At 40.0% G+C, this 43,306-nt stretch carries 39 protein-coding genes; 26 read left to right on the top strand and 13 right to left on the bottom strand.

All coding sequences use genetic code 11. The features are described from left to right. A partial coding sequence (locus CQA63_RS07515; RefSeq protein ID WP_115511856.1) for a glycosyltransferase occupies positions 1-383 on the top strand: 383 nt, incomplete at its 5' end. A 15-nt stretch (positions 384-398) separates the two neighbouring features. Here the strand turns inward: CQA63_RS07515 and hemW are convergent. After that, positions 399-1,979, bottom strand: a complete 1,581-nt coding sequence (hemW, locus tag CQA63_RS09510; RefSeq protein ID WP_233706607.1) for a radical SAM family heme chaperone HemW — start codon at positions 1,977-1,979, stop codon at positions 399-401. A 77-nt stretch (positions 1,980-2,056) separates the two neighbouring features. Between hemW and CQA63_RS07505 the strand changes: the two genes are divergently transcribed. The 9 genes from CQA63_RS07505 to CQA63_RS07465 all read left to right on the top strand — a co-directional run bounded on the left by CQA63_RS07505 (position 2,057) and on the right by CQA63_RS07465 (position 12,631). Continuing rightward, entirely contained in the window at positions 2,057-2,560 is a 504-nt protein-coding gene (locus CQA63_RS07505; protein WP_104699924.1) for an RNA pyrophosphohydrolase, read from the top strand. 58 nt (positions 2,561-2,618) lie between these two features. Then, entirely contained in the window at positions 2,619-3,824 is a 1,206-nt protein-coding gene (locus CQA63_RS07500) for an aspartate kinase (RefSeq protein WP_104699925.1), read from the top strand. 6 nt (positions 3,825-3,830) lie between these two features. After that, positions 3,831-4,382, top strand: coding sequence for a HobA family DNA replication regulator (locus CQA63_RS07495; RefSeq protein ID WP_104699926.1), 552 nt, complete (start codon positions 3,831-3,833; stop codon positions 4,380-4,382). A gap of 8 nt (positions 4,383-4,390) precedes the next feature. Further along, a complete protein-coding gene (locus tag CQA63_RS07490; RefSeq protein WP_104699927.1) occupies positions 4,391-5,011 on the top strand; it encodes a DNA polymerase III subunit delta' in 621 nt (206 codons plus the stop codon). Continuing rightward, positions 5,008-6,138 (top strand): dihydropteroate synthase, encoded by a 1,131-nt coding sequence (folP, locus tag CQA63_RS07485; protein WP_104699928.1) that lies wholly within the window; start codon positions 5,008-5,010, stop codon positions 6,136-6,138. Before CQA63_RS07490 ends, folP begins: the two co-directional genes overlap by 4 nt. Then, the gene (locus CQA63_RS07480; protein ID WP_104699929.1) at positions 6,135-7,112 is read left to right on the top strand and encodes a hypothetical protein; all 978 of its coding nucleotides are present in this window, start codon (positions 6,135-6,137) and stop codon (positions 7,110-7,112) included. Before folP ends, CQA63_RS07480 begins: the two co-directional genes overlap by 4 nt. 67 nt (positions 7,113-7,179) lie before the next feature. Continuing rightward, complete coding sequence (locus CQA63_RS07475) at positions 7,180-8,484, top strand: TolC family protein (protein WP_104699930.1); 1,305 nt, start codon at positions 7,180-7,182, stop codon at positions 8,482-8,484. A 38-nt stretch (positions 8,485-8,522) separates the two neighbouring features. Then, complete coding sequence (locus CQA63_RS07470) at positions 8,523-9,566, top strand: efflux RND transporter periplasmic adaptor subunit (protein ID WP_483401379.1); 1,044 nt, start codon at positions 8,523-8,525, stop codon at positions 9,564-9,566. Next, positions 9,566-12,631 (top strand): efflux RND transporter permease subunit, encoded by a 3,066-nt coding sequence (locus CQA63_RS07465; protein ID WP_104699932.1) that lies wholly within the window; start codon positions 9,566-9,568, stop codon positions 12,629-12,631. Before CQA63_RS07470 ends, CQA63_RS07465 begins: the two co-directional genes overlap by 1 nt. Before the next feature lie 393 nt (positions 12,632-13,024). On the opposite strand, the gene CQA63_RS07460 is transcribed toward CQA63_RS07465, so the two are convergent. Next, positions 13,025-13,279: a hypothetical protein gene (locus CQA63_RS07460; RefSeq protein ID WP_147288755.1), complete on the bottom strand. Its 255-nt coding sequence runs from the start codon at positions 13,277-13,279 to the stop codon at positions 13,025-13,027. Positions 13,280-13,282: 3 nt separating this feature from the next. On the opposite strand from CQA63_RS07460, the gene CQA63_RS09890 reads away from it, so the two are divergent. The 8 genes from CQA63_RS09890 to CQA63_RS07425 all read left to right on the top strand — a co-directional run bounded on the left by CQA63_RS09890 (position 13,283) and on the right by CQA63_RS07425 (position 19,268). After that, positions 13,283-13,459 carry a hypothetical protein gene (locus CQA63_RS09890; RefSeq protein ID WP_170128388.1) on the top strand — a complete coding sequence of 59 codons (177 nt, stop codon included), beginning with the start codon at positions 13,283-13,285 and terminating at the stop codon, positions 13,457-13,459. Between the two features lie 202 nt (positions 13,460-13,661). Continuing rightward, positions 13,662-14,306 carry a DUF305 domain-containing protein gene (locus CQA63_RS07455; RefSeq protein ID WP_104700525.1) on the top strand — a complete coding sequence of 215 codons (645 nt, stop codon included), beginning with the start codon at positions 13,662-13,664 and terminating at the stop codon, positions 14,304-14,306. 6 nt (positions 14,307-14,312) lie between these two features. Beyond that, positions 14,313-15,239: a S1-like domain-containing RNA-binding protein gene (locus CQA63_RS07450; RefSeq protein WP_104700524.1), complete on the top strand. Its 927-nt coding sequence runs from the start codon at positions 14,313-14,315 to the stop codon at positions 15,237-15,239. Next, entirely contained in the window at positions 15,236-15,985 is a 750-nt protein-coding gene (locus CQA63_RS07445) for an SDR family NAD(P)-dependent oxidoreductase (protein ID WP_104700523.1), read from the top strand. Before CQA63_RS07450 ends, CQA63_RS07445 begins: the two co-directional genes overlap by 4 nt. 68 nt (positions 15,986-16,053) lie before the next feature. Then, positions 16,054-17,394, top strand: a complete 1,341-nt coding sequence (locus CQA63_RS07440; RefSeq protein ID WP_104700522.1) for a class II 3-deoxy-7-phosphoheptulonate synthase — start codon at positions 16,054-16,056, stop codon at positions 17,392-17,394. A 522-nt stretch (positions 17,395-17,916) separates the two neighbouring features. Then, positions 17,917-18,198, top strand: coding sequence for a hypothetical protein (locus tag CQA63_RS07435; protein ID WP_104700521.1), 282 nt, complete (start codon positions 17,917-17,919; stop codon positions 18,196-18,198). A gap of 29 nt (positions 18,199-18,227) precedes the next feature. After that, complete coding sequence (locus CQA63_RS07430; RefSeq protein ID WP_104700520.1) at positions 18,228-18,917, top strand: hypothetical protein; 690 nt, start codon at positions 18,228-18,230, stop codon at positions 18,915-18,917. Between the two features lie 78 nt (positions 18,918-18,995). Then, positions 18,996-19,268 (top strand): hypothetical protein, encoded by a 273-nt coding sequence (locus CQA63_RS07425; protein WP_104700519.1) that lies wholly within the window; start codon positions 18,996-18,998, stop codon positions 19,266-19,268. 36 nt (positions 19,269-19,304) lie between these two features. Here CQA63_RS07425 and CQA63_RS07420 read toward each other — a convergent pair whose 3' ends face one another. Continuing rightward, positions 19,305-19,877, bottom strand: coding sequence for a phosphatase PAP2 family protein (locus CQA63_RS07420; protein WP_158655512.1), 573 nt, complete (start codon positions 19,875-19,877; stop codon positions 19,305-19,307). Between the two features lie 340 nt (positions 19,878-20,217). On the opposite strand from CQA63_RS07420, the gene CQA63_RS07415 reads away from it, so the two are divergent. After that, positions 20,218-20,454: a hypothetical protein gene (locus CQA63_RS07415; protein ID WP_147288754.1), complete on the top strand. Its 237-nt coding sequence runs from the start codon at positions 20,218-20,220 to the stop codon at positions 20,452-20,454. A gap of 270 nt (positions 20,455-20,724) precedes the next feature. Here the strand turns inward: CQA63_RS07415 and CQA63_RS07410 are convergent, their stop codons facing one another. From CQA63_RS07410 to CQA63_RS09885, 8 genes are all read right to left on the bottom strand, one after another. Further along, on the bottom strand, positions 20,725-22,962 hold the full coding sequence (locus CQA63_RS07410; RefSeq protein ID WP_104700517.1) for a flagellar hook-basal body complex protein: 2,238 nt from the start codon (positions 22,960-22,962) through the stop codon (positions 20,725-20,727). Further along, entirely contained in the window at positions 22,959-23,780 is an 822-nt protein-coding gene (flgD, locus tag CQA63_RS07405) for a flagellar hook assembly protein FlgD (RefSeq protein WP_104700516.1), read from the bottom strand. The genes CQA63_RS07410 and flgD overlap by 4 nt, the downstream gene beginning before the upstream one ends. 13 nt (positions 23,781-23,793) lie before the next feature. Then, positions 23,794-24,978 (bottom strand): flagellar hook-length control protein FliK, encoded by a 1,185-nt coding sequence (fliK, locus tag CQA63_RS07400; protein ID WP_104700515.1) that lies wholly within the window; start codon positions 24,976-24,978, stop codon positions 23,794-23,796. A 58-nt stretch (positions 24,979-25,036) separates the two neighbouring features. Continuing rightward, positions 25,037-25,957, bottom strand: a complete 921-nt coding sequence (locus CQA63_RS07395; protein ID WP_104700514.1) for a hypothetical protein — start codon at positions 25,955-25,957, stop codon at positions 25,037-25,039. Between the two features lie 87 nt (positions 25,958-26,044). Further along, positions 26,045-26,263: a hypothetical protein gene (locus CQA63_RS07390; protein ID WP_104700513.1), complete on the bottom strand. Its 219-nt coding sequence runs from the start codon at positions 26,261-26,263 to the stop codon at positions 26,045-26,047. Next, positions 26,235-26,915 (bottom strand): C39 family peptidase, encoded by a 681-nt coding sequence (locus CQA63_RS07385; RefSeq protein ID WP_104700512.1) that lies wholly within the window; start codon positions 26,913-26,915, stop codon positions 26,235-26,237. Before CQA63_RS07385 ends, CQA63_RS07390 begins: the two co-directional genes overlap by 29 nt. Further along, positions 26,915-27,790, bottom strand: coding sequence for a hypothetical protein (locus CQA63_RS07380; RefSeq protein ID WP_104700511.1), 876 nt, complete (start codon positions 27,788-27,790; stop codon positions 26,915-26,917). The genes CQA63_RS07385 and CQA63_RS07380 overlap by 1 nt, the downstream gene beginning before the upstream one ends. A 597-nt stretch (positions 27,791-28,387) precedes the next feature. Then, a complete protein-coding gene (locus CQA63_RS09885; RefSeq protein WP_158655511.1) occupies positions 28,388-28,537 on the bottom strand; it encodes a hypothetical protein in 150 nt (49 codons plus the stop codon). Positions 28,538-29,181: 644 nt separating this feature from the next. Here CQA63_RS09885 and CQA63_RS07375 point away from each other — a divergent pair. Together CQA63_RS07375 and CQA63_RS07370 are read left to right on the top strand one after the other, a co-directional pair. After that, a complete protein-coding gene (locus CQA63_RS07375; RefSeq protein WP_115511853.1) occupies positions 29,182-32,079 on the top strand; it encodes a helicase-related protein in 2,898 nt (965 codons plus the stop codon). Beyond that, positions 32,079-34,136: an Eco57I restriction-modification methylase domain-containing protein gene (locus CQA63_RS07370; protein ID WP_115511852.1), complete on the top strand. Its 2,058-nt coding sequence runs from the start codon at positions 32,079-32,081 to the stop codon at positions 34,134-34,136. Before CQA63_RS07375 ends, CQA63_RS07370 begins: the two co-directional genes overlap by 1 nt. Positions 34,137-34,260: 124 nt before the next feature. On the opposite strand, the gene rfbA is transcribed toward CQA63_RS07370, so the two are convergent. Further along, positions 34,261-35,136, bottom strand: a complete 876-nt coding sequence (rfbA, locus tag CQA63_RS07365) for a glucose-1-phosphate thymidylyltransferase RfbA (RefSeq protein WP_104700733.1) — start codon at positions 35,134-35,136, stop codon at positions 34,261-34,263. Positions 35,137-35,145: 9 nt separating this feature from the next. Continuing rightward, positions 35,146-36,939 carry a translation elongation factor 4 gene (gene lepA, locus CQA63_RS07360; protein ID WP_104700734.1) on the bottom strand — a complete coding sequence of 598 codons (1,794 nt, stop codon included), beginning with the start codon at positions 36,937-36,939 and terminating at the stop codon, positions 35,146-35,148. Positions 36,940-37,203: 264 nt separating this feature from the next. Between lepA and CQA63_RS07355 the strand changes: the two genes are divergently transcribed. The 5 genes from CQA63_RS07355 to CQA63_RS07330 form a co-directional block, all read left to right on the top strand. Next, positions 37,204-39,225, top strand: a complete 2,022-nt coding sequence (locus CQA63_RS07355; protein ID WP_104700735.1) for a DEAD/DEAH box helicase family protein — start codon at positions 37,204-37,206, stop codon at positions 39,223-39,225. Beyond that, positions 39,164-40,513 (top strand): type I restriction enzyme subunit R domain-containing protein, encoded by a 1,350-nt coding sequence (locus CQA63_RS10590; RefSeq protein WP_425323541.1) that lies wholly within the window; start codon positions 39,164-39,166, stop codon positions 40,511-40,513. Before CQA63_RS07355 ends, CQA63_RS10590 begins: the two co-directional genes overlap by 62 nt. Continuing rightward, a complete protein-coding gene (locus tag CQA63_RS07340; RefSeq protein WP_104700737.1) occupies positions 40,510-42,132 on the top strand; it encodes an HsdM family class I SAM-dependent methyltransferase in 1,623 nt (540 codons plus the stop codon). Before CQA63_RS10590 ends, CQA63_RS07340 begins: the two co-directional genes overlap by 4 nt. A 2-nt stretch (positions 42,133-42,134) precedes the next feature. Beyond that, positions 42,135-42,731: a hypothetical protein gene (locus CQA63_RS07335; RefSeq protein ID WP_104700738.1), complete on the top strand. Its 597-nt coding sequence runs from the start codon at positions 42,135-42,137 to the stop codon at positions 42,729-42,731. A 92-nt stretch (positions 42,732-42,823) separates the two neighbouring features. Further along, on the top strand, positions 42,824-43,306 hold a 483-nt coding region (locus tag CQA63_RS07330), incomplete at its 3' end, for a restriction endonuclease subunit S (protein WP_147288752.1).

The following is a 43,306-nucleotide window of genomic DNA, read 5'->3' as shown; positions in this document are numbered from 1 at the left end:
TTGATATATGGGAAAAAGCAGGGATTGTGCATTATTTAGGGCAGGTTGAAGATGTGCGAGAGTTTATCGCCTCTGCTTGCTGTGTGGTGCTCCCTAGCTACAGGGAGGGCGCACCGCGTGTGCTACTAGAGGCTATGGCTATGGGCAAGCCTATCATTACTACTAATGCCATAGGCTGCAAAGATTTAGTGCTTGAGGGCATAAATGGCTTTAGCTGCAAAGTCAAAGATACACATTCGCTTGCCAAAGCTATGCGCTCCATGCTGGAGCTAAAGGAGCAAGAATATACCAAAATGTGCCTTGAAGCAAGAGCATTTGCCAAAACCCATCATAATGTAGCACATATTATTGAAATCTATAGGCATGCAAGTCTGCTCATCTAAGCTACTTATCCTTAATCACTTATCCAAACGAGAGAGTAGCCAAAGGGCGATTTCATCGCTTAAAAATAATTCATTTGCACATAAAAATAACTTCCCTCCCTCTGTGCGGATATGGCACTTCCCTCCATGTATCAAGGGCATGAGGAGTTTATTATATGTGGGTTTTCCTTGCAGGTAGCAAAGTTTGTCATGTTGAGCATTTGTAAAATGCGAAACATCTCTGCCCAAATCACTAGTCGCACTTTTTGGTAATTCTAAGAGAGATTCTTCGGCTAAAGCCTCAGAATGACAAAATAATTTCCCTTGCGGGTAGCTAAGTTTGTCATGTCTAGCGGGAGTGGAAACGACCGAAGAATTCACGTGGGCGAGTAGTGGCTCGGGTAGAGATTCTTCGGTTGCACTTCGTGCTCCCTCGTGATGCCAAAGTGGCTGATTTTCTAGTGATTCTTTTGAAAAGTCTTTAGTAGATAAAAGAGATTCTTCAGCCTTACTTCCAAGACTAAAGAGCTGACAAACTTGGCTAGTGCTTAAGATTTGGGGTATAAATTCTTTGCTCTCTTGCAATGGCTTAGAATCACAAACCAATTTCCCTTGTGAAATAGCCTTATCCTCATTATGAGATTTAGTTTGAGAAGTAAGGCAAATATTGCTTTTAGTATCGAAATACTTTATATCCACGCCGCTCTTACACCGAAGCCCTAGCATAATTGCCTCTGTGCGTAAAGCCTCGCTGTCTAAATGCTCCACTTGCCGCTTTAAGGGCTCTGCAATATATTGCTTTAAATGCGGAGTGGCTTTTAAACGCCTATTCCCTACTCTCCCCACTGCCCCAGCGCCAAAGCCCAAATACTCCTCCCCCTGCCAATAGCCTAGATTATGTCGGCATTGATAGGATTGTTTTGCATAATTTGAGACTTCATATTGGCTAAATCCTTGAGCCACTAAGCACTCCCTTGCATAAAAGCTTAGCTCCTCATCTGAATCTACGCTATAGCCTTTTTGCGCAAAAAGAGAGCCACTATCGATACTTAGGGCATAGACAGATATATGCTTTAAGGGGAGTTTGCAAGCTTGAGTGATTTCAGATTCTATAAGAGTTTTACTATCTAGGGGGGTGTTTATCATTAAATCACAGCTTAAATTACTAAAACCTGCATTATATGCTGCATACATTGCCTTGTGTATATCCCTCACATTATGGTCGCGCTCTAAAAAGGCTAGCTTCTTTGCCTCAAAGCTCTGTATGCCCACACTTAGCCTATTTGCCCCTAAGGCATATAACTGCTTGCACCATTGCGCGTTAAGATGATTAATATTTGCTTCTAGGCTTATCTCACAATCCCTAGCAATATGGGTATTTTGATAAATACACTCAAAAATCATCTCATAATATTTCGCACCCAAAAGATTAGGCGTGCCCCCACCAAAAAATATAGAATCTATATGGTAATGCCTCTCTTTTAAGCCCTGCTCTATATCCACACATAAAGCCTTTATGTAATCATTATAATGCTCCTCCTGCCCCACAAAAGAATTAAATGCACAATACCCGCATTTGCTGCTGCAAAATGGTATATGGATATAAAGCAACACCATAGCCCCTTAGCATTAAAATGTTTATTACATATAATAGCTTATAATAGAATGATTTCATAGATACATAAAGGCAAGAGATGAAAATATATAATGAGAGAACATATAATGAAAATACTCCCAAAAAATATCGCCCCAATGTTGCTGCTGTAATTCTCTCAAGCGCTTATCCTAAAGAATGCAAATTCTTCATCGCTCATCGCCTTGATATTAAAGGCGCGTGGCAATTCCCACAAGGGGGGATAGATGAGGGGGAGAGCCCTAGAGTTGCACTCTTGCGTGAGTTGAAAGAAGAGATAGGCACAGATGATGTAGAAATCATTAGTGAATGTCCCCATTGGATTCAATATGACTTCCCTAGAAGCATGGCAAAGAAAATGTATGTAGGCTTTGCAGGACAGAGGCAAAAGTACTTCCTCGTACGCTTAAAAAATGAGGCAGAAATTAATTTACAAACAGCTATACCGGAATTTGATCAATACACTTTTGTAGATGCCCATGAGCTCTTTGAGCGCGTTACATATTTTAAAAAAGAAGTCTATAAACAAGTTTTAGGGCATTTTAAGAAAGAGGGCTATCTATAGAATCTTAAGCAAGAAGATTCTATGATTGCGACTTTATTTCACACTCTTAAGGATTGATATGCTTATCGTGCAAAAATATGGCGGTACGAGTATGGGAGATTGCGAGAGAATCCGCAACGTAGCCCAACGCGTAGCTAAAGCCAAAGCTCAAGGTAATAATCTTGTAGTGGTCGTATCTGCCATGAGTGGAGAGACTGATAGACTGATTAGCTTTGCCCAATCTTTCACTCCATTACCTAATACCAAAGAAATGGATATGCTTTTAAGCTCAGGAGAGAGAATCACCGCCGCACTCCTTGCCATAGCTTTAGAATCACTAGGCATAAAGGCTATTTCTCTAAGCGGGAGGGGTGCTGGGATTATTACAGATACTTTCCACACAAAAGCGCGCATTGCCTATATTGATACCACAAAGATTTTTCAGCTTTTAAATGAGGGCTATGTAGTGGTTGTTGCTGGGTTTCAAGGTATCTCTACAGATGGGGAGGTAACGACTCTAGGGCGCGGGGGGAGCGACCTCTCTGCGGTGGCACTAGCAGGTGCGCTTAATGCCACTTGTTGTGAGATTTATAGCGATGTTGATGGTATCTATACCACTGATCCGCGTCTAGTGAAGCAAGCTAAAAAGCTAGATAAGATTAGCTATGATGAAATGCTAGAGCTTGCCTCTATGGGAGCAAAGGTACTGCTTAACCGCTCTGTGGAATTAGCTAAAAAACTAAATGTCAAGCTCCTTTGTGCAAGTTCATTCACACAAGATAAGGGCACGCTTATAACCAAAGAGGAGGACATAATGGAAAAACCTATCGTTAGCGGTGTAGCACTTGATAAAAATCAAGCAAGAGTAAGCCTAAGTGATGTGCAAGATAGACCCGGCATAGCAGCAGATATTTTTGGCTTACTTGCGGATAATAATATCAATGTAGATATGATTGTACAAACTATCGGGCGCGATGGCAGAACAGATATTGACTTTACTATCCCTAAAACTGAAGTCAGTCTCACACAACAAGTGTTAGAGGGCTTTAAAAATGACTTTGGCAGCATAGAATATGATAATAATATCGCTAAAGTCTCTATTGTCGGGGTGGGTATGAAGTCCCACACCGGTGTAGCAAGCACGGCATTTAAAGCCCTTGCCCTTGATAATATTAATATTATGATGATAAGCACAAGTGAGATTAAAATTTCTATGATTATTAATGCAGAATTTGCACAAAAAGCCGTAGAAAAACTCCATAGCGTGTATAAACTGGAGCAATGAGATAATATGCAAAATATTCGCGATTGGCTTATCAACACCATACGAGAAGATGAAAAAAAGGGTGTGATGAGCGGCTGGATAGAAGAGAACCAATACCTCTTGCTCCCGGATATGTCTCGTATTATTAAAGATATGCTTAAAGGCGGTGCCCTTATTGTGCTTACAGATAATGCGCGCTCTTGGTTTGGAGAATATATTATTGCACATATCAATCAACCCCATAAAGGTCGTCCATTTTTCCCTATCGTGCAGATTACGCATTTACATGAAATGATAGATGCTAATGCACAAGGCGATATGAGGGGCTTTAACTTAATAAGCGATATGCTTGATATGATGTATTCTCACTATAAATTTTGGTACATTGGTAAAAATAATGCCCGCTCAAGCTTTGCTAAAGAGCACGATGGGGGCTGGTATTGGCTCCTTGATGAGAGTGAAAACAATATGTTAAATGCCACAGATGAGCATCTTGATTATAAATTAATCATTCTTTTTAAGCTTTTTAATAGAGCCATTCTTGCAGCCATGCTCAATAAAATTTCACTTGATATATAGGTATATCTATGATAGGGCTTATCCATATTACCCCCTTTATAGATGAGCTCATAGATGAGCTTACGCTTGAATGCGATGAGCAATATTATGAAGTCTTTCAAAGAGAAGATTTTAAGATTGATGATGCAAAAGATGTGATTGCTAAGGCGTATCTTTCATACGAGCAAGAAATGCGAATTATCATCGCTGCTAATAAATACAACATAGCAGCACAAAATGCACTTCTTAAAATCACAGAAGAGCCCCCAGAAAATATAACTTTTATTATCATCGCTAAAAATAAAAATGCCCTTATCCCTACTATTCGCTCGCGTATGCGACTTATAGCACATAAGCATAAAGCCCCTGTAGTGCCTTTTGAACTTGATGTCAAAAAGCTAAGTTTGCAAGATATTTATGAATTTTGCAAACACAATGATCGCTCCCAGCAAAGCAAAGAAGAAATAAAAATGCGTATCCAATCTCTCCTTTTTGCGCTGTTTCAAGCAGGGATTAAACTTAATCAAAAGGAGCTTGCACTCTTTGATAAAGCCATAGCCTTAAACCAAAATGACGCCACAGAAAAGCAAAATTACATTTTTCTCCCCCTTTTATTACGAATCTACCAAAAACAAAAGAAAAAGCCATGAACATACAAAGACTAAACCCCGCTTGTCTTTCCAAAAGCATAGCTGCCATTGGTGCGGATTCCACAGGGCAAAGCATTATGAATAAAAAAACACAAATCCTTGCTTTTGAAATTAGAGATTTAAGCTATGAAGCGGCAAATATTTTGAAGCAAGAAGCCCTAAGCGCAGGTGCAGAATGTGCCACGCCTAAAGGTTGCATTAGCCATAAGGGTGAGCATATCGTGCTGCTTTTTGGCACAAAAGCACAGCTTGAATACATGCTCCCTAAGCTCTCTATGCAGCCCTTTGGGTTAAAAACACTCAAAGCAAAGCTAAAATCGCATTTATATACATCTATGTATGAAAACGCCATTATGGCGATTGTCAATATCACACCTGATAGCTTTTATGAAGATTCAAGGCAGACATCTCAAAGTGCGATTGATAGAATCAATATGCTTTTAGCAAAAGAAGTAGATATTATAGATATTGGAGCAGCTAGCTCAAGACCGGGCAGTGAGCTTATAGAGCCTAATGAAGAGATAGCACGACTAAAGGAAGTTGTGAGCTATATTAGAGAGAATCATATCTATGATAAAGTGCGCTTAAGCATTGATACATATAATCCAAAAACCGCTGATTTTGCGCTAAGTGCGGGCTTTAGCATACTTAATGACGTAAGCGGGCTTGAGAGTGAAGCAATGATACAAATATGTGCTAAACATAAGGCAGAAGTCGTGCTTATGCACACCAAAGGCACGCCTAAATCTATGCAAAGTCTCACCCATACCTACACACATTTATTTGATGATATGGATAGCTTTTTTACACAAAAAATCGCCGCCCTCAAACAAGCAGGGATAGAAAAAACTATCCTTGATATTGGCTTTGGCTTTGCTAAAGATAAGGCTCAAAATATCGCCCTTATTAAGCATTTAGAGCATTTTTGCCACTTTGACTTGCCCCTACTTGTTGGCGCTAGCCGTAAAAATACTATCGGCGAAATTATAGGCAAAGGTGCGAAAGATAGGCTTGCTGGGACTTTAGCGCTCCATCTGTATGCCTTACAAAATGGTGCAAATATTCTAAGAGTGCATGATGAGAGTGAGCATATTGATATGCTTAAAATCTACAAGGCAATGCAATGAAAGATATAAAGCTCATAAAAGCATTTCTCCTACGTCATAACCACACAGAATCAGAAATAGAGCATTTAGAGAAAGAAGAGCTAATCAAGCTATATGAAGAAGATGTGCGTAAAGATACACTCAATTACTTGCACTATACCAATAAAGATAGCTATGTGATAACAAGCCCCTTTGATGAAGTGGATATTAGTGAGTTTAAAGCAAAAGTGCGTGAGAATCTCACAAACACCCTTCTGTTGATTGAAACCATTAAAGAGAGTTTTGATAACTTTAGCTATGCAGAGATTGCAGATATTCTCACCCTAAGTGTGCAAGATATATCCGCCCATAAATTGCAGAGAATCTTGCGTATTGCCTATCGTGAGTTCCAAGAAACCCTCCTTGATAGAATCGCCAAACAACTCAAAGACCTACCCGTTGAAGAATATAAAGTAATGATGAGTCATTATGAGAAAATCCGCAATGACACAGAACGTTTGCAAAATACCATTGCTGAGCTCTCAAATGAGAAAAAACGCGAGCAGATTCTAAAAATGGCGCATTTAAAACTCCATATCATCAAAGATTTTATGCCTACAGATATTTTTAATGACTCCTATAAGGAATATCTCAATAACACACCAGAAAAGCTCAAACTTGTATCTGAAATCCTCTCCCTCACAGGTATATATTCTAAAAGTCAGCTTAAAAATATGCCCCAAGAAGAGCTTGAAGCGATGAAAGAAAAGATCATTGAAGATAAAAAACAAGATGAAAAAGACCAAAAAATTTACAAACAATACACCCAAATGCTCGATGAATCAATGTATGGGGTAGATGATAAGGAGTTTAGCGATGTATGCACCAAAATCATTACCAACCTCAACGAAAGGCAGATTCTTATGATTACTGAATATCTTGATGCCAAAAACCCCATATTTTTAAACCGCTTTCATAGCCTTTATCGCGATTTTAGAAAGAACGCAAAACGCTAGAAAAAAGAGGAGAAATTATTTTGCAATTAAAAAATATGCCTTATAATAGCCCAGAGAAGGACTAGCAATGAGATATTGGAGATATATTTGTGCCCTTATGCTTTGTATAAATGCCATATATGGAGATTCTGAGTTTATAGACTTCAATAAACTTGAAGAAGAATTTCATATCCACACCCCAAATAATCAACAGCATATGAGTATTGATGAATTCATACAACGAGTAGAGCTTAACTCCATAGATCTTGCCAAAACTCGTGCTATGGGTAAGAGCCTACTTTATGAGGGGAGGGCAATGCGCGCAAGTAATAGCCCATATCTTGACGCAGAGCTTAGTCAAGTCAAATCCCCACAAGGGGGGAATGAGCTTGAGAGCACTATTTTATTTATGCTTGCCCCACGCTTGCCTTGGGTGAGTTACACGCTTAAACGAAGTTATCAAAACAAGATTCTAAGACAAGATAAGATTTATGAGCTAAGCAAACGTCTCGCCATTATTAGCGCAAAAAGGCTCTATTTAGATTATCTTGTCTTAGATGAGCAAAATCACATCTATGCCACTCGCTATGAAAATGCCAAAAATCAGCTCAAAATCTCTCAAGCCCAGTATGAAGCCGGGCGCATTAGCAAATCACAATATCTGTTTTTCAAAAGTGATTTTTTAGCCACCAAAGTAGCTTTTAAGACCTCTTATACTGAGTTAGCAAATACCCTTAATGCCCTCAAAGTAATACTTGGTATTGACACAGAGGGGAGTGTGGAAATTGAAGGGCTAGACTTTAGCTATCTTCATTTTGATAATGCCAAACTTGAATCACTTTTAGATGAAAGTCTCTACCTTGACATCATAGCCCTTGATATTAAAGACTACCAATACAGCGCACAAATCGCCTCTCAAAGCCGCTTTGATAATGTTGAAATCGGTGGGGGAATAGTCAAGGCAGAATCAAGTGATGGCATTATGTTTAAGCTTAAAGTACCCCTCCCCCTTACCACCAAATATGGTAATCAAAAGGCGCTCTACCTTGCTTTACAAAGTGGCTCTATCCGCGAGGGTGAGATTTTAAAAGATTCTTTATCTATGAATGCAAAATCTTATCTTGAGCAACTCTCTATGCAAAAGCAAACCATTGCCCTAGCAAAAGATAATGAAAATAATCGTGCAGAGTTAAGTGAAATTTCTCGCATTGGCTATGAAGCGGGGAAAACAAGTGCATTTGAATATTTGAGTGTCAAAAATGATCATCTTGATGCGATGATTGCCACCACGCAAGCAAAACGCGATTATATCTTAACACTCTCCAAACTTGAGGAGACACTTAGCTCCATTCTTAATCTCCCCACTACTCCAAGCACAAAGGCAAAATCATGAAAAAATACTTCCTTCTCCCTTTTCTTTTTATATACCCCTTGTTTGCTTTTGAGGAAATCATCATCTCACAAGATGAAATTGCCAAAAATGGCATTAAAATTATCCCTCTCAATCAAGCCTTTAACACTAAGGGCATAGCCTTTAATGCGCTTATTGACTTTGATGACAAAAGCTCAAGTACGCAGAGTTCGAGCTTTGAGACTATTGTGGTGCATGTCTATAAACGCGAGGGAGAATATGTAAAAAAGGGAGATTTGATTTGTGATATTAGCTCTAATGAATTAAGCGCGCTGTTTTTTGAGCTCACCAACACGCAAGAGCGATTAAAAATTGCAAGTGAAAATGAAGCCAAAGACAAATCCCTCTATAAAGCAGGCGTTATATCAAGGCGCGAATATCAGCTAAGCTATTTAGCAATGAATGAATTGCGCCTTAAACTCAATGAAGTGCAATCAAAGCTTGACTTACTTGGTATTGACCCAAATTTTATTAAAAATGGCACACAAGGTAAATCTGGATTCCCCATAGTGGCAAAAGCCTCTGGGATTCTCTCAGTAGCCCCTAAGCAAAGTGGAGAAAAAATCGAGGCTTTTACCCCATATGTGAGAATCTCACAAATCATCAATAACACAAGCAATAACTTGCTTGGGCGTATTAGAATCCCTCTGCACCTCTCGCATAATATCCAAAAAGGCGCACCGGTATTTGATGAGCATGGGAAAAAAATCGGTGAGATTGAGAGTATATCTGTAGTGATTGATAAAGTTTCAAACACTATCCTTGCCACAGCAAGTATCCCTAATACGAATTTTAAAGTGGGGGAAATGATAGAAGTCTATATCGATGGGCTTTTGCCTCAAGGCACGATACTTATCCCCTCTTCGGCTGTTATCAAAAATGGCAATGACTATCTGATATTTGTCCAAAGTGCCAAAGGATTCATACCGACTAAAATTGACAAGGTTGAGGAGAGAGATAATAGCTTTGTTATCAATCCTAAAGGACTAAAAAATACTAACAAAATTGCCACAGGCAATATCATTAGCCTTAAGGGTATGATGGATGGATTAGGGAGAGAATAATGCTAGCTAAGATTATTGAATTTTCGCTGCGCCAACGTATGATTATTATCCTTAGTGCGATTATGCTCTTTATCTTTGGGGCATATTCATTCCTTACTATTCCTATTGATGCTTTCCCCGATGTATCCTCCACGCAAGTAAAAATTATCCTCAAAGCCCCGGGTATGGCACCAGAAGAAGTAGAAAATCGCGTTGTTCGCCCCTTAGAGTTAGAATTATTAGGCTTACCTAATCAAAAAAGCTTGCGTAGCCTCTCAAAATATGGCATTGCTGATATTACAATTGACTTTAATGATGGCACAGATATTTATCTTGCACGCAATATGGTCAATGAAAAGCTCTCCACCACCATAGGAGACCTGCCCGCTGGTGTAAGCGGGGGATTAGCCCCGATTGTTACACCACTTAGTGATATGTTTATGTTCACCCTTGAGAGCAGTGATGATTCTATCTCTGAGACACAAAAGCGCGAATTGCTTGATTTTACCATTCGCCCGGCATTACGCGATATTAAAGGCGTAGCTGATGTCAATCGCTTAGGTGGATATGCTAAAGCGATTGCGATTGTGCCAGACTTTGATGATATGGCAAGACTTGGCATTACCATTAGTGATTTGCAAGAAGTCCTTGATGCTAATCTTAAAAATGATGGCGCAGGGAGGGTATCAAGAGAGGGGGAGAGCTTCCTTGTGAAAGTACAAACAGGAGCGAGCAATATACAAGAGATTAAAAATATCCCCATTATCACAAAGTTTGGCTACATACGCATAGGGAATTTTTGCGATGTGATTGAAAGCCATATGACGAGGCTTGGGCTTACTACCATTGATGGCAAGGGAGAGACCACACAAGCTTTAGTGCTCTCTCTCAAAGGAGCAAATTCACGCGATGTGATAAAAGAAATCAAAGCAAAAATGCAAGATCTCAAAGCACAATTACCGCCAAATTTAGAAATGCGCATATTCTATGACCGCTCAGAGCTCACACAAAAAGCCGTTAATAATGTCATCAAAACCCTTGCTGAAGCTATTGTGCTTATTGTGATTTTACTCTTTTTATTTTTAGGAGATGTCCGCGCAGCCGTAGCTGTAAGCGTAATCTTACCCCTTGCTATTGCTGTAGCTTTTGTGATGATGCGCTATTATGACATTTCAGCAAATTTAATGAGCCTTGGTGGCTTAGCCATTGCTGTTGGAATCTTGGTAGATTCTGCTGTGGTAACGGTTGAAAATGCCTTTGAGAAATTAAGCCTTGCAAAAAATGCCCCCAAACTTCACACTATTTATCGTGCGTGTAAGGAAATTTCTGTTTCTGTTTTTAGCGGTATTTTAATTATTATCATTTTCTTTGTGCCTATTCTTACATTAGAGGGCTTGGAGGGCAAATTTTTTGTCCCACTTGCACAAACCATTGTCTTTGCCTTGCTTGGCTCACTTGTGCTCTCTATGAGTGTTATCCCTGTAGTGAGCTCCCTTGTGTTAAAAGCCACACAACACCATGAAACAAGAGTAACGCGCTTTTTTCATAAGCTCTATGCTCCTATGCTTGAGTTTGCGCTAACAAAGACAAAACTCCTCCTTTGTGGGGCGGTGTGTTTTTTAATCGCAAGTTTTTCACTCTTCCCTTTTATAGGAAGCGCATTTATGCCCACATTGCAAGAGGGAAATCTCGTACTGAATATAGAATCTAGCCCCTCTATTTCCTTAGAGCAAAGCCGCGATGTTATGCTCCTTATGCAAAAGGAGCTTTTAGAGAAAGTACCTGAGATTCAAAGTGTCGTAACGCGCACAGGAGCTGATGAAGTGGGGCTAGACCCCGCAGGACCAAACCAAAGTGATGCCTTTATATCATTTAAGCCCAAAGATCAATGGAAGGCAAAAAATATGCAAGAAATAGAAGATAATATCCGTGAAGTTCTAAGCGAATTTAAGGGTATGAATATCGCACTTGTACAACCCATAGATATGAGAATCTCTGAAATGCTCACAGGCGTGCGCGGGGATTTAGCAATTAAAATTTTTGGCTTAGAAATAGAGGAGCTGAATAATTTAAGTGAGCAAATCGTAGATATACTTAAAGGTATCAAGGGCTCTGCTGAAGTTTTCACTACCCTCAATAAGGGGGTGAATTACCTCTATGTAACCCCACAACGTTCGGTTATGGCAAATACAGGCATATCAAGCGATGAATTTACAAAATTTATGCGCTCAAGTTTAGAGGGGATTATAGTAACCTATCTTGCACAAGGCTTTGCGAGAATCCCCGTTATCATTCGCCAAGATGCCAATATCGCTAGTGATATTACTAAGCTTAAAAGCCTGCAAATGAGCTCTTTAGATGGTAATGCTGTGCCCATTAGCTCTGTGGCTCAAATTAAAGAAGTCGATGGTCCCGTGCAAATACAAAGGGAGCAATCCAAACGATATAGCGTTGTAAGAAGTAATGTGATAGGGCGCGATTTAGGAGGATTCGTGCAAGAAGCAAAGCAAAAGATTGCAGAGCAAATCAAGCTCCCTAGCGGATATTCTATCACTTATGGTGGGCAATTTGAAAATCAGCAACGTGCCAATAAACGATTTTCAACCGTTATCCCGCTAAGTATCCTTGCTATATTTTTTATCCTTTTCTTTACATTTAAATCTATACCGCTCTCTTTATTGATTTTGCTTAATATCCCCTTTGCAGTTACCGGGGGGCTTATCTCGCTCTTTTGCTCGGGAGAATATATATCTGTGCCTGCTTCTGTGGGCTTTATCACACTTTTTGGCATTGCGGTGCTTAATGGGGTGGTTATGGTTGGGTATTTCTTGCAACTCCTTAAAGAGGGCTATAGCCTTGAAGATACCGTTGTGATTGGGGCAAAGCGACGTTTGCGCCCCGTGCTTATGACTGCATTTATCGCTGGACTTGGGCTTATCCCTATGCTACTCTCCCATGGCGTAGGAAGCGAGGTGCAAAAGCCCCTTGCTATCGTAGTTTTAGGCGGGCTTGTAACATCATCTATGCTCACACTTCTTATCCTCCCCCCACTTTTTAGAATGGTCGTTAAACGATTTGGAGTGTGATTTACTAGAGACTCCCCCAATTATCATATCTTAGGCTTTGTAAAAGCCCGAAGAATCTCTCTTGGCGACTAGTGACTCGTTTGTGAATTCTTCGGTCAGGCGTTGCCTTCCCTCGTGATGCCAAACTAATTTCCTTTGTAAGGTAATTTTATCTTGCGGATTGGACTTGTTGTCATTCTGAGCCTGTGAAACAGGCGAAGAATCTCTGTTAGAATCACTAGAAACTCTGCCACTATTGTCATTCTGAACCCCTGCAAGGGGTGAAGAATTGCTGTGGGCTTTCTGTGAAGCATCTCTACTTGGATTTCTAGTAAATGTTGTTAGTTTGTCATTCTGAGCTTGAGAATCAAGCGAAGAATCTCTGCAAGAATCACTAGAAAGGCAGCCATTTCGTCATTCCAAGCATTGCGAAGAATTGCTTTCAAAAACACCAAAAAGCACGACTAGTGATTCTTTAAGAGATTCTTCGCTTCGCTCAGAATGACAAACTTGGAGAATTTCTGGTGATTCCATTTTTTCTTTTTTTATAAGGGGGAGGGGCTTGAATTGCGAAGTCGCTCCCTCCCCCTTATATATCCCCCCCGCCATACTTTGTATGTCGTTCGAAGATATACTTCTCACCCCCGACGACGCTTTAAGAGGTGGCACTTCGTGCGATTTAATTTTATCGCAGTGAGAGCGTGTCTCACTGCTGAAAGACGTTTGGGATTCATTGTCATTCTGAGGCTTTACAAAAGCCGAAGAATCTCTTTTTGGATTGCTAGAAACTCTGCCACTATTGTCATTCTGAGGGAGCGTAGCGACCGAAGAATCTCTGTGGGTGACTAGTGATTCGGGCAGAGATTCTTCGCTTCGCTATAGACATGACAAAATAACAGAATCGCTAGTAAATCCTTTAAGGAGTCTTTAGTAGATAAGATTCCTTACCTTACCCTCCCCTCTTCCCTTAAAGCCTAAAGATAAACGCATTATTTACAGATACGAAAAATTTTTGAGTTATAATCGAATACCACCCATATAAGGAGATTGCATGTATCGCTTATTTCTTTGCGCACTTTTGGCACACACACTCATAGCAGATGATATAGATACACCCGCACACACTATGCAGCACCATGAGCAAATACTCCAAGCGCATTCTCCCACGCCATCAGAGCAGATGATAAATCTTATGCATGAGCCAATGATAGAATCTGCCTTTGTCGATGGGGACAATCTTGATTTGAACTTCTTATCTAATATGATCCCTCATCATCAAGGGGCGATTGAGGCTTCAGAGTTTCTCCTCAAGCATTCTAAAAATCAAAAAGTACGCGCATTAGCACAAAAGATTATTGAGACACAAAAAGCAGAAATCACCCTCTATGAAGAGCTACTGCCCAAACTCAAAGAGCAAAAAAAGCTCTATAGTCCCAAAGAAGTAACACTTTTTAATAACCAAGCAAAGGTAAATATGGAATCTGCAGAGAAAGCCATGAGTGAAATAACCCTTACACAACATCTAAATCATGATTTTCTCTTAAGTATGATCCCTCATCATCAAGGGGCGATTGAGGCTTCAAAGCAAATCCTCCAATACACCCAAAACGAAGAGATAAAATCTATCGCAGAGCATATTATTAACACACAAGAAGAAGAAATAAAAGCCATAGAGCTGCTTCTTAAGAGCATATAACACTTTATGCAAAAGCCAAACCCCACCAAGCCAAGCCCTATCCTTATAGGCAAAGTCCAAAAGCTCCTACTCGCGCGCCTAAGCCCACATGGGGCTTACCTTGTAGCAAGATATACTCAAAATGTACTTGCTCAAAATGCGCTTGCAAATAACCAACCTCCATTATATGAAGTGCTTTTACCCAATAAATTCCTCCCGCCTCAAAGCAAACTAGGAGAAGAGCTAGAGGTATTTGTCTATACAGATTCACAAGATAGACCCATTGCCACTACGCAAACTCCAAAAGCCCAGTGTGGGGATATTGCCGTGCTTGAAGTAGTAGGGCATTCGGCATTTGGTTGCTTTTTAGACCTTGGTATTGATAAAGATATTTTTATGCCATCAAAAACTCCCACAAACTATCGCTTACGCCAAAAGCTAGCCGTGCGCCTTATGCTTGACAAGCAAGGGCGCCTTATGGCTAAAAGAAATATCAAATCCACTCTCCGCCCCGCCAAAGCCTTTGCTATGCATAGCAAACTAAGGGTATTTGTTTTTGAGCAAACACCCCTTGGCTATGGCTGCGTTGTAGAAAATAACTACTATGGCTTGCTTTTTAAGCATCAAATTCCACAAGGAGCAGATATACACATTGGTACATATATTAATGCTTATGTGCAAAGCCACTCACATAATCACCATAATGATGGACTTAATCTCACGCTTTTTGCCCCCATGCATAGCCAGCATAAGCAGTCCCTTTTAGAATCTATGCCCCTCTCGTTGGATTTCTCATCCTCACCAACAGCCATTTTTGAGCAATTTCATATCAGTAAAAAGCTCTTCAAACGTCTTCTTAACGAACTTGTGAGAGAGAAAAAAATCGCTTTTATCAAAGAGCTTGGCATATTTAGACGTCTTGAACACTCAACACACCACAAGGAGCAGGTATGAAAGCACTTATCACAGGAGCATCTTCAGGCATAGGCGCAGCCATAGCTAGAGTTTTTACCCAGCATTCACATGAGGTGATTCTCTTAGCACGTAGAGAAGAGAAGCTAAAAGACTTGCAAAAGATTCTAGGCAAAAAATGCCATATAATCGCTTGCGATATTACAGATACACAAGCCATACAAGCCGCCCTTGAAGCTCCAGCATATCAAAACATTGATGTGCTAATCAACAACGCCGGCAAGGCTTTAGGGCTAAGTAGCGCAGATAGTGCAAATATAGCTGACTGGGAAGAAATGGTAGAAGTCAATATCTTAGGGCTTATTAAACTTACACATTTGCTTTTACCCAAAATGATAGCCCAAGGCGGAGGACATATTATTAATATTGGCTCTATTGCGGGGAGTTACCCTTACCCGGGCGGTAATGTATATGGGGCAAGCAAAGCCTTTGTGCGTCAATTTAGCTTAAACCTTAGGGCAGATTTATATGATAAAAATATTCGCATTAGCAATATCGAGCCCGGATTATGTGGGGGGAGTGAGTTTTCACTTGTGCGCTTTAAGGGAGATAAAACAAAGGCAGATGAAGTTTATAAAGACACCACTCCATTAATGCCAGAAGACATAGCCCAAAGTGTATTTTGGGTGGCTAATCTGCCTAAACATGTAAATATCAATACCCTTGAAATTATGCCGACAACGCAAGCTCCAGCCGCCTTAAATGTCTATAAAAGAGTGAAAAAATAAAAAATATATATTGAACATATTTTTCCATAAAGGTGGTAAAATCTTATTACTATACTCAAAGGACATTCATGCAGTGGAACACACAAACTTGGCGCGATAAACCTATCAAGCAGCACCCCGTTTATGAAGACAAAGCCCTTTTACAATCTGTAGAAGAGCAGCTTAAATCATACCCTCCACTTGTATTCGCGGGAGAAGCCCGAGCATTGCAAGAACGTCTAGCCCAAGCGTGCAGAGGGGAGGCGTTTTTATTACAAGGGGGAGATTGTGCGGAGAGCTTTTCACAATTTAATGCTATTAATATCCGCGATTTATTTAAGGTTATCATTCAAATGGGGGCGATTCTCACTTTTGGTGCTTCATGCCCTATAATCAAGGTAGGCAGAATCGCCGGGCAATTTGCCAAACCTCGCTCAAGCGATATGGAAAGTAATGGCGACATAAGCTTGCCAAGCTATCGTGGAGATATGATTAATGATATGGCTTTTACGCCTGAGGCAAGAGTGCATGACCCAAAGCGCCTTTTGCAAGCCTATCATCAAAGTGCAGCTACGCTGAATCTTTTGCGCGCATTTGCTCAAGGTGGCTTTGCAGACCTTAATCAGGTGCATAAATGGAATCTCAGTTTTGTAAAAAACAATGACTTTGGGCAAAAGTATGAAGAGCTTGCCTCGCGCATTACTCAAGCGCTTGACTTTATGAAGGCTTGTGGCATTAACCCAGACCATCCCGCTTTAAAAGAAACAGAGTTTTACACTTCCCATGAAGCCCTTGTGCTAAACTATGAGGAGCAACTCTGCAGGCAAGACTCCCTAACAAATGAGTGGTATGACTGCTCTGCGCATATGCTATGGATTGGGGAGCGTACAAGAGGGCTTGATGAGGCACATATAGAGTTTTTACGCGGTGTGAAAAACCCCATAGGTGTAAAAATAGGACCAAATGCAAGCAAGGCAGATATTATGGGCATTTGTGATATTCTCAACCCAGACAATATAAGCGGCAGGCTTAATCTTATCGTGCGTATGGGAGCGGATAAAATTAAAAGCAATTTCCCTACATTATTAGAATCTATCAACAAAGAGGGACGTGAGATAGTGTGGAGTTGCGACCCCATGCATGGCAATACCATTAAAGCAAATAATGGCTACAAAACGCGTGTGTTTGATAATGTGCTTGATGAAGTGAAAAGCTTCTTTGAAATCCACAAAGCCTGTGGAAGCTACGCAGGGGGTGTGCATTTAGAAATGACAGGCGCAGATGTAACAGAGTGTGTAGGCGGCTCACAAGCCATTACCGAAGAGGGCTTAGCATGTAAGTACAACACACAATGCGACCCTCGCTTGAATGCAACTCAAGCTATTGAAATGGCTTTTCTTATAGCAGATATGATTAAGCAAAATCGCTAACCTCCCTCCCCATCCCCCTTTTATAAAGGGCTTAGCACGACAAACTTAACTACCCCTAAGGGAAGGCAAGCCTGACTGGAGAATCCTTACTTAAATGCTGGATTTTTTGTCATTCTGAGCGGAGCCTCAGCGAAGTGAAGAATTTCTACTAGAAATATTGGACATATTATCATCTCTAAAGCCTGCATAGCAAACGAAGAATCTCTCTTGGAATGATTAAAAAGTGCGATTAGGGATTCTTTACCCTAAAGGATAAAGACAGGACAAAATTTCTTAGTTGTACTTTGCGAGTCTTTGTGCTAACAACCTAACCCCCTCAATTTGCTTACCTTACTTACATTTGCCCACATTTTTCAATGCTTAAAAATTCACAAAAAGTTATGAAAATGCTATATCTTATATGCTACAAAATGTAAAAAGTTAAAATTTATAAGTCAATTTTTATTGACATATTTAGAGAGATTTTATAAATTGAGAAGCGTTACTATTTTGGTAACAAAATTTTACTTGAAAGGAGTCTTTATGAAGAAGACATTTGTTTTTTTAGTACTTGCCTCACTTTTAGGGGCAAATTTTTGTTCAGGAGCAGAATCTTTAAAAGATTCTAAAGTAACAAGCCTATCTCAAGCAGATATGGAAGCATTGTTTCAAACATCTAATGTAAATGCCATTGTCTTATCAGAAGAAGAAATGAAAAACACACAAGGAGAAGCTGACCCGATTACAATTGGTATAGCAGTTGGAGCTGGTATAGCGACATATCAAGCCGTAGATAGATTATGGAAAAAAGTATTTAGATGGTAATCTAGGTGCTTAATGTAAGGAGGGTAGAGATGAAAAAATTACTTGCTGCTGCATTGTTATTTTCTGGTATTTCTAGCTTTAGCATGGACTATCGCATAGGTATAGGTGGGACATATAGCTTCTATGAATCTCAAGGAGAAGAGAAAATCACAGGTGGTGCAGGGTATGTTACCATTAATGCTAGAGAAATTATGGGACGTGTGTTATTTTCTACAGGGTTTGATATACACTATGGTAGGGTTAAAAGCAGCTTAGAGGGAAGCAAGAGTGAGAAGTTTGGACTTGGGAACTACCACCTCAAAGTAGGATTTAACCCATTTGGGGAGTCTCCTAGCACTTTTCTTAGCGTAGTGTATTCTTGGGATTGGCTCTATGGGAATGTCAATAGAGACTTTGAAACAGGGGCACATCTCATAGGCTTAGACCTCCATACTTTCATCAAGGGCAATAAAGTTACTTACGAATATGGAGTGGGCTATCACTATGTATTTCATAGTTATCACTATCTTGATAAAACTCGCTCAGGCATTAATGACTTCAGCTATGCTATTGATGCAAGGGTTGGCTATACATATGAGCTTTCACCTAAGGTAGCGTATTTTATCAATGCAAGAGGGAAGTACTATTCACTTGCGGAGTCAAAGCTTAATACCCCTGACTTTAATCGCCCAAAGACAGAACATGTATTAATGCAATTAGAAGTAGGACTTCAATTTTAGCTAAAAGAGCGTGCCTATAGCGCATGCTCTTGCTATAGTGCATAACATAATTCACAAATATAACACTAAAGGAGTTTTATGAAAAAGATATTATTTGTTTTTATACTTGCTTTGGGGGCAAGTCTTTCACTAGGAGCGGAATCTAGCAAACCTACATCAGCTTATCAAGCAAGCTTATCTCAAGCAGATATGCAAATGCTTTTTAAATCAAGCGATGTGAATGTGAAGATTCTTACAGAAAAAGAGATGAAAGAAACACAAGGAGAGGGGCTTTTAGTCAAGTTTGCTACATTTCTTGCAAAGAAGATGCCTTTCAATAACAAACACCCAAGACCATGGAGAGCCATATAATCTAGCCTTGCCATAGTGCAAGGCTCTCCATCACTTCTAAAAATTCCCTCTATATGCCATACAATACGTATATTTCCCTTCCCTAAAATCAACCCACAAAGATATATTTTTCACCCAAGCAGGGCTTAAAAAATACGAAATACCAAACCCCAAAGCCGCTCCACTTAACACTTGCAAGGTTGTGTGTTTTTGAGCGTGGATTCTACTCACGCCCACAGAAGTAGCAAGGATACCCACAGGCAAGGCTACTTTCCAGCCATATCGCTTGAGTGCAAAGCCCACAGAGCTAAACGCCCAAGAGGTATGCCCAGAGGGAAAGCCATCAAATCTGCCATTATTTGGACGTTGTGAAATTCTTGCTTGAGATTCGCTCCTTTGCGCAAGCACTACAAAGCTTTGCTTGATGATATGTGAGCTTGCAAGTGTTGTGCCAGCAGCGATAGCCTGCCATCTCACACCCTGCATATCTCCTAAGCTATAGCTATATGCCATCATCGCTAGAGGCAAAACCTGCATAACATCACCATAGATTTCAAATCCTCCCCTCTTTTGAGAAAAGCCCTGTGTAAGGCATATACAGCTTAGAAATATCATATACATTTGCTTCATACGCTTCTCCTTTGGAGCAAGGATTGTATATAAAGCTTGCATAAAATATCTTTATGTTATGAGAATATTTGCTTGGCTATTGCCATCCAAGATATGGCAACGTTTTTGATACTTTAAAGCCTTATTTGTAGCCTATATTGAGGCTTTGTAAAAGGCTGGGCTGCTCTACAAAGGTAGCTTTGCCACCTCTTTGGGTGGCGTGAGCCTAAGCAAGAATCTCTACTTGGATTTCTAGCAGATTCTATCCCGTTGTCATCACGAGAGAGGGCGCAAGCGGAGGCGAAGAATCTCTCTTATCTGCTAAAGACTTTTCAAAGGAATCGCTAGAAAATCTGCCCTATTGTCATGTCTAGTGCGAAGCGAAGAATCTCTAAAGGAATCACTAGTCGCTAAAAGAGATTCTTCACCCCTTGCAGGGGTTCAGAATGACAATGAGTCCAATCCGCAAGACAAAATTACCTCACAAGGGAAGTTAGTTTGTCATTCTGAGGGAGGGCAGAGCCCGACCGAAGAATCTCTGTGGGCGACTAGTGATTCGTTTTGTGAATTCTTCGGGCATAAAGCCCGCAAGACATGACAAAGTAACTGCCTTTCTAGCGATTCTGTTAAGGAGTCTTTAGTAGATAAGAGAGATTCTTCGGTCGCTACGCTCCCTCAGAATGACAAACTAACGGAGTCGCTGGTAATTCCACTAGAGACTCTTCGCGCTAAAAGCCCTGCAAAAGGCGACAAACTTCGCTACCCGTAAGGGAAAACTACCCTACAAAAGAAATGAATTTGCCATCTAACAAGCACACAAATATAGCAAAGAATCTCATTTATCCAAGCAAAATGCGCATACTAAAACTTAACGTTTCAAATTTAGGGCTTCTTTGACTAAATCATCGCCTGTGGTGAAAGCCTTAGCATTCATCGAATACCCCCTTTGCATAACGATCAACTCCGTAAGCGCATTACCCACATCGACATTACTTGTCTCAAGGTATTTATAGAGTATAGAGCCAAATTTAAGTGCCTTGCCATCCCAGCCTAAAATCGGTCGCCCGCTTATAGTGCTACTATCCCCATTGACAACCATTTCTGTCATTTCAAAGAGATTCCCCCCCACTTTTTTTAAGCCCTGATCATTCACAAAAGCCGCTACGCCAACGCGCCCCATAGGCTCATACGCACCATTATCAAAAGCTAAAAATATAATGCCATCTTTATCAATTCGTATATCTCTCAAATGCCCCTCACTCATACCATCTTGCTCTTTGCTGATTATGCCAGAATCCCTATAGACTAAATTTGAGCTGGGCACTTCATTTGTCCCTGCGATGTTATAGGTTATTTTTTTATCACCAAAGGCAAGTTCCACAGGCTCTGCACTGGGTTTGCCATTACTATCAAATTCTATATTATGCACCACATATTCTGGGCTTATCATAATCTCCCCTTGTTGGTCAAATATAGCCGAATGCACTTCCCATTGTTCGCCCTTAGGGGGAGATGAGAGACTATCCCCGGAAGAAACCATAAAATAACGACTTTGTATCAAAAACTTTTTGCCACTTTCATCATAAATTTCTACATTGGTTTGGTAGCTAGGCATTTGGATAAAGCTACTATAAAAGCTATCTCCATGTATTTCCTGCCAGCCTAGCTTATCCACCTTAGGGTCACTTGAGCCATTATCAAGAATCTTGCGATAGAGCTTGCCCTCATAATTGACAATATCATCAACATTATAAGTGCTATCCTTATCATAAGCAGGCGGGAGGGAGAATTGCATATCAGCTATTTCTTCCCAATTCCCCGAATCAATGGGGTTATTCCCCGCACTCTCTGTCCTTTTATAAATTTTACCATCACTGGAGACAATGTCCCCCTCTAAATATGTGGCATCTTCACTCCAAGCATTCAGCCCGCTCGTATCCAAAATACGCCAATTTTCTGTATCGCTAAATGGGTCTTGGCTTGTCCCTTGCTCGCCTGTGCGGATAAACACTACATTTTTATACTCTACAATCGCATTTTTTTCATACGCCTTATTGGGGCTAAAGTTCAAGCTAGCTCCACTACTAAAAGATTCATTTTTACCCTTAAAGCCTAGCTTATCAAAAAGGCTGCCGCCAAGTTCGATATTGAGATTCTTATAAGAATTATTGCGCAGCTCTAGACTTACCTTTTGATCTACCTTATTCTCAACATTTCTGCTTACTTCTAAATCTAATCCCGCCTTGTCATGGAGGAGCTTTTTTAGCTCATTAAAGGTGCGGAATTCCCCTGCTTCTTCCCCACCTTGCCCATATTTAAACACAAGCACTTCTTTTTTGCCATTTTTTTCAAGGCTTAGGCGCACTTCATTATAGCTTGGGGCATTGATTGGGGTATCATCAGTAGCAAAGGCATTAATATCTGTATCCATAAAACGTTGCATATCAAATACGTCATCTTTATCCTTAAAAAATGCACTTACAGATATAGCTCCCTCATTTTTGTTTAAATTCGCACTTAAATCAACTTTCGTAGTCAGCACAGGGTGATAGTAGAGATTTTGGGGGATTTGGAGTGGCTTTAACGCCCCAGAGGAGAGTGCGGCAAAGTCTTTATCTTCATCTTTACTTGCGCTAAAGACATCATTTTCTATCTTGCCTAAGTCTATGCCATACATATAATAACCACCGCTATTGACAATATAGCCCTCCCCATCGCGCGTAAATGAGCCATCACGCGTAAAGTAGGTTTTTTGCTTTTTCTCATAGCCATCATCTTTAATCTCAAAAGAACCGCTCTTTTGCTCCCCTACAACAAACCAGCCTTTGCCCTCATAAGCTATATTAAACTCCCCATCGCTTGCCTTATAATTCCCACTACGCGTGGAAATAGCATTGCTTGATTTATTTGCTCCATAATTCATATCATTACTAATAGGCGAGCTTGAATTGAGGGTATCTAAATGGGAGCTAAAGAGGCTTTCAAATTGCGGGATATTCTCTCTATAGCCAATGGTATTGACATTAGCGATATTATTAGAAATAGAATCTAGCCCAAATTGATGTGTTTTAATCCCGCTATAGGCGTTGATTAAAGTGCCATTCATAGCTTGTGATCCTTATTGTAAAATTCAATCGCGCTCTCAATAGGCAAAATCATATCCCCCATTCTTAGCATAGGCGAACCTTTATCAAAAATAATACTCTCTACCTCCCCTCTTCCCACGCGAGCGGTGTGATATTGCTTTGTCTCCTCATCGAGGTTATATTCTGCGCGGATATTGTAAGTGCCTTCTTCTACTTGCTTGCCTTGGTCATCTAAGCCATTCCATTCAAATTCCAAATATCCACTTTGATTCGCCCTATCTTTGAGGGAGATACTTCGTATCATTTCGTTATTACTATCAAAAATATATACCATAGGATCGCCCCTGCTTGGGTCTATCTTTTGGTCAAAATAAATAGAGAATTTCGAGGGCTTGCCTCTTTGAATATTAATGCCAAATACATCTGTTTCAGCGACTTTGCCAATCATTGAAACGGTATTTAGAGCATTTAGCTGAGCAGTTAGGATATTAGATTTTGCATTATCTTGCATAGCAGCATTGAGGGCTTCAAGGGATTGCTTCATTTGCTCTTGGAAGTCTCTAAGTTCCTTATTGGTCTCTTGCGTGCTTTTCATCGCTTCGGCGACTTCTACCATAGTTTTTTTATTTTGCTCTTGCATTTCTACTTGAGTGAGTTGGGCTGTTTGGGTGATGATTTTATCTGTTTCCATAGGAGCTGTGGGGTCTTGATTTTTCAACTGCTCTAAAAAAAGCCTCATAAATGCGTCATTATCAAGCTCATTAATATTGCGCACTTTTTCTTTCTCTTTGGCTATTTTTGCCGCACTGCCTGTAACTTCTGCTAAATCAATTGCCATTTCATCTCCTTATTTAGGCATATTTGGGGAGAGTGATATTCATTGTGTGCATTTCATTCTCTTTGCTATCTTCTAAGCTATTTTCATTCCTTTTTTCAGTATGGTTGCCTTGATTGGGATTTTGCTCATCGCCCTTTGTGCCACTCCCATTATCATTAGTGCTAAAGTTTAAATCCACATTATCAAAGCCTACTTGTGTAAGGTGATTCTTAAAATCTGCCTGATTTTGTAAAAATAATCCAATTGCCGTAGCATTTGAGACAACCTGCACATGCAAATCTTTCCCCTTTTTGGTAATCGTTAGCTCTAAAGTGCCTAAATTGCTAGGATTAAGCTCCATAGATAATTTTGTCAAAGGTGGCTTGTAGTTTGCTACCTCCTCGCGTAAAGTCTGTGCAAAATACCTCATATTCTCCCTTGCAACAGCCGCCCTATAGAGCACTTGTGCGCGGGAAGTCTCTTTTGTCTGCATAAGCTCTGTATGCTGCTTTTGCGGTGAGGATTTTTGCGCTTTTTGTGCTTTATGCTCTTCTATCTCTTGCTTCTCTCTATGCTTTTCTTTCACACTTAGCATTTCCTTAAAGCCCTCCTCCTCTTCATACCCATTAGGCATAAGAAGCTCTTCAAACTTTATATGCCCCTCCTCTGTTGGCATACTTTTTGACTGAATCTCCTGTGAGATGGTGCTTTTAGGGTTTTTATTTGGATTTTGCTCTTTGTTGCTATTTTTATTTTTGGCAGGTTCAAGGAGATTTTGTGCTAGCGTCTCTGTAGCTCTATTTGAGCCTTGCTGTGGCTTTGGCATTTGGGCTTTGGGAGCTTTAGAGGTAGCAACTTGGGGGAGCTCTTCTTTATGGAGATTTTCCTCTATGAGCTCTTTTTGCGCTTCTTTTTGCATTTTTTCATCTTCTATAATAGGCATTGCTAGACTTTGCTCTTTTATCACTTCTTTTATCACTTGATCTTTGGGGGGTTGTAGTACTTCTTTTGTGCTTTTTTGTGGATTTTGTGGATTTTGCACACCTTGTGTGTTGCGTTTGGCTTGTGCGGGCATACTCTCCTCTGCTTTGGGCTTTGTCTTTTTTGACTTTGCTTTTTGCTTCTTTGGAGATGCTTTCACTTCGGGTGCTATTGCATCTGCAGGGAGTAAAGATTCTTTAAAAGCTAAATTCGTATCTGCCTTTGGCGAAGTATTCAAAGCCTCTTTAAGTAGGCTTTGATTTACCTTTGGCTCTATCTCCCCTGCTTTGGCTAAGCTAGGGTGTATCCTTTAGCGGAGATGTAGGGCTGCCATCAGGCTTTTTTGAGGGATATTCATTTGAAATTTTACTTGTGATATTGCTAGGCTTTTTTACCCCTCGTTTGACAATCGCGATTCTATCAACATTATTTTCATATTCATACGAAATGGTCTCCTTTGCAGAAAGGGGAATGCTTTTTACCTTTGGAGCGGCGGGGGCTTGGGCTTCTTCTTGTGTGAGAGTAATATTACTTGGATTTAATCCCTTAGCACTTGCAATTGCTTGCACATCTGCTAATGTTTTAGGAGTTTGACTATCATCAGACCTTGCAGAGCTTGCAGACTTTGGCGCAGTAATGGGGCTAGGCTTTGCCTCTATGTGTTGGCTTTGTTGTGAGGCTTGATGGAGTTGTGTTTTAGGGGCATTGCTAAGATGGCTTTTGCTTTCTGGCTTATTCTCTGGCTCTGTTTTAGTGGCTTTGGTATGAAGAGGTGAGCTTAGGGCTTCAATAAGCGGGTTAGCCTCCTCTGCTTTAGGCTCTTTTGAAGTTTTGGCTATTTTCTCCTGCAAGCCTATTTTAGAATCTTCCCCCTTGCTATCTTTGAAATCAAATCCAGCAAGTTGCGATGCGGGGGCTTTGGATGGTGTTTTAGCCATTTTGGAATCTTGGGGGTGTGGAGTATCTGGAGTGGCTTTAAGCTTTAGTTCTTCTTTGGTTATTTTATCGTCTTTAAGTGCTTTTGGGGCTTTACTCGCTCCTTGTATTTGCAAGGCTTTTTCATCTTTAAGGGATTTATTATTTTGAGCCGCTTTTGCAAAAAGATCGCTAAATTTTTCCTCCAATGTATTGACTTCATTTGAGGGAGAATGAGGACGTTTGAGACTAGGAGAAGTGTTTGTTTTATTTAAAATGGCATTTTGTGCAGAATCAAGCATAATATACTCCTTAAATAATATATACTAGAGTTCTAAGCAAAATATATTCCCTAAATAGCCAAAGTGTAAAGAATGTTTGATAAATCATTAAAGAATCTGCCACTTTGTGAGCCAACAAGCTTTTAGGGTAAAGAATCTCGATTGGAGTCTTTGGTGGATAAGGGAGATTCTTCGCGCATAAAGCCCTAAAATATGACAAAAATAAGGAGTTGCTGGTGATTGATAGAGTTTGCCTACCCTCTGCCCTCTAAATTCAAAGGCTATAAAGCGTGGCTTACTAACGCAATCTTTGCTTAATAGCTTCATAAGTAAGGCTATTTGGCTCTATGTGCAAAAATGCTTGATTAATCGGTATGTCCTCCCCCTCAGGGAGAATAGCGAGAATCTTACCCGGGTGAGTCAAGTCTTCTCTTTGATAAAACATCTCTAAAAATTTTGCAATGCTTACTTTGATATTCCCAAAGCTTGGGTCAGCCAAATACACAAAGTGAGAATCCATACCCTTATACACGCTAAAATGCTCCATATCGCGGATATTTACATAGATAATCACAGGGGTTTTTAGCTGCGAGAGCGAGGGGAGATCGAGCGCTACTCCCACAGCTCTAAAGCCCCTACTTTGCGCAAAATACGCCAAATCCGCAAAGGAAAAGCTCACACTCTCTCTTAGGCTTAAATTCGTTTCTATCTCTTCTTTTTTGCTTGTATCAATCCCTTTAGCAATCAACAAAAAGTCCAAAATATCCTTCTCGCTGATATTTTGCCCATAATAATAAGTAAAAATTGTAGAGAGAGAAGCACTCCCACAGCTATAGTCATAGCGCTGCTTTGTGAGATTTGCATCTCGCAAATCCGCCCAAGATGCGAGAGGAAGGCGTGCCAAAAAAGGGGCATTATACATATGTATATCGCTAAAGCATAAACCAAAGCACAAGCCCAAAAGATATAAATAACGCATTAGATTCTATATGAAAGCGAGAGAGTGATTGTATTACTCGAATATGTCTGCGTATCAAAGCGCTCTGTATCCATAAAAAGAATAAGCTTATTTTTAAGCTCATACGCCAAACCAAAGACATAGCCCACAGATGAGGCATTGTGTGAAATGACTTGCTGATTAAGCTTGTCTCTACTTTGATATTGGTATCTCACGCCAAAATTAAGTGATATATAAGGATTGATAGCAAAATAAAGCATGGGGCTAAGCACAAAGACTTCGCCTAAATCCATACTGATATTGTTATGCCTTTTTGCAAGATTTAGCCCGAGGTTTGCCTGCAGGAGGAGCACAATAGGCTCTATGGTATAAAAGCTAAGGGCATAGAGCGAGTACCCCTTGGCATATTGCCAACTTTTCTGCATATTAGGGAAATACACTTTTTCTGCAATATCACTTCCTATACCAAGTAAAATCGCAGGGGTTTTGCCCTCCTTTTTTGCTTCAATTAATAATCCAAGATTAAGCGAGCTTATATCGCCATTACTTTGGGTAGAAAAGCTCCCATTGCTTTCAAGATGGCTGTGTTGATAAAAGCTATATAAGGTTGTGAAAATCTCTACCCTTTTATGTATGCCATAACGCGCATTAAGAGAGAAAGTCAAATAGTCTTGATTGACATGCTCATACCCATAAAAAGGGATATGAATAAAAGAATTATCGTGATTTTGCACGGGAATAGTTTGCAAAGATTGGCTTTTACGTAAGAGATTGAGATAAGAAAATGACCCTATGAGTTTGAATTGTTTATCGTTTGTGAGAATTTCATCAACGCTCACCGGCTTTGCAAAAAGCATAAAAGGCAGAGCAAGAATACATAAAATGCGAAACCTCATCTCCCCTCCTTACCCTCCTACTTACTCTTCTGCAGAAGATTATATAACATCTAATTTATCCTAAGTAGTATCATACTACCGCCCCAAAATGTGAGATAGAGGCAATGATTAACCCTTAAACTGAGAAAATTTCTAAATAACAACCCCATTTAGAAAAATTCAAAACACATATAGGATAAGTTGTATATAAAGATTTAAAAACAAAAAACCATTCCCAAATATGAGAATGTATATTATTTTTGCATATTTTTCATTAAATAATACTTAATCCTTATTGTTCTTACATCAATTTAGATTATTATCGGGCATAAATGCTACTTCGAGTAAAATCTTATCTCCATAAAGCAAGCAACACAAGGCAATTAAGCACCTCCTTACACATTATAAAAAGTAAAGAATCTCTAAACCTCCATTGCTTACATCGGCACAAACGCAAGCAAACTCCCTCAATGAAACACAAGCGACTTTGCCGCTTATTGTCATGTCTAGAGCCCTCTTTGGAGGGCGAAGAATCTCTTCACAAAGCCACTAGACAATCCCAACCCTCTTGTCATTCTGAGGGGAGCAAAGCGACCCGAAGAATCTCTTTCAAACCTACTAGAAAACCAGCAGAGATTCTTCGCTTCGCTCAGAATGACAAACTAATTTCCCTTGCGGGTAGCTAAGTTTGTCATTCTGAACCCCTGCAAGGGGTGAAGAATCTCTAAAGGAATCACTAGTCGTGCCTTTTGGTGTTTTTGAAAACAATTCTTCACCCCCTTTTTTTCTTTTCAAGGGTTTGTTATGGCAAACTTGGCTACCCATAAGAGGCGTAAATAAGCCCCATATTTAAAAATCAAAAGTATAATGCGAGCCTTGCAAGCTAAAGTGAGAGGTAAAATACAGCCATAAAAAGTGCGAAGCAAAATATGAAGCAGGGTATCAAAACACCATGAAAATAAACACAAAACACAAAGGAAATATTTTTAACGGGGGGGGGGGATAAAGAACCTAATTTAGGGAATTCCAGCCATATTCCAAGCCCGCATTATCATAAAAAAATAGGGCTTATCACTAATCAAAACCACAACACCCTTTTTGCAGCCCTTACATCACTTATCCAATCCATTCAACCCAATTCACCCTCCCAAGACCCACACCCTAAAGCCTCCCTCTTTATCATTAGCGGCTTTTTCAATGCAAAGGCATTTGCAGAGTTTCAGATACTAGCTCCCTATTTAAGCGCCTTCACTTTAATCATCGGCAGGAGCGAACCAAGTGAAAACACCACCCCAACACTTCACTTTGACCTCCACAACGACCCATTTGACATATCTATTAAAGATTTTACCCACCAGATAGATAGCATTACGCATGCCAAAATCGCCTATGATTTTATTTCAAGCCCTCATGTGGAGATATTAAAGCTTGCCAAAGAAAATATCCTCTTGCATTCCAAGCTCTACCTTGTGCAAAATGCCAATGGCATACATGCGATTATTGGGAGCTCTAACTTCACTGCGAGCGGGTTAGGCATTTATGGTGATAAAAGTAATAAAGAGTTAAACCTCCTTTGTGATAGCAAGCATGATACAGGGCAAGCCCTAGAGTATTTTAAATCTATTTACAAAGAAAGCACATCGTGTAAAGATGATGTGCTAAATACGCTTCATACGAGCTTTTTCTACCACTCTCCTAAAGATATTTTTAGTAAAATTATCTCCCCTCTCCCCCAAGCCGAGCCCCCCACACGTACAGAATCTCAAGCCCTGCAAGCCGCAGTTGAAGCCTTTGGGCTTTATGAATTTCAAGCCTTAGCGAGCCAAGAGCTTTTAGCGCGTCTTAAACGTTACACTATCGCGCTTTTAGCAGACCCTGTAGGTGCGGGGAAAACCCTAAGTGCGATAGGTGTGGCAAGTACGTATGCACTCATTACTATTATCGCCCCTAAGAACCTTGTCGCACAATGGGAAAGCTATTTTTCGCCTAATGAGCACACACCACATGCTGATTTTATCAAGGAATTACACGGCAAAGTGCTGGTCTTTAGCTATCATCAAGCACAAAACCCTAATGAATTTGAAAGAAGTCGCCTCAAGATTTCCACTCTAATTATTATCGATGAAAGTCATAACTTCCGCAATGGCTTGCCCCATACAAGGCAGCAAAAACCCAATAACTACCAAAAGCTAAGAGCCAATCTCAATGCCAATGCCCACCTCCTGCTACTCTCTGCAACTCCTATAAATAATAACTTCCTTGATTTAGCTAACCAGCTCTGCCTTAAGGGCGAATCTTTCTACGACCCCATCGCCACTTATAGAATCTACCCCCAAGATATTTGCCAAAAAGCCCAGAAAGCCCTTGAGAGTGCATATAGAGGAGATTATGAGGAGCTCCCACCAATCGAGCTTGAAAAAGATTATTTTGAGCTCACGCATTTAATCTTCTCTCGCTCTAGTGAGCAGATAATGAGCTACCTAAAAGTGCTTAATAAAAATATGCCAAAGCAACATCTCAAAACTTATGAGCTATCAAGTATCCCTAAACACATTGACTTTAGTTTTAAAGAGCTAAGTTCATATCTTGGCTTAAATGAGCAAGACCCGCAAAACTACATCTCCTTTGCCATATATGATCCTTCAAAATTTCTGCCTGAAGGTATTGCAGATAGGCTTTTTAGCAAGCAGTTAGCCAATCTAGGAGACTACACCACGCCACGTGGCTTTATTTGTATGAATCTCACCAAAGCGCTGGAGAGCTCACTCGATGCGTTTTTACCCACTATTGCTAAAATCATCGCCTATCACCGCACCTACCTTAAAGAAGCCGCCCTTTTAGAAAAGAACAAAGCCAATCCCAATGCCCAAGATTCAAATCACTTAAACAACGCTTTAAACAATGAGTCACTCGAAGATTTAGAAATATTAAATGAAGAAGAAGGGGAATCAGATGGAGATGAGGGAAATCTCCTCCCCACTCGCTTAGCTAAACTCAAGGCAGAAGGCTATTTGCATACGTTGGATAAGAAATTTAAAGAGCGCGTAGAGCTTGATTTAGCGCTTTTAAGCCGCATTGAGGCAAAGCTTAAGGGCTATAATTCACAAAAAGACTTCCAAACTTCCCAAAAATATCAAAAACTAAGAGAAATTATTGATGCTATCCCTCATATCAAATCTCAAAAATGCCTTATCTTTTCTGAATCTATTCCAACCACAGAGGCGATTAAAAATGCCTTGCGAAGGGATTATCCCAAGCTAAACATAGAATCTATCAATGGAGAGTTAAATAGCAAAGATTTTATCTCGTATAAAAACCGCTTCTCCCCGCGCTCACTCAAATACGAACTAAAAGATAATGAAAATGAGATAGATATTTTAATAAGTAGTGATTGCCTAAGTGAGGGCGCGAATTTACAAGATTGCAAGCACCTAATCAATTGGGATATTTCATTTAACCCAGTGCGGAGTATCCAGCGCATAGGGCGGATATGGCGTATTGGCTCGTTGCATACAAGTAATCACATCACGCACTTTTTCCCCGATATAAGTATAGATTCATATATCCAGCTTGAATCAAAGCTTAAATTTAAAATCCTAGCCGCCCAGAGTGCTACTGCAATTATGGACCCACACAGCATAAAGCTAGAAAAGGAACGTAAAGCCTTTGAAGAAAAGCGCAAAAAAGCCTACGAAGCGTTAAAAACTCAGAATATAGCGTTAGAAGAAACAAGGCTAAATTATTTCCTTACTTTAGAATCTGTGCTAGGAGGGCTAGCCCATAGCCTGAAACTCCCCCAAACACCGCTAAATAATGGCATTTTCTCCATAGCTTATGCTAAAACTGCACCACAGCATCACCTCCTAGCTTATATGCAAGAGCTGGAATCTAAAGAATATTACTGCACGCTTTTTGACCTAAGCACGGGGGAGCTAAAGTCAAGTGTGAATGATAGGGGAGCTAGTATTTTAGAGAGTTTAAGCTATCTTAAAGATATTGAAGATAAAGAGTCTAGCCTTTTTAGCCCGCTAGAAGATTTAACAAATAATTTTACAAACCTAGAACTTTTAAAAGCGATTTTTGCCAAACTCACCTCCAAGCTTAATCACCAAATCCAAACCCACGCCTCCCATCTTGCCCAAGCCAAAAAAAGCGATGGAGGGCTTTTTGAAGTGAAAAATCGCCATTTTAAGCTTATCGCATGGCTTTTTATTAACCCCGATTTTGAATCTATGCGCACCTTAAGCGGACAAAGCACAAAAATTGCAGATAGTGGAAGTGCGCATAGAAGTATAATGGGAGCTGAGTGATGAATAGCCAAACTCCCACCATGCCAAATACAAATCTACACACAAACGCCCAAGAAGCCATACAAGCCCCACACGCAGAGGAATACAGCCAAATAGATAGCAAAATAGACGATGAAGAGGGCTGGGATATAGTACTAGGGAATCCGCCCTATATTAGGCAGCAAAACATCGCACAACACGACAAAAAAAGGCTTAAAGAACATTATCAGGTTTCTAGCGGTGGAGCGGATATTTATGTGTATTTTTTTGAGCTAGCCCTTAGGATTTTAGCTCAAAAGGGGGTATTTAGCCTTATCACTTCAAATAAATGGATAAAGGCATCATATGGCAAACCTTTGCGCGCATTTTTGCTACAAAATTCTTACATAAAGTGTTATGTTGATTTTGAGGAAAGCAAGGTTTTTGAAAGTGCAGATGTGGAGGTGGGGATTATCACAGCTACAAACTTTTGTGGAGATAAAGCACCCATTATTAAATACTACAAAGGGCATAAAGCCTTAAAAACTCATTTCGCCCCAATTCCGCAATCTCACTTGAATGTAAATCAATTTAGGTTTGAAACACAAGATAAAAGCACAGATATTTTTCTCAAACTTCAAAGCTTACCTTTGAGTTTTGAACATATCGCACACATTGCTAAAGGCTCTTCGAGTGGAAATGATGATGTGTTTGTATTTGACCTCATTAAATCCCTCAAAGACACTATGGAAGTGCAAAATAAATTTGGTAAATTTGTGTTAGAAAAGAAAATTCTCATGCCATTTTGCTATGGGGAAGATATTGAAAGGCTTTCTTGTGTGGAAGTTAAGAAATATCTTCTATATCCTTATGATGAAGAAAATGTGGTTATTAAAAAAGAAATCTTATCTAAAGAATATCCCCTTGCCTTTGCATATTTAGAGCAAATGCAAACGCTTTTAATGCAAAGAAAACTAAAAATAACTAAAGATAATTTTTATAAATTCTCTGCATTGCGCAATGCTCACACTTATAAAAATAATAAAATTATGATTCCAGATTTGCTTTATCAGCCTAGATTTGGCTTTGATAATATTGGGTTATTTCATAATGCAGGTATTCATAATGTAATTTTAAAAAATCAATATCAGGGGCTAGAAAAACTTGTTTTAGGCATTCTTAACACTCAAGTATTTTGGTTTTTTATCAAAAATCAAGCTGTAAGCCTAAGAGGTGCTATAAGGCTTATGCCAACATATATGAACGCTTTTAGCTTCCCCAAAATCACAGCATCTAATCAACACATCGTAGATACAATTATTGCCTTAGTGGATGAGATATTAAGGCTTAAGGCGAATTGTGCTGTCTTAGAGAATGAAGCAAGTGAAAAATCTCCATCTCAAACCCCAAGTGCTAGCAAAGTTTGTCATTCTGAGCCTCCATTAGGAGGCGAAGAATCTCTAAACGAGTCACTAGTCACCCACAGAGATTCTTCGGTCGTTTCACTCCCTCAGAATGACAAACTAACAGCATTTACTAAAAATCCAAACAGCAATTCTTCACCCCTTGCAGGGGTTCAGAATGACAACAAGTCCCAAACGTCTTTCAGCAGTGAGACACGCTCTCACTGCGATAAAATTAAATCGCACGAAGTGCCACCTCTTAAAGCGTCGTCGGGGGTGAGAAGTATATCTTCGAACGACATACAAAGTATGGCGGGGGGGATATATAAGGGGGCAAGAATATTATTATGGGGTTGGAGCTTGCCTGCACGAGCGAAGCTCTTGCCCCCCCATTATTTTATAAAACTTTGCACATTCAAGCCCCTCCCCCTTGTAGAAAAAGAAAAAAGGGAATTACTAGAAAGGCAGTTACTTTGTCATTCCAAGCATTGCGAAGAAACTCTTTTAAAAACACCAAAAAGCACGACTAGTGATTCTTGCAGAGATTCTTCACCCCTTGCAGGGGTTCGTGATGCCAAAATAATTTCCCTTGTGGGTAGCCAAGTTTGTCATTCTGAGCCTTTAGGCGAAGAATCTCTAAAGGAATTACTAGTCGCCCACGTGAATTCTTCGGCTTTTGTAAAGCCTAAGACATGACAAACTTTGTGTCCTTGTAGGGAATAGACTTATCTTGCTGCAAGAGGTGACAAACACTCCCTTTGCGTGTAAGATATGATAAAAACTTGCGATTTAATCTATCCCTAGAGAAAAAGAGGGTTTATTATTCCCCCTTTATTAAATCCTCCAAATACCGCCCATACCCACTTTTTTCAAAAAGTTTCGCCCTTTTTAGAATCTGCTCTTTGTCTATCCAGCCATTATTGTAGGCAATTTCTTCTAAGCAAGCGATTTTATAGCCCTGCCGCAACTCAATGGTACGCACAAACTCACCCGCCTCTAGCAGGCTATCATGCGTGCCTGTATCAAACCACGCAAAGCCCCTCCCTAAAATTTCAGACCTTAAACGCCTTGCCTTTAAATACGCGATATTCACATCGGTAATCTCTAGCTCGCCTCTTGGGCTTGGCTTTAAAGCCTTAGCCACTTCAATGGCGAAGTTATCATAAAAATACAGCCCCGTAATAGCAAAATGGCTTTTAGGATTAATGGGCTTTTCCTCTAGGCTTAAAACCTCGCCTGCCTTGCTAATTTCTGCTACTCCAAATCTCTGCGGGTCTTTCACACGATAAGTAAAAATACTTGCCTTGCCCTCTTTAGCGGCACACTTTGCGTTTAAAAGCATAGGGGTAAGCCCCTGTCCATAAAAGATATTATCCCCCAAAATCAAAGCCACATCTTCACCGCCAAGAAAAGATTCTGCTAAAGTCAGTCCTTGCGCTAGCCCTAAGGGCAAATCTTGCATGGCATACTCAAAGTGCATACCTAAAGCCCCCCCATCGCCAAAAAGCTCCTTAAATCGCGGCAAATCCTTTGGTGTGGAGATAATAAGCACCTCATTGATTTGAGCAAGCATGAGAACTGATAGCGGATAATACACCATAGGCTTATCATAAATAGGCAAAAGCTGCTTAGAGAGTGCAAATGTGCTCGGATACAGCCTACTACCGCTGCCACCTGCTAAAATTACGCCTTTCATATTCCCCCTTTAGTCGATTTTTAGCACAGCAAGAAACGCCTCTTGAGGGAGTTCTACCCTGCCTATGGCTTTCATTCGTTTTTTACCCTCTTTTTGCTTCTCTAGTAATTTCCTTTTGCGCGTAATATCCCCACCATAGCACTTTGCAGTAACATTCTTCCCCATAGATTTAATCGTCTCTCTAGCGATAATCTTACTCCCTACACTCGCTTGAATCGCCACTTCAAAAAGCTGTCTAGGCACTATCTCTTTCATCGCTTCTACTAATGCCCTGCCTTTTTCATAGCTTTTCTGCCTATCTACGATGATTGAAAGCGCATCGACAATCTCTCCTGCTACGCGTATATCAAGCCGCACCAAATCTCCCGCCCTATAGCCAATAGGCTCATAATCAAAGCTCGCATAACCCTTTGTACAGGATTTAAGCTTGTCATAAAAGTCCATGACAATTTCATTACTAGGGATTGCATACACAAGCAAGACGCGCGATTGTGTGAGGTAGTCCATTTTCTCTTGCACGCCTCTTTTAGCAGAAAGTAAAGTGATGATATTACCCACATATTCACTCGGCGTAATGATACTCGCCCTCACATAAGGCTCGCAGATAGATTCTATCTTTTGAGTTGGGGGGAGCTCGCTAGGGTTTTGCACTAATACTTTTGAACCATCATTTAAATACACTTCATATACCACCGTTGGCGCAGTGGCAATGAGTGATAGCCTAAACTCCCTCTCTAAGCGCTCTTTGACTACCTCCATATGTAATAGCCCCAAAAACCCCACGCGGAAGCCAAAGCCTAAGGCTACACTTGTTTCAGGCTCAAAGCTAAGGGCAGAATCATTAAGTTTGAGTTTATGTAGGGCTTCTCTTAACTCTTCGAATCGGTCTGTTTCAATGGGGTAAATTCCTGCAAAAACAAAGGGCTTAGCTGGTCTAAAGCCCGCTACAGGCTCGCTTGTGGGGGATTTTGAATCAGTAATAGTATCTCCCACTGCCATATCTGTAAGGGTTTTTAACCCTAGTGAAATAATGCCAATCTCCCCGCAAGCTATGCTTTGAGTAGGGACTTTCTGCACGGGGTGAGGATAATAGAGGCTAAGTACCTCATATCTTTTGCCGCTGCTCATCATCAGCACTTCCTGCCCTACGCGTAGCTCCCCATCAATTAAGCGCACCAAAGCCAATGCCCCTAAATAATTATCAAACCAAGAATCATAAATTAACGCCTTTGTGCTGGCATTTACCTTGCCCTTTGGCGGGGGGATATGCTCTATGATAAATGCTATAAGCTCTTTTATCCCCACTCCGCTTTTAGCACTCACTTTGAGGACGTGCTCGCAGCTTAAGCCTATGGTGGATTCTATATCTTCACACACTGCTATAGGGTCTGCTGCGGGTAAATCAATTTTATTAATTACGGGGATAATTTCAAGATTATTCTCCATAGCGATATACACATTAGCAATGGTTTGTGCCTCCACACCTTGACTTGCATCAACCACGAGCAATGCCCCCTCACACGAGCTAAGCGAGCGTGAAACCTCATAGCTAAAATCCACATGCCCGGGCGTATCGATGAGATTAAGCGTATAAGTCTTGCCCTTATATGGGTAGCTTAAACGCACGGATTGGGCTTTAATCGTAATGCCCCGCTCTTTTTCAATATCCATAGTGTCCATAATTTGCGCTTTCATCTCGCGATCGCTAACCGCCCCGCATTCTTGTATTAATCTATCTGCAAGAGTAGATTTGCCATGATCAATATGAGCGATAATAGAAAAATTACGAATATATTCCTGCATACCTTGCCTTAACTCTAAATGCCTGCATTATATAGTGATACATTCAACAACATTTGAAACAACACTCAAAAAACGCCAGAAACAACAATGGAAACAACAATGGAAACAACAATGGAAACAACAATGGGCACAAAATAGGTGCAATAATAAAACAACCACGCCTAAAGCCATAATGCCAATAATATAAATGCCTTTAAGATTCTATGCTAAGATTAGCCTATTTCATATCACAACGTTTAAAATGAAGCTCTAAGGACAAAACAAATGGGGATAAGCCCTTTTAATGAAGATTCGCGTGTTAAGATTCCAAGCTTGCTTACACTCAGCACTTTGGGCTATGGGTATATAGGAAGTAAAGATCATAAAAATATACACCCACAAACCAATATCTACCTCCCTAGCTTTGAAGCTGCGCTTTTAAGGCTTAACCCCGAGCTAGAGGTAAGCCATATTCATAAGCTTATAGAGCATATATCGCTTATACTCTCATATGATGATAAGGGTTTAGCATTTTTCCAAGCACTTATTTTTGGGCTAAGTAACCATAAAATAGAGGGCTTGCATGCCCTAAAACTCATTGATTGGCAAATAATAGAAAATAATATTTTTGAAGTAACAACCGAGTTAAGCTATGGCAGAGATGTAAATAATGGGGGCTTTCGCCCGGATATTACGCTTTTTGTCAATGGATTACCCCTTAGCTTTATAGAAGTAAAGAAGCCTGATAACAAAAGAGGCGTGCAAGCAGAACTCTCCAGGCTAAAATTGCGATTTGAAAATAAACATTACAAAGCATACTTTAACCTTACTCAAATCATTATATGCTCTAATAACCTCCCTTATGATGAAAGCGAGATAGTGCCTCTAAGTGGGGCATTCTATACCACAAGCTATAGCCTCAAACTTAATCATTTTAGAGAAGAAGATGAAACATATAAGGGGAAAATACAGACTTTCCCTAAACCCGCTAGAGAATCCCTAGAGCGTATCCTTAAAGACACAAATAGCCAAGCGATATATAACACCAAAGAGTTTGAAAGCAACCTTGCAGGGAGCACACCTACAAATAGCTTGCTTATCTCACTTTTTAGCAAAGAACGTTTTATGTTTCTTTTAGCTTATGGCATAGCATTTGTAGAAAATAACACAAAGAGCCCAGAGGGGTATATAGCAAACAAATTGCAGAGGCATATTATGCGCTATCCGCAGTTTTTTGCAACACTTAAAATACGTTCCAAACTGCAAACATGGATAGATGTTGAGCAAAAGGCTAGGCAAAAAGAGATGCTAGAGGGCTTTAAAAATGAATGTGAAATCTCATATAAAAGAGGTATTATCTGGCATACGCAAGGCTCTGGCAAGACGGCTTTAAGCTTTTATGCCCTAAGAATGATTAAAGACTTTTATACTAAAGAGGCTATCCCTACGCGATTTTACTTTATCGTAGATAGGCTAGATTTATTGGAGCAAGCTTGCAGAGAGTTTGCTAAAAGGGGCTTACACACTAAAGCTATAGATTCTAAGCAGAGCTTTATTAATGAACTCTCTTGCATGCAAAGCAACACAGAGGGTAAAGATGAGATGATTGTAGTCAATATCCAAAAATTTAGCCAAGATAGTAAAGAAATCCCAAACCCTTACATAGCTAAGATTCAACGTGTGTTTTTCATAGATGAAGCACATCGTAGTTATGCAGATGGTGGCTCTAATTTCACTTATCTCTTTAACGCAGATAAAAATGCGATTTTCCTAGCCCTGAGTGGTACTCCACTACTTGAAAAAGGGAAGAAAAAGAAATCCACTGATATTTTTGGTCCATATATTCATAAATACTTCTATAATCAATCCATACAAGATGGCTATACGCTTAGACTGATTAAAGAGGACATTCAAAGTAGTTATAAAGAAAAGCTTCATATTGTGCTAAAAAACCTATCTGTGCAAAAAGGTGCATTAAAGGCTAAGCAAATCTATGCGCATACAAGCTTTATCACCCCACTTTTTGAATATATCGCCCTAGACTTCCAAACCAGCAGATTAAAGCTTGATTCCAGCATATGCGCTATGGTTGTGTGTGCAAGTAGCGAGCAAGCAAGAGCCCTTTATACCCACTCTCTACGATACTTACAAGAGGCTACTTCTCATCTCCCCCCCCCCCGTGCCTCATACGCCCACAGCTGGGGATTCAGCTTTATGGGGACATTCACAGGAATATTCAGCGGGCATATCACAAAGCACGTTACAAGAGGATATTTTACAAAACCAGCAAAAGAAGATACAGCATAGCCTAAACTTTTCACCCTCTTTTTTCTCTCCGCTTAAATGCGCGCTTATTCTCCATGACGAGCCAGATAATGCAAAAAATATAGAATCTTTCAAAAATGGCAGCATAGATTTGCTCTTTGTATATCAAATGCTCCTCACAGGCTTTGATGCCCCAAGGCTTAAAAAGCTCTATCTTATGCGCACTACTAAAGAGCATAATCTCTTGCAGACCTTAACGCGCGTCAATCGTCCTTATGAGGATATGCGCTATGGCTATGTGGTAGATTTCGCAAATATTGATGAAGAATTTGCCAAGACTAATAAAGCTTATTTAGATGAGCTTAAAGATGAGCTAGAGGCAGATTTAGGCGAGGAATTTACATCTTATAATAAGCTTTTTAAGAGCGAAGATGAGATAAGGCAGCAAATTTTAGAAATAGAGCAAGCTTTAGAAGGATTTGAAGTAAGTAATAAAGAACGCTTTGCCAAACAAATAAGACAATGTGAAAAAGACCAGCTCTACACATTGAGGAAAGCCCTAGAAGGAGCAAGAGAGTTACATAATGTTATGACATTAAAGGGACAAACCCATGTAAAGCTCTCTTCCCTAGAGCCTAAAATCCTCCTTGCTATTATCCAAGATAGACTAGAAACCCTTGCTTTAAGTGAGGCATTGAGTAAAGAATCTATATCGCCTGAGCTTTTAAATGTGGCATTAGAGGAATATATCTTTCATTTCACCAAAATAGGCGAGAGGGAGTTATACCTAACGCCTTTAAAAGAGTATATAAAAACTTTGCGAGAGGGCTTAGGTGCTTGCCTTGATAAAGAAGATGTGCAATATGTGAAGCTGTGCGAAGAGTTTCAAAGGATTTTACAAAAGCATAATACCCAAGAGATGAGCCAAGATGCTATAGATTCTCTAATTGTACAAACAAAAGCCCTGCAAGAGCGGCTTAATGCCTATAATGCCAGCAATGAGCTTACTTGCGCAAAATACAATAATGACCCAAAATTTCTGCGAATCCACAAACGTACAAAAGAGCATTTAAACAAAGCAGATTCTAACCATTCTGCTTTATATGAAAATCTTATTGCCATAAAAGAAAAAGTCGATAACAAGGTGCTTAATAATCTCAATCTGCTCGAAAATGAGCCTTATTTTGAAACTGAAGTAAGGGCATTAAGCAAAGAACATTTAAAGGCTATTTTTAAGCAATCTCCAAATACCACAGATACCACAAAGCATATATCACACCTAATCGCACAAGAGTATTTAAACCAATACAAACAAGGAGCACTCACATGAACACCACATTACAAAATCAAACCCAAGCACTTATCGATAGGCTTAAAAGCATTTGCGCTAATGCGGGGCTAGGCAATGACGCAGGAGAATATAAAATCATCACGCAAGTATTTCTCTATAAATTCCTTAATGACAAATTCATTTATGAGCTCAAAAAGGCATTCAAAAAAGCAAATCCAAATGTAAAAGACCTAGATTCTAAACACGTGTATTCAAAGCTAGAAACGATGTCAAAAGAAAGTTACGAAGAGCTATTAGATGATATAGGCGCAAATGTTAAGTTTGAAGTAGATGAGCTAATCCCTAGCCTCATCTCCAAGCAAAATGAAACAAACTTCTATGTAAGCGTTGATAGTGTGTTTGAAAATATCGCTAATAGAAACATCGATATATTTTCTATCCAAACTGAAGGGGGCGCTAAGATTAAACTTTTTGAGCCAATAATGCACTACATCATAGACCAAAGCAAAAGAGATCATTTTGCAAAAGCTATCATTTCTTCACTCACAACCTTTGACTTTGAGCAAAGCTTTTCCCAAGGGTATGACTTTTTTGCACATATTTTTGAATACTTAATTAAAGATTACAATAAAGACAATGGCGGCAAGTACGCAGAATACTACACGCCCCTCTCCATAAGTGAGATAATGAGTAAAATTTTGATTGCTAAAGATAGCCCTATAAGCGTATCATGCTATGACCCAAGCGCAGGATCTGGGACTTTGCTTATGAGCTTAGCCCACACGATAGGGCAGGATAAATGCAGTATATACGCCCAAGACATAAGCCAAAAATCAAGCCAACTCTTGCGACTAAACTTAATCTTAAATAACCTCTCTCACTCTATTCATAATATCACGCAAGGCAACACCTTAACTCACCCAAACCATAGCAACAAAGCCTTTGATTACATCGTAAGCAATCCTCCCTTTGGTCTTGATTTTAGCGAGTATAGAGATATGTTAGCCAAGCAAGAGGAGCGATTTTTTGCCGGAGTGCCAAAGATTCCACCAAAAAAGAAAGAAGCAATGGATATTTATCTTTGCTTTTTTCAGCATTTGCTAAACTCCCTCTCCCCCACAGGTAAGGCGGCTATAGTCGTCCCCACCGGATTTTTAACCGCTCAAAGTATAGCAAAAGACATTAGAAAATATCTCATAGACCATAAAGCCCTTATGGGAGCAGTGATTATGCCTAAAGATATTTTTGCCACCACAGGCACAAATGTATCAGTTATTTTCATAGATAAGGGCGCTAAGAGGGATTATGCTTATCTCTGCGATGCAAGCAAACTAGGTAGTCAAGTAAAAATAGATGATAAGAAACGCACGATTTTAAGTGAAGACGAGCAGGAGCTAATCACTACTTGTTTTATCAATAATGAGGTAAAAGAGGATTTTAGCATACTTGTAAGCTTGGAAGATATAAAAGTAAAGGGCTATTCCTTTGCAGCAGGATATTACTTTGAGTTTAAAGATACGCATATAGAGCTTAGCCAAGAAGCATTTGAAGCAGAACTTTCAGCGAGCGAGCAGGAGTTACAAGCACTTTTTACCCAAAGCGAGCAGTTGCAAAAGCAGATTTTAGAGAATTTTGCCAAACTCAAATTTAAGGGCTAAAAATGCGGAAACATAAAAATATAAGGATACAAAGTGGAGGTGAAGAATCTTTGTCTAATTTACTAGAAATTCTCTTAGTTTGTCATTCTGAGCGTAGCGAAGAATCTCTCTTATCTACTAGAGACTTTCTTTCAAAAACACTAAAAAGCACGACTAGTGATTCAGACAGAGATTCTTCGGGCTTTACAAGCCCTCAGAATGACAAACTTAGCTACCCGCAAGGGAAACCCACACATAATAAACACCTGCAAAGGAAATTACTTTGTCATTCCAAGCATTGTGAAGAAACTTTGCCCGAAACACCAGCGAGTCCGTTATTTTGTCATTCTGAGCGAAGCGAAGAATCTCTTTCAAACCTACCAGAAAGCCCACAGAGATTCTTCACCCCTTATCAGGGGTTCAGAATGACAAAAAGTCCAACCCACAAGATAAAATTACCTTGCAAAGGCAGCCATTTTGTCATGTCTAGCGGGAGGGCGCAAGCCCGACCGAAGAATCTCTGTTTGATTCACCAGAAATTCTCCAAGTTTGTCATGTCTAGAGCGAAACGAAGAATCTCTAAAGGAATCACTAGTCGCTTACAGAGATTCTTCGCTTGATTCTCAAGCTCAGAATGACAAACTTGGCTACCCATACAAGGAGGCTAATTGTCATTTTATAAACATTTTACATGGATTAAGGAGTTGTTTTAATGGGAAAATCACAGCAGTGGCAAATGGTGAAACTCTGGGAAGTATGCGAATTAAAACGAGGGCAGTCCATTACGCGCAAGCAGATTCAAGAAGGTAAAATTCCTGTAATTGCAGGAGGTTTAAGCCCTGCTTACTATCATAATCAAGCCAACAGAAATGGTGAAACTATTGCTGTAGCTGGGTCTGGAAAGAATGCTGGATTCGTGAGTTATTGGAATGAACCCGTTTTTTTGTCTGATTCTTTTTCGGTAATACCAAATTCAAAAGCCTTAAATTCTAAATTTGTTTTTTATTTTTTGAAAAACAGGCAAGATTATATATATACGCTGCAAATAGCTACTGGTGTTCCGCACATTTATCCTAGCACCTTGCAAAACTTCTCCATCCCCCTTCCTCCCCTTGAAACACAAGAAAACATAGCTCATATTTTAAGTGTGCTTGATAGCAAAATAGAGCTAAATAATCGCATAAATAAAGCATTA

It is taken from the genome of Helicobacter marmotae, from assembly GCF_003364255.1.
Classification (GTDB): Bacteria; Campylobacterota; Campylobacteria; order Campylobacterales; family Helicobacteraceae; genus Helicobacter_C; species Helicobacter_C marmotae.
This window is presented reverse-complemented; position numbering and strand designations above follow the sequence as displayed.

Bases quoted from the DNA above. Each gene is read 5' to 3' on its own strand.
- hemW (WP_233706607.1), bottom strand. From the start codon at position 1,979: ATGGTGTTGCTTTATATCCATATACCATTTTGCAGCAGCAAATGCGGG.
- CQA63_RS07505 (WP_104699924.1), top strand. From the start codon at position 2,057: ATGAAAATATATAATGAGAGAACATATAATGAAAATACTCCCAAAAAA.
- CQA63_RS07500 (WP_104699925.1), top strand. From the start codon at position 2,619: ATGCTTATCGTGCAAAAATATGGCGGTACGAGTATGGGAGATTGCGAG.
- CQA63_RS07495 (WP_104699926.1), top strand. From the start codon at position 3,831: ATGCAAAATATTCGCGATTGGCTTATCAACACCATACGAGAAGATGAA.
- CQA63_RS07490 (WP_104699927.1), top strand. From the start codon at position 4,391: ATGATAGGGCTTATCCATATTACCCCCTTTATAGATGAGCTCATAGAT.
- folP (WP_104699928.1), top strand. From the start codon at position 5,008: ATGAACATACAAAGACTAAACCCCGCTTGTCTTTCCAAAAGCATAGCT.
- CQA63_RS07480 (WP_104699929.1), top strand. From the start codon at position 6,135: ATGAAAGATATAAAGCTCATAAAAGCATTTCTCCTACGTCATAACCAC.
- CQA63_RS07475 (WP_104699930.1), top strand. From the start codon at position 7,180: ATGAGATATTGGAGATATATTTGTGCCCTTATGCTTTGTATAAATGCC.
- CQA63_RS07465 (WP_104699932.1), top strand. From the start codon at position 9,566: ATGCTAGCTAAGATTATTGAATTTTCGCTGCGCCAACGTATGATTATT.
- CQA63_RS07455 (WP_104700525.1), top strand. From the start codon at position 13,662: ATGTATCGCTTATTTCTTTGCGCACTTTTGGCACACACACTCATAGCA.
- CQA63_RS07450 (WP_104700524.1), top strand. From the start codon at position 14,313: ATGCAAAAGCCAAACCCCACCAAGCCAAGCCCTATCCTTATAGGCAAA.
- CQA63_RS07445 (WP_104700523.1), top strand. From the start codon at position 15,236: ATGAAAGCACTTATCACAGGAGCATCTTCAGGCATAGGCGCAGCCATA.
- CQA63_RS07440 (WP_104700522.1), top strand. From the start codon at position 16,054: ATGCAGTGGAACACACAAACTTGGCGCGATAAACCTATCAAGCAGCAC.
- CQA63_RS07435 (WP_104700521.1), top strand. From the start codon at position 17,917: ATGAAGAAGACATTTGTTTTTTTAGTACTTGCCTCACTTTTAGGGGCA.
- CQA63_RS07430 (WP_104700520.1), top strand. From the start codon at position 18,228: ATGAAAAAATTACTTGCTGCTGCATTGTTATTTTCTGGTATTTCTAGC.
- CQA63_RS07425 (WP_104700519.1), top strand. From the start codon at position 18,996: ATGAAAAAGATATTATTTGTTTTTATACTTGCTTTGGGGGCAAGTCTT.
- CQA63_RS07420 (WP_158655512.1), bottom strand. From the start codon at position 19,877: ATGAAGCAAATGTATATGATATTTCTAAGCTGTATATGCCTTACACAG.
- CQA63_RS07410 (WP_104700517.1), bottom strand. From the start codon at position 22,962: ATGAATGGCACTTTAATCAACGCCTATAGCGGGATTAAAACACATCAA.
- flgD (WP_104700516.1), bottom strand. From the start codon at position 23,780: ATGGCAATTGATTTAGCAGAAGTTACAGGCAGTGCGGCAAAAATAGCC.
- CQA63_RS07395 (WP_104700514.1), bottom strand. From the start codon at position 25,957: ATGCTTGATTCTGCACAAAATGCCATTTTAAATAAAACAAACACTTCT.
- CQA63_RS07390 (WP_104700513.1), bottom strand. From the start codon at position 26,263: ATGAAGCTATTAAGCAAAGATTGCGTTAGTAAGCCACGCTTTATAGCC.
- CQA63_RS07385 (WP_104700512.1), bottom strand. From the start codon at position 26,915: ATGCGTTATTTATATCTTTTGGGCTTGTGCTTTGGTTTATGCTTTAGC.
- CQA63_RS07380 (WP_104700511.1), bottom strand. From the start codon at position 27,790: ATGAGGTTTCGCATTTTATGTATTCTTGCTCTGCCTTTTATGCTTTTT.
- CQA63_RS07370 (WP_115511852.1), top strand. From the start codon at position 32,079: ATGAATAGCCAAACTCCCACCATGCCAAATACAAATCTACACACAAAC.
- rfbA (WP_104700733.1), bottom strand. From the start codon at position 35,136: ATGAAAGGCGTAATTTTAGCAGGTGGCAGCGGTAGTAGGCTGTATCCG.
- lepA (WP_104700734.1), bottom strand. From the start codon at position 36,939: ATGCAGGAATATATTCGTAATTTTTCTATTATCGCTCATATTGATCAT.
- CQA63_RS07355 (WP_104700735.1), top strand. From the start codon at position 37,204: ATGGGGATAAGCCCTTTTAATGAAGATTCGCGTGTTAAGATTCCAAGC.
- CQA63_RS07340 (WP_104700737.1), top strand. From the start codon at position 40,510: ATGAACACCACATTACAAAATCAAACCCAAGCACTTATCGATAGGCTT.
- CQA63_RS07335 (WP_104700738.1), top strand. From the start codon at position 42,135: ATGCGGAAACATAAAAATATAAGGATACAAAGTGGAGGTGAAGAATCT.